Annotated in this window: 44 protein-coding genes and 2 tRNA genes (2 of these 46 only partly in view); 19 read left to right on the top strand and 27 right to left on the bottom strand. The window is 64.6% G+C overall.

Annotated elements, in window-relative coordinates; translation table 11 throughout:
* From NFG57_RS16395 to dapA, 6 genes are all read right to left on the bottom strand, one after another.
* Positions 1–1027: the 5' portion of a YadA-like family protein gene (locus NFG57_RS16395; RefSeq protein ID WP_348814786.1), read on the bottom strand. Its footprint begins 3335 nt before the window's first position; the window shows 1027 of its 4362 coding nt (coding positions 1–1027); it begins with the start codon at positions 1025–1027; its stop codon lies off the left edge, out of view.
* Positions 1028–2187: 1160 nt separating this feature from the next.
* Complete coding sequence (locus tag NFG57_RS16400; RefSeq protein WP_348814787.1) at positions 2188–2493, bottom strand: hypothetical protein; 306 nt, start codon at positions 2491–2493, stop codon at positions 2188–2190.
* A 414-nt stretch (positions 2494–2907) separates the two neighbouring features.
* Positions 2908–3621 (bottom strand): phosphoribosylaminoimidazolesuccinocarboxamide synthase, encoded by a 714-nt coding sequence (purC, locus tag NFG57_RS16405; RefSeq protein ID WP_348814788.1) that lies wholly within the window; start codon positions 3619–3621, stop codon positions 2908–2910.
* Between the two features lie 56 nt (positions 3622–3677).
* On the bottom strand, positions 3678–4475 hold the full coding sequence (locus NFG57_RS16410) for an MBL fold metallo-hydrolase (RefSeq protein WP_348814789.1): 798 nt from the start codon (positions 4473–4475) through the stop codon (positions 3678–3680).
* On the bottom strand, positions 4475–5440 hold the full coding sequence (locus NFG57_RS16415; RefSeq protein ID WP_045992001.1) for an outer membrane protein assembly factor BamC: 966 nt from the start codon (positions 5438–5440) through the stop codon (positions 4475–4477). The genes NFG57_RS16410 and NFG57_RS16415 overlap by 1 nt, the downstream gene beginning before the upstream one ends.
* 60 nt (positions 5441–5500) lie before the next feature.
* Entirely contained in the window at positions 5501–6385 is an 885-nt protein-coding gene (dapA, locus tag NFG57_RS16420; protein WP_045992000.1) for a 4-hydroxy-tetrahydrodipicolinate synthase, read from the bottom strand.
* Between the two features lie 213 nt (positions 6386–6598).
* On the opposite strand from dapA, the gene NFG57_RS16425 reads away from it, so the two are divergent.
* Positions 6599–7075, top strand: a complete 477-nt coding sequence (locus NFG57_RS16425) for a peroxiredoxin (RefSeq protein ID WP_108449973.1) — start codon at positions 6599–6601, stop codon at positions 7073–7075.
* A gap of 94 nt (positions 7076–7169) precedes the next feature.
* Here the strand turns inward: NFG57_RS16425 and NFG57_RS16430 are convergent, their stop codons facing one another.
* Both NFG57_RS16430 and NFG57_RS16435 read right to left on the bottom strand, forming a co-directional pair.
* Positions 7170–8291, bottom strand: coding sequence for an AI-2E family transporter (locus tag NFG57_RS16430; protein ID WP_045991998.1), 1122 nt, complete (start codon positions 8289–8291; stop codon positions 7170–7172).
* Entirely contained in the window at positions 8288–8530 is a 243-nt protein-coding gene (locus NFG57_RS16435; RefSeq protein ID WP_045991997.1) for a sulfurtransferase TusA family protein, read from the bottom strand. The genes NFG57_RS16430 and NFG57_RS16435 overlap by 4 nt, the downstream gene beginning before the upstream one ends.
* A gap of 147 nt (positions 8531–8677) precedes the next feature.
* Here NFG57_RS16435 and NFG57_RS16440 point away from each other — a divergent pair, with 147 nt between their 5' ends.
* Complete coding sequence (locus NFG57_RS16440; protein WP_348814790.1) at positions 8678–10240, top strand: M48 family metalloprotease; 1563 nt, start codon at positions 8678–8680, stop codon at positions 10238–10240.
* Positions 10241–10402: 162 nt separating this feature from the next.
* On the opposite strand, the gene nadA is transcribed toward NFG57_RS16440, so the two are convergent.
* The 7 genes from nadA to NFG57_RS16475 form a co-directional block, all read right to left on the bottom strand.
* Entirely contained in the window at positions 10403–11431 is a 1029-nt protein-coding gene (gene nadA / locus NFG57_RS16445) for a quinolinate synthase NadA (protein WP_045992009.1), read from the bottom strand.
* Positions 11432–11913: 482 nt separating this feature from the next.
* Positions 11914–11989 (bottom strand) — tRNA-Lys (locus NFG57_RS16450).
* Positions 11990–12030: 41 nt separating this feature from the next.
* Positions 12031–12106, bottom strand: a tRNA-Lys gene (locus NFG57_RS16455).
* Between the two features lie 69 nt (positions 12107–12175).
* Entirely contained in the window at positions 12176–13045 is an 870-nt protein-coding gene (gene rluB / locus NFG57_RS16460) for a 23S rRNA pseudouridine(2605) synthase RluB (protein ID WP_045991996.1), read from the bottom strand.
* Entirely contained in the window at positions 13042–14019 is a 978-nt protein-coding gene (gene scpB, locus NFG57_RS16465; protein ID WP_348814791.1) for an SMC-Scp complex subunit ScpB, read from the bottom strand. Before scpB ends, rluB begins: the two co-directional genes overlap by 4 nt.
* Positions 14016–15191, bottom strand: coding sequence for a ScpA family protein (locus NFG57_RS16470; protein ID WP_348814792.1), 1176 nt, complete (start codon positions 15189–15191; stop codon positions 14016–14018). Before NFG57_RS16470 ends, scpB begins: the two co-directional genes overlap by 4 nt.
* Positions 15192–15354: 163 nt before the next feature.
* Positions 15355–17196 (bottom strand): DEAD/DEAH box helicase, encoded by a 1842-nt coding sequence (locus NFG57_RS16475; RefSeq protein WP_348814793.1) that lies wholly within the window; start codon positions 17194–17196, stop codon positions 15355–15357.
* Positions 17197–17424: 228 nt separating this feature from the next.
* Between NFG57_RS16475 and NFG57_RS16480 the strand changes: the two genes are divergently transcribed.
* Complete coding sequence (locus NFG57_RS16480) at positions 17425–18546, top strand: efflux RND transporter periplasmic adaptor subunit (RefSeq protein ID WP_213229929.1); 1122 nt, start codon at positions 17425–17427, stop codon at positions 18544–18546.
* A 3-nt stretch (positions 18547–18549) separates the two neighbouring features.
* Entirely contained in the window at positions 18550–21621 is a 3072-nt protein-coding gene (locus NFG57_RS16485) for an efflux RND transporter permease subunit (protein ID WP_348814794.1), read from the top strand.
* A gap of 90 nt (positions 21622–21711) precedes the next feature.
* On the opposite strand, the gene NFG57_RS16490 is transcribed toward NFG57_RS16485, so the two are convergent.
* Positions 21712–22515 (bottom strand): crotonase/enoyl-CoA hydratase family protein, encoded by an 804-nt coding sequence (locus NFG57_RS16490; protein ID WP_045992008.1) that lies wholly within the window; start codon positions 22513–22515, stop codon positions 21712–21714.
* Between the two features lie 173 nt (positions 22516–22688).
* The gene (gene purL / locus NFG57_RS16495; RefSeq protein ID WP_348814795.1) at positions 22689–26606 is read right to left on the bottom strand and encodes a phosphoribosylformylglycinamidine synthase; all 3918 of its coding nucleotides are present in this window, start codon (positions 26604–26606) and stop codon (positions 22689–22691) included.
* 140 nt (positions 26607–26746) lie between these two features.
* Between purL and mltF the strand changes: the two genes are divergently transcribed.
* The 4 genes from mltF (at position 26747) to NFG57_RS16515 (ending at position 34644) form a co-directional block, all read left to right on the top strand.
* A complete protein-coding gene (gene mltF, locus NFG57_RS16500; protein ID WP_348814796.1) occupies positions 26747–28222 on the top strand; it encodes a membrane-bound lytic murein transglycosylase MltF in 1476 nt (491 codons plus the stop codon).
* 14 nt (positions 28223–28236) lie between these two features.
* Positions 28237–30207 (top strand): diguanylate cyclase, encoded by a 1971-nt coding sequence (locus NFG57_RS16505; RefSeq protein WP_348814797.1) that lies wholly within the window; start codon positions 28237–28239, stop codon positions 30205–30207.
* A gap of 237 nt (positions 30208–30444) precedes the next feature.
* Positions 30445–32469 (top strand): sensor domain-containing diguanylate cyclase, encoded by a 2025-nt coding sequence (locus NFG57_RS16510; RefSeq protein WP_348814798.1) that lies wholly within the window; start codon positions 30445–30447, stop codon positions 32467–32469.
* A gap of 120 nt (positions 32470–32589) precedes the next feature.
* The gene (locus tag NFG57_RS16515; RefSeq protein ID WP_348814799.1) at positions 32590–34644 is read left to right on the top strand and encodes a diguanylate cyclase; all 2055 of its coding nucleotides are present in this window, start codon (positions 32590–32592) and stop codon (positions 34642–34644) included.
* An 87-nt stretch (positions 34645–34731) separates the two neighbouring features.
* Here NFG57_RS16515 and tadA read toward each other — a convergent pair whose 3' ends face one another.
* Entirely contained in the window at positions 34732–35184 is a 453-nt protein-coding gene (tadA, locus tag NFG57_RS16520) for a tRNA adenosine(34) deaminase TadA (RefSeq protein ID WP_045991988.1), read from the bottom strand.
* 122 nt (positions 35185–35306) lie between these two features.
* On the opposite strand from tadA, the gene NFG57_RS16525 reads away from it, so the two are divergent.
* Positions 35307–36122 carry an acyl-CoA thioesterase II gene (locus NFG57_RS16525; RefSeq protein WP_108449964.1) on the top strand — a complete coding sequence of 272 codons (816 nt, stop codon included), beginning with the start codon at positions 35307–35309 and terminating at the stop codon, positions 36120–36122.
* 173 nt (positions 36123–36295) lie between these two features.
* Here the strand turns inward: NFG57_RS16525 and NFG57_RS16530 are convergent, their stop codons facing one another.
* The 3 genes from NFG57_RS16530 to thpD all read right to left on the bottom strand — a co-directional run bounded on the left by NFG57_RS16530 (position 36296) and on the right by thpD (position 38003).
* Positions 36296–36649: a DUF488 family protein gene (locus NFG57_RS16530; RefSeq protein ID WP_108449963.1), complete on the bottom strand. Its 354-nt coding sequence runs from the start codon at positions 36647–36649 to the stop codon at positions 36296–36298.
* A gap of 131 nt (positions 36650–36780) precedes the next feature.
* A complete protein-coding gene (locus NFG57_RS16535; protein ID WP_108132360.1) occupies positions 36781–36990 on the bottom strand; it encodes a hypothetical protein in 210 nt (69 codons plus the stop codon).
* An 89-nt stretch (positions 36991–37079) separates the two neighbouring features.
* Entirely contained in the window at positions 37080–38003 is a 924-nt protein-coding gene (gene thpD / locus NFG57_RS16540) for an ectoine hydroxylase (RefSeq protein WP_108449962.1), read from the bottom strand.
* A gap of 178 nt (positions 38004–38181) precedes the next feature.
* Here thpD and NFG57_RS16545 point away from each other — a divergent pair, with 178 nt between their 5' ends.
* From NFG57_RS16545 to NFG57_RS16580, 8 genes are all read left to right on the top strand, one after another.
* The gene (locus tag NFG57_RS16545; protein ID WP_287164278.1) at positions 38182–38928 is read left to right on the top strand and encodes a Crp/Fnr family transcriptional regulator; all 747 of its coding nucleotides are present in this window, start codon (positions 38182–38184) and stop codon (positions 38926–38928) included.
* 262 nt (positions 38929–39190) lie between these two features.
* The gene (locus NFG57_RS16550; protein ID WP_287164280.1) at positions 39191–39892 is read left to right on the top strand and encodes a GntR family transcriptional regulator; all 702 of its coding nucleotides are present in this window, start codon (positions 39191–39193) and stop codon (positions 39890–39892) included.
* Between the two features lie 74 nt (positions 39893–39966).
* On the top strand, positions 39967–41175 hold the full coding sequence (locus tag NFG57_RS16555) for a CoA transferase (RefSeq protein WP_108449960.1): 1209 nt from the start codon (positions 39967–39969) through the stop codon (positions 41173–41175).
* Positions 41176–41227: 52 nt separating this feature from the next.
* Positions 41228–42520 (top strand): TRAP transporter large permease, encoded by a 1293-nt coding sequence (locus NFG57_RS16560; RefSeq protein ID WP_045991076.1) that lies wholly within the window; start codon positions 41228–41230, stop codon positions 42518–42520.
* 67 nt (positions 42521–42587) lie between these two features.
* Entirely contained in the window at positions 42588–43634 is a 1047-nt protein-coding gene (gene dctP / locus NFG57_RS16565) for a TRAP transporter substrate-binding protein DctP (protein WP_045991077.1), read from the top strand.
* A 7-nt stretch (positions 43635–43641) separates the two neighbouring features.
* Positions 43642–44190, top strand: a complete 549-nt coding sequence (locus tag NFG57_RS16570; protein WP_108132356.1) for a TRAP transporter small permease — start codon at positions 43642–43644, stop codon at positions 44188–44190.
* Between the two features lie 19 nt (positions 44191–44209).
* Positions 44210–45157, top strand: a complete 948-nt coding sequence (locus NFG57_RS16575) for a hydroxymethylglutaryl-CoA lyase (protein ID WP_124803374.1) — start codon at positions 44210–44212, stop codon at positions 45155–45157.
* On the top strand, positions 45154–46395 hold the full coding sequence (locus tag NFG57_RS16580; RefSeq protein WP_348814800.1) for an MFS transporter: 1242 nt from the start codon (positions 45154–45156) through the stop codon (positions 46393–46395). The genes NFG57_RS16575 and NFG57_RS16580 overlap by 4 nt, the downstream gene beginning before the upstream one ends.
* A gap of 99 nt (positions 46396–46494) precedes the next feature.
* On the opposite strand, the gene NFG57_RS16585 is transcribed toward NFG57_RS16580, so the two are convergent.
* From NFG57_RS16585 to NFG57_RS16600, 4 genes are all read right to left on the bottom strand, one after another.
* A complete protein-coding gene (locus tag NFG57_RS16585; protein ID WP_213231566.1) occupies positions 46495–47433 on the bottom strand; it encodes a CorA family divalent cation transporter in 939 nt (312 codons plus the stop codon).
* 43 nt (positions 47434–47476) lie between these two features.
* The gene (locus NFG57_RS16590) at positions 47477–50506 is read right to left on the bottom strand and encodes an EAL domain-containing protein (RefSeq protein ID WP_348814801.1); all 3030 of its coding nucleotides are present in this window, start codon (positions 50504–50506) and stop codon (positions 47477–47479) included.
* Between the two features lie 181 nt (positions 50507–50687).
* A complete protein-coding gene (locus tag NFG57_RS16595) occupies positions 50688–52526 on the bottom strand; it encodes an ABC transporter ATP-binding protein (RefSeq protein ID WP_108132352.1) in 1839 nt (612 codons plus the stop codon).
* A gap of 69 nt (positions 52527–52595) precedes the next feature.
* Positions 52596–53783, bottom strand: coding sequence for a Xaa-Pro peptidase family protein (locus NFG57_RS16600; RefSeq protein WP_348814802.1), 1188 nt, complete (start codon positions 53781–53783; stop codon positions 52596–52598).
* 156 nt (positions 53784–53939) lie between these two features.
* Here NFG57_RS16600 and NFG57_RS16605 point away from each other — a divergent pair, with 156 nt between their 5' ends.
* Positions 53940–54659 carry a YebC/PmpR family DNA-binding transcriptional regulator gene (locus NFG57_RS16605; protein ID WP_108132350.1) on the top strand — a complete coding sequence of 240 codons (720 nt, stop codon included), beginning with the start codon at positions 53940–53942 and terminating at the stop codon, positions 54657–54659.
* A gap of 191 nt (positions 54660–54850) precedes the next feature.
* Positions 54851–55951, top strand: a complete 1101-nt coding sequence (locus tag NFG57_RS16610) for a GGDEF domain-containing protein (RefSeq protein WP_348814803.1) — start codon at positions 54851–54853, stop codon at positions 55949–55951.
* Positions 55952–56044: 93 nt separating this feature from the next.
* Here NFG57_RS16610 and NFG57_RS16615 read toward each other — a convergent pair whose 3' ends face one another.
* The gene (locus tag NFG57_RS16615; RefSeq protein WP_348814804.1) at positions 56045–56836 is read right to left on the bottom strand and encodes an META domain-containing protein; all 792 of its coding nucleotides are present in this window, start codon (positions 56834–56836) and stop codon (positions 56045–56047) included.
* A 148-nt stretch (positions 56837–56984) separates the two neighbouring features.
* Positions 56985–57671, bottom strand: partial view of a diguanylate cyclase gene (locus tag NFG57_RS16620; protein WP_348814805.1) — the final stretch only. It continues 1035 nt past the right edge of the window; only the last 687 of its 1722 coding nucleotides appear in the window; its start codon lies beyond the right edge, outside the window; its stop codon occupies positions 56985–56987.

Raw genomic sequence — 57671 nt, forward strand, 5'->3', positions numbered from 1 at the left:
CGGTACCGCGGTCGTAGACCACTGCGCCCTCGGCCAGATCCCCAAGGGCCTGGTTGGTGGCATGGAGCTGGCTGCCGTTGACCGCGTCGGTACTGGTGGCCGAGAGTCGACCTGCTGCCACGTGGGTGATGGTGCGCTCGCTGCCACTGGTGCCCACGCTGACCGTACCGGTCGGGCTGCTGCCGGCCAAGGCGTAGTCAGTACCGGCCACGGTGGCCGTGGTGGTGGCCACCGCCGCTTCCGTGGTGGCACCGTTACCCAAGGCTACGCTGTTGGCGACGCTGGCCTTCGCGCCATTGCCGATAGCCACCCCATTGGTTGCCGAGGACACCGCCGCCGGCCCCATCGCCAGGCTGTCGGTGCCGCTGGCACCGGCGCCGCTACCGCTGGATTTGGCCTGGTAGTACGCGCTATCGGCGGCGATATCCCCCAGGTTGGTGGTGAGATTGGCGATATCGCCTTCGTTCTGGGTCACGCGCACATTCGTCGCGTTCAACTGACGACCGGTGACCGCGTCGGTGCTGTCGGTGGACAGGGTGGCGTCGGTCAGATTGGTGATTCGGGTACCGGCATCGCCGGCCAGGGTGATACTGCCCTCATTGAGCGTGCCTCCGGTGCCGCGGTCGTAGACCACTGCGCCGTCTGACAGATCTCCCAACGCCTGCACGCCTTCCGACAGTTCTCCCAGCGCCTGATTGGTGGCATTCAGCTGACTGCCGTTGACGGCATCCGTGCTGGTGACAGCTAACCGTCCGGCCGCTACGTGAGTAATAGTACGCTCGACGCTGGCTACCGCATTGCCCCCGCTATCGGTCGTTGCCGCCGAGCCAAGGCTCAGAGTGCCTGTCGGAGCCGCACCGGCGAAACTGTAGCTCTTGCCCGCGATGGTAGCCTGGGTGGTTCCCACCACCGCCTCGGTGGTGGCGCCGTTTCCCAAGGCCACGCTGTTGGCCACGCTGGCCTTGGCATTGGTACCGATGGCAATGGCGTTGCTGGCGGACGCCTCTCCGGAATCACCGAGCACCATGGAGTAGTTGCCACTCGCTTTCGACCAATTTCCCACTACATTGGTAGCGGCGCCGGCGACGGTATTTTGAAGACCTACTACATTGGCACCAGTAGCAGTCGATGACAGCGTGTTACTTGAGCCGAAAACACCGGAAAAATCGCTGGTCACGTTATTGGTATTGCCAACGACCCGGACTGCATTGCCTTGAACGGTATTGTTGAGACCAATCGCAGACGCATATGTCGATGCGCCTTCGATCCTGTTGGAAGTACCAATGGCAATCGCGTTCTTGGCGCCTGTCGATGTGGAGTTGCTCTCACCCAATGCAAGGCTATTGTCGCCATTGGAAACGTTGAGATGGCCAACACTGACACTTTTCGCGCCGTTGGCAACACTGCCTGATCCCAGTGCCGTGGAGTGGCTACCCGTCGCTTTAGCCGTGGCCCCAAGTGACGTCGCATTGGTCGCCGTGGACGTCGCCTTTGCGCCAATAGCAAGACTCGAGGTGGCGCTGGCAACGGACCCTCCGGTCAGGTCTCCGCCAATGGCAATGGCGTTTACACCTATCGCTTGTGCGCCGTTTAATCGAGCGACCGTGCCGCTAGACAGTGCCCCGCCACCAATAGCGACGCCATTCTTGCTTTTCGCATAAGCCCCACGCCCGATCGAGACACCGGCCAAACCGCTGGTAACAGCCTGATCGCCCAGGGCAATACCAGAATCTGCCGCCGCACTCGTGGTCGCATAGTAGCCCATCGCGATAGAGGCATCACCATCGCCAACGGCACCGGTGCCTATATGGATGGCAGATGCCCCCGCAGCGGGCTGGATGCCCACCGGCGCCAGATAACGATTGACGACAAACTGTTCAGGCTTGTCGGCAGGCGTCGACGGCTCACCTGGCATGACACATCTATCTTTAGTCGGTGACGTCAGAGGTATCATTGCCTCCTCTGACGCTATGTTGCGGACCTCACCTGCCACCGTCGGACAGTCATCAACGAGGGGGCCAGCCTCCGCTTTACTCGACCCCAGCCCAGGCGTGACAGCCGATAGAGACATCAGGATACAGGTGATACAAACGTTTTTTTTCCCACTTCTTGCTGTTTTGAGCGAGTTAACGAACAAAAAAGTACGGCCATCCAATTCACTCACTCCGACCTCCTTTCCACCAATACTTAGGTGACATCTTCGTGCGCCACCAAAACACTCACTTTCATCCGAAATCCATCTTCAACCACCCAAAACTCTCTTATAAAAACCCTGAAAACAGAAATACGAATCAAAAAACCAATAGCGTGCAGAAACCCGACTTTCCGGACACAAAACTTGCAAAAAGAAACATGATTAAAAAAATCTACACGCGCAGCGCTGTCACTTCCATTTTTAAACGTGACACAGATCATTTCTTGCTTGTAATTGGCGCAAGGCGCGCCAAATAAAGCACAAAAACTGACGGTCCGTTTCAGAAGCTGTACGGGCACTGATGAGATTCATCTTTCCCCCCAGCCATAGCCAGGTGCCATCAAAAACTGACGAGCGATGGTCAAATAAACAGGAATTTTCCCGACAGCTCAGTGCAAAGGAAGGTGTTGTACTGCGGTTAGACGCAGCCACACCAGGCACAGGGGGTTTCAGGACTTGCGGGAATGCGAATAACGTTGCCGCACACCTATCCGAGTCGACACTTCCCAGTACCCAATATCAGCGTAGCGCCAGGAACTTCATTCACTCGTGGGAGCCCAGCCATTGGTACAGACGTGGGCAGCGGAAAGCAGATCGCCCGGGCCAGGCCCGGGCGATCCTCTACATGCTTTCGGCGTTATCACCACTTGCACCACCGTCGTTGCATCATGCCCTTGCGGCAGTCAGCGCAGACCAGTGCCGGCAAGCGGCTGTCAGCTAAAATCGATGCCGATACGACGGCCGACTTCCTCGTAGGACTCGATGACGCTGCCCAGCCCCTGGCGGAAGCGATCCTTGTCGAGCTTTTCACGGGTCTTGGCGTCCCACAGACGGCAGCCGTCCGGTGAGAATTCGTCACCCAGCACGATCTTGCCGTGGAATACGCCGAACTCGAGCTTGTAGTCCACCAGCAGCATGCCGCCGTCGGCGAACAGCTGCTTGAGCACCTCGTTGACCTTGAAGGTCAGCGCCTTCATCTCGGCCAACTGCTCGGCGCTGGCCCAACCGAAGCTTTCGGCCAGGGACTCGTTGACCATGGGATCGTGGAGCTCGTCGTTTTTCAGAAACAGCTCGAAGGTCGGCGGTGTCAGCGGCTCGCCTTCCTTGACGCCGAGACGCTTGACCAGACTGCCGGCGGCGATGTTGCGTACCACGCACTCCACCGGAATCATGTCGAGCTTCTTGACCACACACTCGGTGAGCGACAGCAGCTCTTCCACGTGGGTGGGGATGCCGGCCTCTTCCAGCTTGGCCATGATGAAGGCATTGAAGCGGTTGTTGACCATTCCCTTGCGCTCGAGCGACTCCATGCGGCGTCCGTCGAAGGCGCTGGTGTCGTCACGAAAGTGCAGGATCAGACGATCCGGGTCATCGGTGGCATAGACCGACTTGGCCTTGCCGGCATAGAGTTCTTCGCGCTTTTCCATGGGTGCCTCCACAGGCAAATCAAAAAAAGGGGTTCAAGCAGGACCGGGGTCCTGAATCAGTGAATCGCTTGCCAATCCAGGCCGTCATCCTGGGCAGCCACGGTCAGGCGGGTCTCGTCGCCATCCAGCAGAGGCGTCAATGCCTCCAGAGCGAGTTCGGGGCGGTTATTATGCTCCGACAGGTGGGAGCAGACGATACGCTGCAGCCTATCCAGCCCCAGTTCGGTCAACAGCGCCGCCGCCTGGCCATTGGCCAGGTGCCCCCAGCGTCCGCCGACACGACGCTTGAGACTGGGTGGATAGGGGCCTTCAGCCAGCATGCGCACGTCGTGATTGCACTCGAGCACGAGGGCATCGCAGCCACGAAAGGCCTGGCGCACGTGTTCGCTGGGGTGGCCCAGGTCGGTCAGCAGCCCCAGCTTCCTGTCACCTGCGGCGATACGAAACTGCACCGGCTCTCGGGCGTCGTGGGGCACCGTGATGGCGTCGACGTCGAGTCCCTTGATGGCAAAACGCGACTGAGGGGTGATCCAGTGGGTCCTGGGCAGTCGGCCGAGCTTGCCGGACAGCCAGGTGCCCGGGGTCAGATGTACCGGCAGGTCATAGCGACGGGCCAGGGGGCCGATGCCACGCACATGGTCGCCATGCTCGTGGGTGACCAGCAAGGCATCGAGCTGACGCGGATGGACACCCAGCCGCGCCAGCCGGCGTTCTGCCTCCTTGAGACCGAAACCGCAGTCCACCAGCAACATCGACTCGCCGTCGCTGACCAGGGTGGCGTTGCCCTTGCTTCCGCTGCCCAGGGAGGCGAAACGCAAGCCTCCCCGGGAACCATTGGCATGCCAGACGCTCATCAGCGCAGCAAGCCCTCCATGCGCTGCAGCAGCTCACGCTGGTCATCGCCGGAAAGCGGCTCGTCGTCGGCGCTACGTGCCTCCATCAGGGTTTCCTGGCCCTGGGGCGACAACCTGAGCTCGATGCGTTGCATCGACTCAAGCAGATCCATCGAGGTCAAGGAGTCGATGAAGCCACGGGTACGCTCGCTCTCGGTGATGTAATCGATCACGAAGCGCTTGCCGCTTTCATCCACGGAGACCAGTTCCCGGCGATCTTCCATCTCGAAGTTGTTCTCGAGCTGGAAGGCGAGCTCGGCGTAGGCCCGCTCGATGTCGAAGGGCATCACCATCACCCAGTCATCGCCGCGGGGCTCGAAGCGAACGCTGTCGGCTTCGGGCGTCTGCTGGGCCGACGCCGAGGCGATGCTGGCCGAGGCGCTACGCGCTTCAAAGTGACGCTGCAGAGAGTTCAGGCACAGCCGGTTGAGCTGGCCCGCGGTATCACAGCGCACCTCACTGGTGCCCGACCTGAGACCCTGGCGCAGTACCAGGCTGGCGTCGGAGGTCTCGATGACACCGCTGGCGCTGTCGCTGCGGGTGATTTCCAGTCCGCGCTGTTCGACGAAGCGCTCGAGCTCCGGCCATACCACCGCAGGCGCGGCCCCTACCACCAGCCAGCGATCGGCGTCGGTCTCGCGCACCGCCACGTCACCGGCGGCCACTGCGGTGCTGGCAGACAGCGTCTGGGGCAAGGGCGCGGCGAAGTCCCCCTCGCGGGCGTAGAAGTCCCCGCGAGCCTGAGGCACCGGCATGATATCGCGATAGCGGCTCTGGTCGCGGCTGCCGGGGAGGGTCAGCGGAGCCGCCTGACGGGCGCCCGCGTAATCCTCGTTGCGATCGTGATAGTGACCGTCCTTGGCACAGCCGGCCAGGGTCAGGGCCGCGATCATCGCCAGCGGCAGTCCTTTAAGCGCAGAATTCATGCATCCACCTTGATTGAAAATTGGGTCCACGACATCACGACCGGAGGCACGGTTCAGGCGTCAGTCCTCGATCAGTCCTGCCAGCTGCAGGGCTTCGCTGATGGTGGAGTGATACTTCTCGCTCAGCCAGGTCAACGGCAGGCGGATGCCGGGCTCGATGATACCCATGCGGTTGAGCGCCCACTTGACGGGGATAGGATTGGCCTCGATGCCCAGGTTGGTATGCAGGGGCAGAAGCCGGGTGTTGATCTGGTGAGCCTTGTCGCTTTCACCGGCCACGGCGGCGGCGCACAACTCGTGCATGGCCTTCGGCGCCACATTGGCGGTCACCGAGATATCGCCATGACCGCCCATCAGCATGAAGTCGCAGGCGGTGGCGTCATCGCCGGAGTAGAGCATGAAGTCGCTGCCCTTGAGGCGTTCGATCAGGTCCTCGGCGCGCTCCAGGTTGCCGGTGGCATCCTTGAGGCCGATGATGTTGTCGACCTCGGCCAGACGCAGCACGGTCTCGTTGTAGATGTCCGAACAGGTGCGTCCCGGCACGTTGTACAGGATCACCGGCAGATCACTGGTCTCGGCGATCACCTTGAAATGCTGATACAAACCTTCCTGGGTCGGCTTGTTGTAGTAAGGCGCCACGGTCAGGCAGTAGTCGGCCCCCACTTCCTTGGCGTAGCGGGTCAGCTCCACCGCCTCGGTGGTGTTGTTGGAACCGGTGCCGGCGATGACGGGAATGCGGCCATTGACCTCTTCGACCACGCTGCGAATCACGTCGAAGTGCTCGGCGAAGGTCATGGTGGTGGGCTCACCGGTGGTACCCGCCGCCACGATGGCGTCTGTGCCATTGTCGAGGTGGAAATTCACCAGTTTGCGCAACACTTCCCAGTCGATATCGCCGTTGGCCTTCATCGGTGTCGCCAAGGCGACAATACTGCCCGTGATCATCCTCGTTGTTCCTCTGTTGTCTGCCCTCCCGCGACCCTGACGATGGCGGTCGGGGTGAACGAATGTGGCCAAGGGGGTCGCGACCCGGGGAAGCGTGGTCGTGACCAGAGCACAAATGGTACTCAGGCGGCCATATCCTGTACAGCCGCGTCTTTACATGAAGAGCGTCATTGCGTGTAATCGGACGCCTATTTTTGCGATTCTGGAGCCACCATGACAGTGTCCATCGGCGAGCCGGTCCCCGACTTCAGCGCCAGCGCCACCGGCGACAACACCATCACCCTGTCGCAACTGCGCGGTCGCCAGGTGGTGATCTACTTCTACCCCAAGGCCAGCACCCCCGGCTGTACCACCGAGGGCGGTGACTTTCGTGACCACAAGGCAGACTTCGACGACGCCAACACCGTGGTCATCGGCGTCTCCCGTGACGGCATCCGCGCCCAGGAAAACTTCAAGGCCAAGCAGGGCTTCAATTTCGAGCTGATATCAGACAAGGACGAAGCCGTGTGTGGCCTGTTCGACGTCATCAAGCTCAAGAAGCTCTACGGCAAGGAGCACCTGGGTATCGAGCGCAGCACCTTCCTGATCGACAGCGAAGGTCGCCTGGCCAGGGAATGGCGCAAGGTCAAGGTCAAGGGCCACGTGGAAGAAGTGCTGGAAGCCGCCCGCGAACTGCACGCCCAGTCCTGACACGCCGGCCTACGGATGCAAGCCTCGTCCTCCCCGGCAAAGGACGAATGCCCGGCCATTGGCCGGGCATTGTGTTTCGCCTCGAGAGCAGCGCTCAACCGTCGGTACCGGTCCCCGTACCTGCATCAGAGTGGGGCGGCAACCTTGCCATGCTGCGCTCCTTGATCCCGCGAGGCCAGGCATAGACCAGCGCCTTCAACAGGGTCGCCAGCGGGATCGCGAAGAACACCCCCCAGAAACCCCAGACGCCGCCGAAGAACAGCACCGCCAGGATGATCGACACCGGGTGCAGATTGACCGCCTCGGAGAACAGCACCGGCACCAGCACGTTGCCGTCCAGCGCCTGGATCACGCCGTAGGCGACGATCACATAGAGAAACTGGTCCCCCAGTCCAAAGTGAAAGCCCGCTACCGCCGCCACCGGCAGTGTCGCCACCGCGGCGCCGATGTAGGGCACCAGCACCGAAAAACCCACCAGTACCGCCAACAGCGCCGAATAGGGAAGGCCAAAGAAGGCGAAGGTGAAGAAGGTCACGCTACCGACGATAACGATCTCGGTGGCCTTGCCGCGCACATAGTTGGCGATCTGGCAGTCCATCTCCTTCCACACCCGGGTCATCAGGTCGCGCTTGGCCGGCAGCAGGGACACGGTAAAGCCCACCAGACGGTCACGGTCCTTGAGCATGAACAGCACCAGGATCGGCACCAGCACCAGGTAGATGAGCAGTCCCAGCACATTGCCGAGCGACGCCAGCGACAGCGTCAGCGCACGCTGGCTCAATTGGGTCGCCTCGCGGCTGAGCACAGCGATCCAGTCCTGGACCAGGTCAGGAGTGATCAGCTGGGGGTAGCTCATCTGCAGGTCATCCAGCATCTGCTGGCCGGCAGCAAACATCCGCGGCGCTTCCTGGATCAGGCTGGCGAGCTGGTTCCAGATCAACGGCAGCAGGATCAGCGCCAACGCCAGCAGCACCCCGACAAAGGCCAGAAAGACCGTCATGACCGCCACCAGGTGTGGCACCTTGCGTCGCGTCAGGGCGTTGACCGCGCCCTGCAGCAGAAAGGCCACCACCAGCGCGGTGAGAAAGGGCGCCAGCATCTGGCCGAGCCAGATCACCACCGCCAGCCCCACCACCAGCAACACCAGCAGCAGCACCGCCTCTTCATCGGAGAAGTAGTGATCGACCCAGCCGCGAAATACGCTACGCAGACTCATGCATCACCCGCCTTGCGCAACCAGTAGACATAGACCTTGTCGCGTTCTTCGCGCCCTTCCAGCACGTGGGCGCTGTGCTCGGCAAAGCTTTCAAAGTCTCGCCAGGAACCGGCGTCGGTGGCCCTGACCTCCAGCACCTGCCCAGGCGACAGGCGCGACAGCGCCTGCTTGGCCTTGAGCAGCGGCAGCGGACACGGAAGTCCGCACGCATCTAGCACATCGTCAGGTTGCACTGCCATGATCTCTCCCGAGAGAATGCGATATCGGATCGCTGCACATCGCAGCGCCGTTGCCCCGAGGGGCGAGCCCTTGCGATTTAAAGGCACTTTTCCGGCTGAATCAATGTCCCAAGGCAACCCCCTCCAACGCTATCGACGAGGATTTCGATGCCCAAGCGCACGCTGTTTGCCGTCACCGCTCGCCCCGCGGGGGCACGCCGTCAGGCATCGCCTTGGCATCGTGGCCGCTGGCGCCCGATGCCGGGTCTGGCCCTGGCGTCGACGCTTGCGTTGAGCCTGAACGCCACCACGGTCCAGGCCCAGTATCTGGACCAGGGCACCCTGCTCGATCAGCCGAGGGAGCTGAACCTGCCATCGCTGATGTCCACCGGCAGCAACGCCATCAGCGGCGAGGAAACCCGCCTTGGACGTGCCTGGCTACGCCAGTTTCGCGCCCACGTGCCGGAATGGCGCGACCCCCTGGCCCAGCACTATGTGGAGACACTGGTCGGCCGCCTGGTGCCCTACAGCGACCTGGGAGGCATCAACACCACCATCACCCTGGTCGACAACAAGACCCTGAACGCCTTCGCCGTCCCCGGCGGCGTGGTCGGCGTCAACACCGGCCTGTTCGCCTTCGCCGACCAGGAGGCCGAGGTGGCCTCGGTACTGGCCCACGAGCTGGGCCACCTGTCACAGCGCCACTACGCCCGTAGCAAGGCACGCGCCGAGCAGACCCAGGTGCCGGCCATGGCCACCATGCTGGCAGGCCTGATCCTGGCCGCCAGCGGCGCCGGTGACGCCGGCATCGCGGCCCTGGCCGGCAGCCAGGCGGCGATGATCCAGGACCAGTTGCGCTACTCGCGTCGCTACGAGGAAGAGGCCGACCGCATCGGCCTGCAGGCCATGGCCAGCGCCGGCTACGAGCCCCAGGCCATGGTCGACATGTTTCGCTCCATGCAACGCCTGATGAGCCTCCAGGGCGGCACCCCGCCGGAGTTCCTGCTGACCCACCCGATCACCGAATCACGCATCAGCGACACTCAGGCCAGGGTCAACCAGACCCGGGTGACGGGCTCGGCACCGGATGAACTGCAGTACCAGTTCATCCGTGCCCGGGCACTGCTGGCGATCCACGAGCGTGCGCCCGGCCAGGCGATGACCGTGATGCGCCAGGACCAGGCGCCGGCGGACGCCCAGCGCTATCTGCAGGCGCTGATCGACGCCCGGGCCGGCCAGACCGGCTCGGCACTGAATACGCTCGACGGCCTGGCACGGGCCCACCCGGATACCGCCCTGCTGCCCGCCAGCGCCGTCCAGGTGGCGCTGGAGGGCGGGCGCGTCGACGAGGCCATCGAGCGTGCCCGACGCCAGTTGCGCCTGATGCCGGGCTACCCACCGACCAGCCAGCTGCTGGGCGAGGCGCTCTTGCAGCGCGACCCCGACGCGGCCTACCGGGAACTCCACGAACTGGCCCAGCGCCGTCCCGAGGACCCCACCGTGTTCGGGCTGCTGGCGGAAGCCGCCGGGCGCAGTGGCCGCGAAGCCTGGGGCCATCTGGCCAGAGCCGAGCAACTGCAGCTGACCGGTGAGATCGATCGCGCCATTCGCCAGCTGGAGGTCGCCGAGGCGATGGCCGAGCGCGAAGGCGACCTCAACGCCAGGTCAAGCATTCAGCGTCGTCGAGACGCCTTCCTCGACTACCGGCGCACCATGGAGAAATTCCGCTGAGCCGGAAGCTCCGCTGAACCCGACAGCGATGGGCGCGGTGACGACACAGTACTCAGGCCAGCCCACAGACGACTCGGCCCATGAACAAAAGCGCCCACGAGACTCTCTCGTGGGCGTGGGCTCGTGGGCGCGGGGTGTCACCAGGAAAAGTAACGGCTGGCCTCAGGCCTGAAACTCCAGCATACGCGTCAGCGGCTTCAGCGCCTGGGTGCGCAGGGCGTCGCTGACCTGGATTTCACCGCTGCCCTCTCGCAGCGCGGCGGCCAGATTGTCCAGGGCGTTCATCGCCATCCACGGGCAGTGGGCGCAGCTTCGACAGGTCGCGCCATTGCCCGCCGTCGGGGCCTCGAACAGGGTCTTGTCGGGCACCGCCTGCTGCATCTTGAAGAAGATGCCGCGATCGGTAGCGACGATCAGCTGCTCGTTGGGCAGCTCCTTGGCCGCCTTGATCAACTGGGAGGTGGAACCGGCGACGTCGGCCAGACTGACCACCGCTTCGGGCGACTCCGGGTGCACCAGCACGGCAGCGTCCGGATAGACCGACTTGAGGTCCTCGACCCCCTTGGCCTTGAACTCCTCGTGGACGATGCAGGCGCCGTCCCACAACAGCATGTCGGCGCCGGTCTGCTTCTGGATATAGCCGCCCAGGTGCTTGTCCGGGGCCCACAGGATCTTCTCGCCCCTGGCCTTGAGGTGCTCGATGACGTCCACCGCGATGGAGGACGTAACCACCCAATCGGCACGCGCCTTGACCGCCGCCGAGGTGTTGGCATAGACCACCACGGTGCGATCCGGATGGGCGTCGCAGAAGGCCGCGAACTCGTCCTCCGGGCAACCCACGTCCAGCGAGCAGGTGGCCTCCAGGGTCGGCATCAGCACGCGCTTTTCCGGTGACAGGATCTTGGCGGTCTCGCCCATGAAGCGCACGCCGGCCACCACCAGCGTATCGGCCTCGTGGCGTGCACCGAAGCGCGCCATCTCCAGCGAATCGGCGACACAGCCGCCGGTCTCTTCGGCCAGCTGCTGGATAGCGTCATCGGTGTAGTAGTGCGCCACCAGTACGGCATTGTGAGCCTTGAGCAGGCGCTTGATCTCTTCGACGCGCGCAGCGTCTTCCGAGGGAATACGGGTAGGGCAGTACGGGCGCGCGAGATGCTCTCTGATCTCGGCGCGAGAAGTCATGATCGTCATCGTGTCTACCACTGTGATCGACAGGGGATCCCCCTGCTGATGGGACAGTGCCGCGAACGCTCCGTTCGGCGACACGCCAGGAGAACCCTCGAGCGTGGAGCCCGGCGCCGATAGCGCCAGCTGCGACTCCTGATGCGGCGCTGGAAAGGCGTCACTGCCGCTCCAGACCCGCTGCCGGTGGTTCTCTCCCTCGCCCATGCGTCTATCGCAGCGGCGAGTCACTTGACAGTTTAACGCAGGCGGACGGTTATGCCGAGTCTCCACGCATGGCATCGGCGCAAGATTGCGCCTGAGGCATACCTGTTCTCGACTCCCTGCCGACACGATGGCATCGGCTCGACGCCGTCGGCGCGGCGTACTTGCGCCGCTTGAGGGATGGCCTGTTCAGGCTGACAGCGCCGTCGTGGCTGCGGCGGCGACTCTAACCGCGGACTGCGCAAACGAAAAACGGCCCCCGCTGCAAGCAGCGAGGGCCGTGAATCTGGTGGGTCGTGTAGGATTCGAACCTACGACCAATTGGTTAAAAGCCAACTGCTCTACCAACTGAGCTAACGACCCGATCATGACAGGACATCGTCCTGACCATGCACAGGTTCGGATGGTGGGTCGTGTAGGATTCGAACCTACGACCAATTGGTTAAAAGCCAACTGCTCTACCAACTGAGCTAACGACCCTTCCGAACGGGTGCAGATATTACGGATATGCCCCTTTCGACGCAAGTGTTTTTTTCGATTACCGTATCTTTAGCGCTTCTTGTCGCCGCGATCCGGCTTGCCGCCACGCTTCATCGTGTGCACCGGGCGACGCTTGTTCTTGTCGCGGCTCCAGCGATTCTTCTCGTCCGGCGTCAACTCAGGCACCTTGCGCGATTCTAGTCCCGCCAGTCCGGCCAGGTCGTCGACCTCGTCCTGAGAAAGCTCGGTCCACTCGCCGGCCTTGGCCCGCTTGTCGAGGAAGATGTTGCCGTAGCGGACCCGTTTGAGGCGACTGACGGTCAGCCCCTGGGACTCCCACAGACGCCTGACCTCGCGGTTGCGGCCTTCCATGATGACCACGTGGAACCAGGTGTTGATGCCCTCGCCACCGAACTCCTGGACGTCGCTGAAGCGTGCCGGACCATCCTCGAGCATCACGCCTTCGACCATGGCTACCACGTGCTCACGCTTGACCTCCCCCATGACTCGCACCGCGTATTCGCGCTCGATCTCGGTGGAAGGATGCATCAGCCGGTTGGCCAGCTCGCCGTCGGTGGTGAACAGCAACAGCCCGCTGGTGTTGATGTCCAGGCGGCCAATCGCGATCCAGCGCTCGCCCTTGAGGCGCGGCAGGCGGTCGAATACCGTACGCCGCCCCTCTGGATCCTTGCGCGTGCACAGCTCGCCCTCGGGCTTGTTGTACATGATCACCCGCCTTGGCACCTCGTCGGCGGCGCGCAGGGTGATCGGTCGGTCATCGAAACTGACCCGGTCACGGGCCTCCACTCGGTCGCCCAGGGTCGCCACGCTGCCGTTGACCTTGACCCGGCCATCGGCGATGGCGGCCTCCATCTCCCGGCGGGATCCTAGGCCGGCACGCGCCAGCACCTTCTGCAGTTTTTCGCTGGTGGTCGTCATTCGTCGTTCTCACTCTCTGTGGGTTCCACCCCCGAGGCAGCGTCATCATCGACGCGGCCCCGGGCGCGTTCGGACAGCCTGGCTTCCAGATCGGCAAAGCTCAGGCGAGCCCGTTCGGACGCCATCCCGGCGTGCTCGTCGTCGGCCGTCCCGGCCGTCGGTTGATTGACGTCGGGCGTTTGGCCCGCCGTCGTCTCGGCTTCCTCGCGGGAAGCCGTCACTTCATCCTTATCGGGCGATGATGCCTCGCCTTCCTCGGTCTCGCCTCTTTCGGTTGCAGCTTCAGCGCTGCCAACTTCAGCGCTTCCATCTTCAGCGGGTTCACCCTCGGCAGTTTCACCCTCGGCGGTCTCACCATCGTCGTCCAGCGGCTCGTCGGCCTGGGCCAGCAGCGCCGAGGGCGGAGGCGGTGGTTCGTCCTCGGTGTCGAACTGCTCGAACTGCTTGAGCTCGTGCATCGGTGGAAGTTCGTCGAGGGTCTTGAGACCGAAATCGTCCAGAAAGCCACGGGTGGTGGCGAACACCGCCGGCCGTCCCGGCACGTCTCGGTGCCCTACCACGCGAATCCAGCCACGATCGAGCAGGGTGCGCATGATCGAGCCACTCACCGTGACCCCGCGGACCTCCTCGATATCGCCCCGGGTCACCGGCTGACGATAGGCGATCAGCGCCAGCGTCTCCAGCAACGCCCGGGAATAGCGCTGGGGGCGTTCATCCCACAACCGGGCGACCCAGTTGGCCAGCCGCGGGCGAATGCGCAGCTGGTACCCGGAGGCGGTCTCGATCAGCTCCATGGCGCCTCTCAGGTGACGCTCGGACAATCGCTCCAGCGCTTCCTTGAGCGCCCGTCGCGGCGGGCGCTCGTGTTCATCGAACAGCTGTTCGAGGCGGTCCAGCGCCAGCGGTTGGCCGGCGGCCAGCAGCGCCGCCTCGACGATGTCGTCCAACGCATCGGGCGTCTCCATCACGCTCATGCGGGCTCATCTCCCTGTGTCTTGTCAACCGACTGACCGATACGCCCATGCGGTTCACCAGCATCATCGAAGGCGCTGTCGTCGCCCGCCTCGTCGTCAATAGCGCTGTCCTCGGCGGCGCTATCATCAAAGGCATCACCAAAGGTATCGCCGAAGGTTTCGTCGTCGAAGGTTTCGTCGTCGAAGGCGCTCTCGCCCTCGTCCTCAAGCCCTTCGTACGGATCTTCGTCGCCGTCCTCGGCCAACCTCGCCCTGACGTGGATCGGTGACATCGGCGCATTCTGGACGATTTCGATCATCGCCTCCTTGGCCAGTTCCAGGATCGCCATGAAGGTCACCACCACCCCGGCCCTGCCCTCATCAAGCGAGAATAGCGCCTCGAAGGGGGTGTAGTGCTCATGGGTCAGGCGCTCCATGATCGCCAGCATGCGCTCCCGGGTCGACAGCACTTCACTTTCGATCTGGTGGGCCTGGTTGAGTTCGGCCCGGCGCAGAATGCCGGCCAGTGCGCCAAGCAATTCATCGAGCTCGACGTCCGGGTGGATGACCCGGGCCTCCACCGGGGGCAGCGCCGCCCGGGCGGGAAACCAGTCACGTCCAACCCGGGGCAACTCCGCCAGGGCCTCGGCGGCGAGCTTGAGCCGCTCGTACTCCTGCAGACGGCGAATCAGCTCGGCGCGGGGGTCTTCGTCCTCGTCACCGTCCTCGCTCCTGGGCGGGCGCGGCAACAGGGTGCGCGACTTGATCTCGGCCAGCATCGCCGCCATCAGCAGGTACTCGCCGGCCAGTTCGATTTCCATGGCCTTCATCAGTTCCACGTACTCGATGTACTGGTGGGTGATGGCGGCCACGTTGATCGACAGGATATCCAGATTCTGCCGGCGAATCAGATAGAGCAGCAGGTCAAGCGGTCCCTCGAAGGTCTCGAGAAAGACCCTGAGCGCCTCCGGGGGAATGTACAGATCCTCGGGCAGCTCGGTGATCGGCTCATCGAACAGGCGTCCCAGCACCTGGGCGTGGGCTTCGACCTCGGCGCGAGGGGCCGCACCGGCCTGGGCCTGGGCCTGGACCTGAGCCTGGGCATCGAAATCGCCCTCGGCGTCAGGCCGAGTCGCTGCACCTTCCTCGTCAGTCCCACCCTGGGGTTGTTGTGTCGTCGGCGAGTCGCTCACGCGTGGGGGACCTGGGTTGCCATGGTAGTGGTTACGATGAACAAGGGAGGATGCGGCCGCTTGGACCGAGGCGCCACCAATCCCCCAGTCTATCAAGCTCCGCGCGATCTGGCTAAATCAGCGAGGCCCAGTCGGTGCTTCAGTCGGCACTTCAGGCGGCGCGTCAGTCGGCGCTGTCGGCGGTGCGATAGCGGCCGCGATAGTCGAACAGCTTTTCACGCACCTGCCAGTGACGCCCCACCTTGCGTCCGACCACGAAATCCGGGGCCCTGAGTCTTTGCTGCTCGCGACATACCTGATCGGGTGACGTCGGCGACCAGGGCACTCCGGGCGCCCGGGCGTGATCACGCAGAAACACCGCCTCGAAGGCCCGCCGCTGGGCGGGCGTCTCCAACGCGAACCACTCGGCCAGGGTGGCGCCATCCTCGTCATGGTAGGTGACCTTGAGCCGCGGCAGTCCGCGCCCATTGACGGTGGACTCGAGCAGCATGCCGCTGACCCGCAGCACCCTGGCGTCCTTGAGCTTCAAGGCCTCGCGCAGCTTGTCATCGGCGTCCACCAGCAGCGTCTGGCAACCATGGCAGCGTCGGGCGGCGATATCGTTCTCGGCGCCGCAGTCGCCGCAGGTCTTGAAGCGAAAACGAAAGTCGCACTGGCGCGCCCCTGGCTCGGCGGCGGCCAGCGCCCTGCCTTCGGCGTCGACCAGGCCCTGGCAGCGACGGCCGAAGTGTTCGATCACCAGCTCGCCGTCGCGCTTGCCCCAGAACAGGTTGGCGTGGCCACACAGCGGACAGGGCACCTGCACCGGCTCGCTGTCGCTGTCCGGCCGCGGACTGCCCACCTCCGGCGCATACAGGTCCCAGGGATTGCCGGCGTAGTCGAGGATCAGACAGTCGCGCTTGCCGGGCGAGAGCCTGAGCCCTCGCCCGACGATCTGCTGGTACAGGCCGACGGACTCGGTGGGCCTGAGGATCGCGATCAGGTCCACATGGGGCGCATCGAAGCCGGTGGTCAGCACCGAGACGTTGACCAGGTACTTGAGCCGTTTCGCCTTGAAGTCCTCGATCAGCCGGGTGCGCTCGTCACTGTCGGTATCGCCAGTGATCAGTGCCGATATCTGTGCCGGCAGATAACCGAGGATCTCCTCGGCGTGGGCCACGCTTGCCGCAAACAGCATGACCCCCTCGCGCTGCCGCGCCCGCTCGATCACCTCGGCGATGATGCCCGGCGTGGCCCGGTGCCCGGCCACCACACGATTGAGCTCTTCCTCGCGATATAGCCCGCCGGTCCCCCGCGCCAGTTGCGAGAAGTCGTAGCGGGCCACCGCCGCATCCACCTTGAGCGGGCTTGCCAGGTAGCCCTGGCGCACCATCAGCCGCAGCGGCTGCTCGAACACGCAGTCGCCAAAGAAGCTGTCCGCGTCACCGCGCACCATGCCGTGGTGGTGGCGGTGGTAGATGAAGCCCTGGCCCAGTCGATACGGCGTCGCGGTCAATCCCAGCACCTTGAGCGAGGGATTGCGAGAACGCAGATGGTCGATGACCCGCCGATAGGAGGAGTCCGCGTCCAGCGATACCCGGTGGCACTCATCGATCACCAGCAGGGTGAAGGGGCCATTGGCGTTCTGCTCGTCACTTACCGCGTCCAGGTGGCGAACCACCGACTGCACCGAGCCGAACACCACCTGGCGGGCGCTCTCCTTGCGCCCGAGTCCGGCGCTGAAGATGTCCGCCTCGAGGCCGTAGGCCAGGTACTTGGCGTGATTCTGCTCGACCAGCTCACGCACGTGGGCCAGCACCAGCACCCGCCCCCGGGCCAGGCGGGCCAGTTCGGCGATGACCAGGGACTTGCCGCTGCCGGTGGGCAACACCACCACCGCAGGCTCGTCGGACTGGCGAAAGTGCCCGACGACGCGTTTCACCGCCTCGTGCTGATAGGGCCGCAGCTCTGGCCCTGCGGGGGCGGGAGGCGACGATGGCGGGAGCCGGGGCTCGGTCTGGGGCATGACGACGCCTTTCCTCTGCAGGGTTCGGCAAATATTGATCCACGACACATCAGCGTGCACTCGGCGCCAGTAGCATAGGCGCCTGCGCGTCGAACCGACGCACTCTACGCCAAGCGCTCGATGCTCCACAACAGGGCCGGACCCTCCCCACCCTCCGGGCAGCCCTGGGGCACCGGCCTCGGCGAGTCACGCCGCACGTCAAGCGGCTCCGTCTTCAAGGACTCAGCCATGTCGCTTCGCCAACTCTGTCAGATGGCCTCCCTGCTCGTCTTTGCCGGTCTGCCCCTGCTGCAGGGCTGCTCCGAGGGAGATCCGCCCCTGGCCAAGCAGGTCACCCGCCCGGTCAAGCTGCTCACCCTGGACGAGATGGGCAATCGGTCCCTGACTCGCTACCCCGGCGTGGTCGAGGCCTCCGAACGCACCGACCTGGCCTTTCGCATCGGCGGGGAACTCAAGGAGTTGAACGTCCAGGCCGGCCAGGCGGTTACCAGTGGCGAACGTATCGCCCTGCTCGACGACCGCGACGCCCGCAACGCCTTGTCCAACGCCCAGTCGAGCTACGACCTGGCGCTGGCGACCTACCGCCGCATGCAGATATCGCTGGAAAAAGGCGCCATCAGCCGCGCCGCCTTCGATGAAGCCCGGGCGGCCTTCCTGTCGGCCCAGGCCCAGTTCGACCTGGCCAAGGATCAGCTCGGCTACACCGAGCTGAAGGCGCCCTTCGACGGCGTCATCGCCAGCGTGCCGGTGGACAATTTCCAGGTGGTGGCCCCCCAGCAGACCATCGCCGTGCTGCAGCAGCCCGGCAATATCGACGTGACCTTCGACCTGCCCGAACAGCAGATCCGCCAGCTCGATCTGGAACGCGTGCGTGCCGCCCTCGAGAAGGCCGACAGCGTCGCCTGGGTGCGCTTCGGCGATGACGAGCGTCGTTTCCCCGCGCGCTACAAGGAGCACGATACCCGCGCCTCCAGCGGCACCCTCAGCTACACCGTCACCCTGACCCTGCCGACGCCGGACGACGTCTACGTGCTGGCCGGCATGAGCGCCGTGGTATCGATGGACCTCAACGCCCTGACCGGCGAAAGCGACGGCCTGTGGCGGGTGCCGCTGGGCACCGTGGTCACCCTGGAGGACGACCCCGAGGCCACGGTGGTGTGGCGCTATATCGCCGACGACGAAGCCTCGGGCAAGGTGGAAGCGGTACCGGTACAGGTCCGCACCGCCAGCGACGACGGCATATTCATCGCCGGCGACCTGGCGGCCGGCGACCGACTGGTCGGCGCCGGCGCTCATCTGATGCGCCAAGGTCTTCGCGTCACCGCCTGGACCCAGGAAGAGGGGCTCTAGGTCATGGTCGGCTATTTTCTGCGCAACAAGACCATCAGCTGGATGGTCACGATCCTGCTGTCGGTGGGCGGTATCGTCTCCTTTCTGGGCCTGGGGCAGCTGGAGTTTCCCGACTTCACCATCCGCATGGCGCTGGTCAGCACCGCCTACCCCGGCGCCAACCCGCAGCAGGTCGAGGAAGAAGTGACGCTGCGCCTGGAAAAGGCGATCCAGGAGATCCCCAACCTCAAGCGGGTCAGCTCGGTGAACAGCGCCGGGCTCTCCCAGATCACCGTGGAGCTCGACACCGACGTCCAGGGCACTGCCCTGCCCCAGTACTGGGACCTGCTTCGGCGCAAGATCGGCGATGCCCAGGCGGGCCTGCCCCCCGGCACCTCGGAGTCGCTGGTGGTGGACGACTTCAGCGACGTCTACGGTCTGTTGTTCAATCTATCCGGCGATGACTACAGCCTTTACGACCTGAAGAATCAGGCCGACTTCCTGCAGCGCGAACTGCGCCTGATCGAGGGCGTCAAGAAGGTGGTGATCGCCGGTGATCGCCCGGAGCAGGTGACCATCTCGCTCAACCGCGAGCGCATGCAGGCTCTGAACATTCCCCCGGATGCGCTGATCGGCCTGCTCAACGCCCAGAACGCGGTAGCCGACGCCGGCAGCGTGCGTCGACACGGCAAGATCATCTCGCTGCAGCCCAGCGGCGAATTCAGAAGCGTCGAGGCGCTGGAGGACCTGATCGTCGGTCGCCCCGGCGCCAACCCGGTGCACCTGGGCGACATCGCCACGGTGACGCGCGCGCTCACCGACCGTCCCGGCCAGCTCTACCATGCCGACGGCAAGCCGGCGATCTCGCTTGGCCTGTCGTTCGTGTCCGGGGTCAACGTGGTCAAGGTTGGTGAAGCGGTGGACGCCCGCCTGGCCGAACTGGAATCCCGCCTGCCGCTGGGTATGCAACTGACCCCGGTCTACCACCAGCCCCAGGTGGTCAAGGAAGCGGTGTCCGGCTTCGTCATCAACCTGATGGAGTCGGTGGGCATCGTCATCGTGGTGCTGCTGGTGTTCATGGGCCTGCGCTCCGGCCTTCTGATGGGGCTGATCCTGTCGATCACCATCCTCGGCACGCTGATGCTGATGGCCGCCCACGGCCTGCAGTTGCAGAAGGTCTCGCTGGGGGCCCTGATCATTGCCCTGGGCATGCTGGTGGACAACGCCATCGTGGTCACCGAGGGCATGCTGATCGGCCTTGGCAAGGGCAAGAGCAAGCTCGAGGCAGCCAAGGAGGTGGCCGGCCAGAACTGGCTGCCACTGCTCGGCGCCACCGCCATCGCCATCACCGCCTTCGCCCCCATCGGCCTGTCGCCGGACGCCACCGGCGAACTGGTGGGCTCGCTGTTCTGGGTGCTGTTCTATTCGCTGCTGCTGAGCTGGATCACCGCCCTAACGCTGACCCCCTTCTTCTTCGACATCTTCTTCAAGGATCGTGAGATCGGCGACGGCGACAGTCACGAGGATCCCTACAAGGGAGTGATCTTCCAGCTGTTCGGCTGGCTGGTCGACAAGGGCATTCGCTTTCGCTGGCTGACCATCGCGGTCTGCGTGGGCCTTCTGGTCGGCGCCTTCGCGCTGTCCTCCAACATCAAGAACGCCTTCTTCCCGGATTCCACCACACCGCTGTTCTTCGTCGATGTGTGGATGCCGGAGGGCACCGACATTCTCGAGAGCGAGCGGGTGGCCTCGCGCCTGGAGGCCCAGGTGGCGAAGATGGACCAGGTCACCCACGTAACCAGTGTGATCGGCGGCGGCGCACAGCGCTTCACCCTGACCTACTCACCCGAGGACCGCTACGCGAGCTATAGCCAGCTGATCGTGGAGACCGAGGATCTCGACAGCCGAGCAAGCCGCATGGCCGAGATCATCACCCTGCTGCGCGATGACTATCCCGAGGTGCAGTACAAGGTCCAGGCGCTGCAGGTCGGTCCTGCGGCCAAGGCCAGCCTGGAGGCGCGCCTGTACGGCCCGGACCCGGACACCCTGCGCAAGCTCGCCACCGAGGTCAGCGAGGTGTTCCGCGCCGAGCCCTTCGTCGACAGCATCCGCCTGTCCTGGGGCAATCGGGTCGAGGAGCTGACGCCTGAGTTTCTCGAGCAGCAGGCGCGGCGCGTCGGCGTCACCCGCCAGGCGCTGCACCAGGCGTTGCTGATCCACAACGACGGCCAGATGGCCGGCGTCTACCGCGAGGGCTCCGACCTGATCCCCATCGTGCTGCGCGATGAACGGCAAGAGCGCTACGGCCTCAACGACATCGCCAGCCTCAACGTCTGGAGCGCCGAGCAGCAGACCTACATCAGCGCCGGCAGTGTGCTGGGGCCGCTCGAGACCCAGCTGCATGATCCGCTGATCAAGCGTCGCGACCGTCAGCGCATGCTGGCGGTCTACGCCGAGCCGCTACCGCTGTCCGGCGAGACGGCGGCCAATATCCTTGCGCGGCTCAAGCCCCAGATCGAGGCCATCGAGCTTCCCGAGGGCTACCACCTGGGCTGGGGCGGCGAGGACGAGACCTCGCGTGACGCCAAGAAGGCGCTGTTCAAGCTGTTGCCGCTGGGCATCCTCGGCATGTTCATCCTGACCATGCTGCTGTTCGGCAACCTGCGCCAGTCGCTGGCGATCTGGGCCATCGTGCCCTTGACCGTGATCGGTATCGTCGGCGGTCTTCTGACCTTCAACGCCCCCTTCACCTTCATGGCGCTGCTCGGCACCCTGAGCCTGGTCGGCATGGTGCTCAAGAACGCCATCGTGCTGGTCGAGGAGATCAAGATCCAGATGCCGCTGTACGAGGCGCCCTTCGATGCGGTGATGGCCGCCGCCATCAGCCGGGTACGGCCGGTGTCCATGGCGGCGATCACCACCATGCTGGGCATGATCCCGCTGTTCGGCGACGCCTTCTTCGCCTCCATGGCGGTGGTCATCGTGTTCGGTCTGGGTGCGGCCACCCTGCTGACCCTGGTCATCCTGCCGGTGATCTACGCCACCCTGTTCCGTATCCATCCTCCGTCGCCAGTCAAGGGGGCCACCGGAACCTGACCCCTATCGGAAGGTGACTGCAAGACAAGGCCCTCGCGGGCAATACCCGCGAGGGCCTTGTCATTGGCTTGCGGCATAGGCCGCCGGCGCTCAATCGAAGCGTGGTGGGCGCCCGTCCAGGCGTGCCCGGGTCGCTTCTCGCTGCTCGCGCCCGGCCAGCAGGTTGCGCTGCAGTTCGGCTTCCATGGCCAAGCGTCCGCGCTCATCCAGGCGCGGCGCCTCTCGCCACAGCCGACGCGCCGCGGCCACCGCCTTGGGCGAGCGCCGGGCCATGGACACGGCGAGCTCCAAGGCCGCCTCGCGCGGGTCCTCGTCCAGCCGCGAGGCCAGCCCCAGCACCATGGCCTCGTCGCCGGCCAGATGGCGGCCGGTCAGCATCAGATCCTGAATCACGTCCTGGCGCAGCGCGGCGGCGGTGACGCTGACCGCCATATCCGACATCAACCCCCACTCGATCTCCGGCAGCGCCAGCGTCGCCTCCGGGTGAACGATACGCAGATCGGCACCCAGCGCCATCTGCAGGCCGGCGCCAAAGACGTGACCATGCAGCGCCGCTACCACCGGCGCCCCCAGGTCACGCCAGCCAAGCGCCAGGCGCTGGGCCGGATTGACCCCACTGGCGTCCGGCGTCAGCAGCCAGGCCACGCGCTCGGGGCTTGCCACCACCGAGGCCACGTCCAGTCCCGAACAGAAGCTCTCGCCCTCGCCGGTAAGCACCACGGCGCGCAGGCCCACCCGCTCGCCGAGCCAGCGCTGAACCTCGAGCAGGGCGTCGATCATCGGCGGATCCATGGCGTTGTGGCGATCGGGCCGCTCGAGGTGAACCCGTGCCACATGGTCGATCAGGGAAACGCTCAAGCGGTCATGAAAACTGCGCTGGGTGGATGAGGACATGGAAGCTCCGTCGATAAGGTGGCCGGTCAGGTGATCGATAAAGGGGGCGAAACTGCGAAAGCGGGAACTTCAACTTGGCACCTGACGCCGCTCGATACAACACCTGACGTTGTCCCGGATACGACAACGCCGCCCGCAGGCGGCGTTGTCGTGGGTCTGGAGGGACTGGAGGATCAGCCCAGCCACACCCGGGCATTGCGGAACAGCCTGAGCCAGGCGCCGTCCTGGCTCCACTCGGCCGGCCGCCAGGAGTTGGTGACGGCACGCACCACCCGCTCCGGGTGGGGCATCATGATCGTCACCCGGCCATCCGGCGTGGTCAGGCCGGTGATACCGGAGGGCGAGCCGTTGGGGTTGGCCGGATAGCGGGTGGTGCACTGGCCGTAGTTGTCGATATAGCGCAGGGCCACCTGGCCCGAGCCCTGCATGCTGCGCAGGTGGGCGCTATCGCGAAACTCGGCGCGGCCCTCGCCATGGGCCACGGCGATGGGTAGGCGCGAGCCTTCCATGCCGGCCAGCAGGATCGACGGGGTCTTCTCCACCTGCACCATGGCCACTCGGGCCTCGAACTGCTCGGACTCGTTACGCACGAAGCGCGGCCAGTTCTCGGCGCCGGGGATAAGCTCCTTGAGCTGGGACAGCATCTGGCAGCCGTTGCACACGCCGAGTGCGAAGCTATCTTCGCGCGCGAAGAAGTCGGCGAACTGCTCGCGGGCACGGGGGTTGAACAGCACCGACTTGGCCCAGCCACCGCCGGCGCCGAGCACGTCACCGTAGGAGAAGCCACCGCAGGCGGCCAGCCCCTTGAACTCGTCGAGACCGACACGTCCCTCGAGCAGGTCGCTCATGTGCACGTCGACCGCCTCGAAGCCGGCCTTGTCGAAGGCCCAGGCCATCTCCAGGTGACCATTGACGCCCTGCTCGCGCAGGATGGCGGCACGCGGACGTGCGCTGTTGACGAAGGGTGCGCTGATGTCCTCGTCGACCTCGAAGGTCGGGCTGGCACTCAGGCCCGGGTCACGGGTGTCGAGCAGGTTGTCGAACTCGTTCTTGGCGCACTCGGGGTTGTCGCGCAGGGCCTGCAGGCGGTAGCTGGTCTCGCTCCAGGTGCGCTGGGTCAGCTGCCGGGTGGTCTCCAGCAACGGCTCCTCGAACAGGGTCACGCGGATCTGGTCGTCGTAGCGCGGACGGGCGATGACGCCACAGGTCTCGATACCGGCGGCGGCGAACTGGGCCAGCACCTCTTCGGTGTGCTCACGGCTGACCTGGATGACCGCCCCCAACTCCTCGCTGAACAGCGCGTCCACCGCCTCGGCGGCCTCGTCGATCAACCAGTCGAGCTTGATCTCGAGCCCGGCGCGGCCGGCGAAGGCCATCTCCAGCAGGCTGACGATCAGGCCACCGTCGCTGCGGTCGTGGTAGGCCAGCAGTCGACCGTCGGCGTTGAGCCCCTGGATGACACTGAAGAACGCCTTGAGGTCCTCGGCGTCGTCCAGGTCCGGGCAGTCGTTGCCGACCTGACCGTAGACCTGGGCCAGGGCGGAGCCGCCCAGACGATTCTTGCCGGCGCCCAGGTCGATCAGCAGCAGGTCGCTCTCGTCCTGGTCGAGGCGAATCTGCGGGGTCAGCGTCTTCATGGCGTCGGTGACCGGAGCGAAGCCGGTGATCGCCAGGGTCAGCGGCGAGGTCACCGCCTTCTGCTCACCGTCCTGCTCCCAGGCGGTGCGCATGGACATGGAGTCCTTGCCCACCGGCACCGCGATGCCCAGCGCCGGGCACAGCTCCATGCCGACGGCGTGCACGGCGTCATACAGCGCCTGGTTCTCGCCTTCATGGTCCGCCGCGCTCATCCAGTTGGCCGACATCTTGATGTCGCCAAGCTGGGCGATCGGGGCAGCGGCCAGGTTGGTGATCGACTCGGCCACCGCCAGGCGTGCGCTGGCGGCGGGGTCGATCAGCGCCACCGGCGAGCGCTCGCCCATGGCCATGGCCTCACCGGCGTGGGTATCGAAGCTTGCCGTGGTCACCGCCACGTCGGCCACCGGCACCTGCCAGGGACCGACCATCTGGTCACGCGCGACCTGGCCGGTGATCGAGCGGTCGCCGATGGTGATCAGGAAGCTCTTGGAGGCCACGGTGGGCAGACGCAGCACCCGATCCAGCGCCTCGCGCAGGTCCAGGTTGTCGAGCATCACACCGGGCAGCTCCAGCGGCGCACGCTCGAACTCACGCTGCATCTTGGGTGGCTTGCCGAACAGCACGCTCATCGGCAGGTCCACTGGACGGGTGTCGAAGTGGCCGTCCACCACCGCCAGGTGGTGCTCTGCGGTGGCCTCGCCGACCACCGCGTAGGGGCAGCGTTCGCGCCGGCACAGGGCGTCGAAGGTCTCGAGATCCGCAGGTGCCACCGCCAGCACGTAGCGCTCCTGGGCCTCGTTGCACCAGATCTCCAGCGGGCTCATGCCGGGCTCGGCGTTGGGCACCTCGCGCAGGCTGAACAGACCACCACGATCGCCGTCCTTGACCAGTTCCGGCAAGGCGTTGGACAGACCACCGGCGCCTACGTCATGGATAAAGCAGATGGGGTTGTCGTCACCCAGCGCCCAGCAGCGGTCGATGACCTCCTGGGCACGCCGCTCGATCTCGGGGTTGTCGCGCTGAACAGAAGCGAAGTCGAGATCGAAGCTCGACGAGCCGGAGGCCATCGACGACGCTGCACCGCCGCCGAGCCCGATCAACATCGCCGGGCCACCCATCACGATCAGCTTGCCGCCCACCGGGATCTCGCCCTTGGCCACGTGCTGCTCGCGGATGTTGCCGTAGCCGCCGGCTATCATGATCGGCTTGTGGTAGCCGCGACGCTCGATGCCGCTGGCACCGAGGGCGTCCTGCTCGTAGGTACGGAAGTAGCCGGTGAGGTTGGGACGGCCAAATTCGTTGTTGAAGGCGGCGCCGCCGATGGGGCCCTCGAGCATGATCTCCAGGGCGTTGACGATGCGCTCGGGCTTGCCGTAGTCGAACGCCTCCCAGGGCTGCACGAACTCGGGGATACGCAGGTTGGACACGGTAAAGCCGGTCAGCCCCGCCTTGGGCTTGCCGCCGACGCCGGTGGCGCCTTCGTCGCGGATCTCGCCGCCGGCACCGGTGGCCGCGCCGGGATGAGGCGCGATGGCGGTCGGGTGGTTGTGGGTCTCGACCTTGGTCAGGATGTGGATCGGCTCCACTTCCCCGCCGTAGCTGGCGCGCTCACCGTCACGCCCGGTCAGCGGGGTGGCGAAGAAGCGACGCGCCTCGCTGCCCTTGATCACCGCAGCGTTGTCGCTGTAGGCCGACAGGATGCCGTCCGGCGAGGCCTCGAAGGTGTTCTTGATCATCTTGAACAGCGAGTGGCTCTGGGCCTCGCCGTCGATGACCCAGTCGGCGTTGAAGATCTTGTGGCGGCAGTGCTCGGAGTTGGCCTGGGCGAACATCATCAGCTCGACGTCGCTGGGGTTGCGGCCCAGCTCGACAAACGCCTCGACCAGGTAGTCGATCTCGTCCTCGGCCAGGGCGAGTCCCAGCTCGCGATTGGCGACCTCAAGCGCTGTACGGCCGCCCTCGAGCACGTCCACCTGGCCCAGCGGCGCCGGCTCATGGTGGGCGAACAGGGTGGCGGCGTCGGAGCTGTCTCGCAGCACCGTCTCGGTCATGCGGTCGTGCAGGCCGGCGACAATGGCGTCGAAGTGGGCTTCCTTCAGCGTACCGCGCACCTTGATGCGATAGAGGATGCCGCGCTCCAGGCGGTTGATCTGGGTCAAACCGCAGTTGTGGGCAATGTCGGTAGCCTTGGATGACCAGGGAGACTGGGTGCCGATACGTGGCACCACCAGCAACGCAAGCCCCTCCACATCGCTATCCTGCTGTGCCGGCCCGTAGTCGAGCAGGCGCTCGAGTAGGCTCAGTTCGGTGGCCTCGAGCTCCCGCTCCAGATCGGCAAAGTGCACGTACTCGGCGTGCAGCGCCTCGATCTCGGGGACGGACACACGCAGTTGAGCCAGCAGCTTGGCGTGACGGAAGGTGGACAGGGCGGGCGCTCCGCGCAGTTCGAGCATATCCAGGAGCCTCTGAAGATCAGCGATAAAAGAAGGGGGCCGCGGCGGGCGAGACGGCATATGATACTGGAAACCGACGGGTGCGAGAAATCGATGCGGATGACAGCGCCCCGTGGGCTGGGTAAGGTGGGCGCTCCACCATGAGCGATTTTGCCCCGATGAAGGACGGTTTCCGTCATGCGCGGCGCCTGCGCATCCTTGCCACCAGTGGCCTGGGCCTGCTGTGGGCGCTCTGGCCGACGCCGCCCGGCCCCTCCTCAAGCGCTGCCCTGGAGCGAGTACTGGCACGTGATTTCATCACCGTGCACACCCGCAATACCCCCTTTACCTACTACGAGGGGCGCCAGGGACCTACCGGCTTCGAGTACGAACTGATGCGTCGCTTCGCCGACCGCCTCGGGGTCAGCTTGAACCTGAGCGATGACCACCATGTGCAGAGCGTGCTCGACGCGGTGCGCCACCAGGGCGACCTCGGCGCGGCCGCCCTGCCGCTGGATCCGCTGGCGGAAGGCCTGGTGTTTTCGCGCCCGATCCTGTCGATGCAGCCGATGGTGGTGTATCGCCGAGGACTGCAGCCGCCCAAGGCGCTCGATGACCTCAAGGACTGGAACATCGGCATCGCCAAGGGCACCGGCATCAGCCGCGTCATGCACGAATTGCAGCGCGAGCACCCTCGCCTCAGCTGGAAGGAAGCGGAAGACCTGGAGATCGCTTCGCTGCTCAGGCGCATCGAGGATGGCGAGCTGGACGCTGCGGTGGTGTACGCCCACCAGTTCCGCCTCAATCGTCTGTTCTTCCCCGAAGTGGAAGACGGCTTCGACATCGGCGAGCCGGTGACCATGGCCTGGGCCTTCTCCGGGAAAGACGGTCTGGCGCTGATCGAACGCGCCAATACGTTCTTCGACGAGCTTCGCGCAGAGGGTGAACTCGACCGCCTCACCGCCCGCTACTTCGGTCACGACGACTATCTCGAGTACGTCGGCGCCCGGGTCTTCATCAACCACGTCAACAAGCGCCTGCCGCGATTCGATGCCCTGTTTCGAGAGGCCGCCCGCGCGCAGCACTTCGACTGGAAGCTGTTGGCAGCGGTGGGTTATCAAGAGTCCCACTGGGACCCGGAGGCAACGTCGCCCACCGGGGTGCGTGGGCTGATGATGCTGACCAACGCCACCGCCGAAGAAGTCGGAGTATCGAACCGGCTGGACCCGGCCCAGAGCATCGAGGGCGGCGCACGCTATCTGCGCAGCGTCGAACAGCGATTGCCCGAGTCGATCACCGGTGAGGACCGTCTCTACATGGCGCTCGCGGCCTACAACGTGGGCCTCGGCCATCTGTATGACGCCCGTGACATCGCCCGCATGCGGGGTGGCAACCCGGATCTATGGCGTGATGTGCGTGAGGCGCTGCCCCTGTTGCAGGAAAGCCAGTGGCACAGCAAGACACGCCACGGCTACGCAAGGGGTGGCGAACCGGTCATCTATGTGCAGAATATTCGCCGCTATCTCGAGATCCTCGACTACGTTGATCGCAGCCAGCAGCAGTTCCACCAGCTGAATGCCCGCCTGCCCGATCAAGCCGACGCCGAGATCTTCGAACTCGTGCCCCCCATGCCCTAGGACACCTTGCCTTCATGTCTCGAATTGCCCTGTCCATGACGCTGCTGGTCATCCTGCTGGCCACGGCGGGACTGATCGTCGATCCCTCGATGATCCAGGATCAGAGCCACAGCGCCAGCTGGACCCTGCTGCTGCTGACCGGCATCGGCCAGGCAGTGTGGTACTGGCGTGGGGTGAGGTTGTCGGTCGTGTGTCTGCTGCCGGTGCTGGCGATCCTGCTGCTGGGCCTGGCCAGCTACCTGCTGCCCGAAGCACTGATCTCTTACGTCACGCTCGACCAATGGGCATCGTGGCTACCCGGGGTCCAGGGCCTCGACGATCTTCGACCGCCCTTGATGGAGCTGCTCATCCTGCTGGCGCTGACTGGCGGGCTGCTGGGACGCACCCGGGCGAGCCTGGCCGCCCCACTGCTGCAGGCGCTGGCGGCGCTGTTACTGGTCACCGAAGCGCTGCTGGTGATCACCGACGAGATCCGCTCGCCGCAGAACCTGGCAGGCACCCCCGCCAGCATGCTGTTGCTGGCACTCTTGCTGGTCGCCCAGTTCGTCGGCGTGGTCTCGGGGTGGCGCCACACCCGGATCAGCATCCTGCGCAGCCTGATTCCCTCGCTCGCCCTGGTGCTGGTCAGTCTGTTTGTCTGGAACCAGCAACGTGTGTACGTGGACCAGCAGCTTCAAGACGAGCTGCAGGGCGAATCGGATCGTCTGGCGACTCAGCTTGGCGCCGAGATAACGGCCCACCTGGAGGCAGTAAGACGCTTCGCCAGCTTCTGGAGCCTGCTGGAAGAGGCCCCCAGCGCCGAAGAGTGGGAGCGCCAGGCCGCCTTTTACCACCAGGACTTCAGCTACTTTCTCAACATCGCCTATATCGAAGCCGACGGTACCATCCGCCTTGTCCACCCACGCGATGACAGCAACCGGGCGATCATCGGCATCAATGCACTAGACGTGGACCGCCCCTACATCGACGCACTGGCGAAGGCACTGTCCGACAACCAGGAGGGCCACACCGGCGTCGTGCCACTGCTGCAGGGGATGCCCGGCATGATCTACTACCTGCCGATCACCTCCCCCGACCAGCAGCGCGTCACCGGCGCTGCGGCCATGGTGCTCAGCCTCCCGGTGCTGGCCGACAAGCTCTACGCCGAGACCCTGCTGGACCGTGAGCATATCCGCATGCGCTTCGCCGTGGACGGTGACACCATCCGCGACTGGCCGACCAGCGAGTCGCCAGGCCCATGGACCACGCTGAGCCTGCTTGCCCTCGACGAACAAGAGCTGACCGTCGCCTTGAACGCCTCCACCGGCTACCTGCTGGGCCTGCGTTCGCGCCAGCCGGTGGCCAGTCTCAGTATCGGGCTGCTGCTGGCTTACCTGCTGTACATGGTGGTATTCGGCCACCACCGCATGTCGGTACAACACTCGTCGATGTACCGCTCCAACGAGGAGCTGCGCCGAGAGGTCCGCCATCGTACCGAACTGCAGCGTGAGGTGGAGTGGCTTGCCGGCCACGACGAGCTGACGCTGCTGCCCAATCGCCGCCTGTTCATGTCGACGTTGCGAGAACAGCAGGAGTGCCGCCCGCTGAGCGTTCTTCTGTGTGACATCGATCACTTCAAGAGCATCAATGACCAGCTCGGCCATCAGGCGGGGGACGAGGCGCTTCGTCGCTTCGCCCGGGTGGGACGCCTGGCGATGCCCGAAGGGGTGGTGCTGGCCCGTTACGGCGGCGAGGAATTCGTCGCCCTGCTGACCGGGGTGGCCGCAGACGAGGCCGTCGAGATCGCCGAATCCCTGCGCCAGAGCGTGATGAACTGCGGCGTTGAGCATGCCGATGGGCGCCCCATGACGGTGAGTATCGGCATCGCCAGCCACGGCGCCGGCGACCTGATCGCCGAAGACCTGCTCCATCGCGCGGACCTGGCACTTTATCGGGCCAAGCGACAGGGGCGCAATCGCATCGAGGCGTGCACGTCACCCGCCTGAGCGCGGCCTCGCGCGGATCTGGCGCGCTGACTTGATACACCAGGAGCCAACCAGACACCCACCCGCCCTCTCGATGTCCTTGATCTACATCAGGAAAGGCATGGTTCCGCGCCCACTTGGCCGCATTTTCCAGCACAATCCCCCTAACGTCTATTCTTCTCGCTGATCGGTTCGGCGAGATATTTCGCTGACCACAACGTCCAACAACCGCCAGCTCCTCGCCTGGAAAGTGGGTACATGCTACGTCTCAGAATCCCGCTGACGCTGTTGTCCCTGGCACTGTACATTGCGGGGCTCTGCGCCAGCCTCGCCGGGACTACCGCCTCGACCACCTTGCCCACCCTGGTCCTGGGCGGCTTGATCGGTCTTGCTCAACTGGCCTGGTACCGCCAGCGGCTGGGCTTGAGTCTGACGCTGGTGGTGGCGGTGTTGGCCGCTCTGCTGATCGGCGTGGCCGGCGAAACCCTGCCCCAGGGCTGGCTGTCTCTGGCGACTTTCGATCCACCGGCGCCGCTCGATACTGGCCACCCACGCCTTTCCTGGCAGTGGCCAGGGTTGGCCGACAGCCTGCTGCTGGCGTGCCTGGCCTTGAGTCTTGCCCTGCGCACCCGTGCCAGCCTGGGCACCCCCTTGCTGCACGCCATCGCCGTCCTGCTGTGGGGGAGCCTGGCCTACCAGGTGGCGGCGCCCGAGACACTGCCGCCGCTGGCGCCACCTGCAGGCCCGTGGGCGCTGGCGGGCAACGGGCTGCTATTGCTGACCCAGTTCATGGCGGTGGTGACCGGCTGGCGCCACAACCTGGCGAGCCTGTTGCGCGCCCTGGGCCCCGGTCTTCTTATTGCCACGGCAACGGTTCTGCTGTGGTGCCAGCAGGATAGCGAGGCCAATCGGCAGCTATTCGAACGTGCTCAGCGGGAGACCGATCGCCTGTCGGCAACGATGACAGACCGCATCGACGATACCCTTCGAGCCATGCATCGCTTCCATCTGATCTGGGAGATCGATCAACGCCTGCCCTCGGCATCGATGTGGCACCACGAAGCCCAGAGCTTTCTGCACGACTTCCCGGAGCTGCCTCTGCTGGCCCTCATCGATCCCTCCGGGTGGGTCCAGCACCTCTATCCCGACGATAGCTTGCACCAGGCCTATCAAGGTATCCGGTTGCTGGACGGGACCCTCGACAGGCCATGGGTGCAAGAGCTGCAGCAGAGCTTTCACCAGCGCGACGCGGTGTCGTCGGATATCCTGCCACTGCCCGATGGAGGCTGGGGCATCATCCACTTTCTGCCGATCCACACGGTGGATGGTGATCGGCTGCTGGGTTCGGTCGCCATGGTCTTCAGCCTCGACGCCTTAGCTTCCAACCTCCTGTCCGCGCTCGCCGATATACCGGACGCCATGACGCTGACATTGAAAGACGGCGACAGCACCCTATGGCGGGTACCGGCGTCAGCGACGAATTCGCCCTGGAAGCTTGTCAGCGATGTTCGTCTGCTGTCCCACACCCTGAGCCTGGAGCTCCGCCCCAACCGCCCGCTGCTGGAGCACCTGAAGCTGCACTATCCGAGTTCAACGCTGTGCACTGGCCTGATCATGGCTCTACTGCTCTATCTGTTGTTGTTCAGCCGCCACCAGCAGCGCCAGCAGCACCGCCAGATTGCCGATACCAATCTCGAACTACGCCGAGAAATGCGGCGTCGTTCACGCCTGCAGAAAAACATCGAATGGCTGGCTGGACACGACGACCTCACGGGCCTGGCCAATCGACGCACCTTTCTCGCCAGCCTGCCGACGGATGCCGGCCAGAACCCACTCAGTCTGCTGTTATGTGACCTCGACCATTTCAAGCGCATCAACGACCAACAAGGCCATCAAGCCGGGGACCAGGCGCTCAAGCGCTTCGCCGCCTGCGCGCAGAAACTGCTTCCACAGGGGGGCGTGCTGGCCCGCTACGGCGGCGAGGAATTCGTGGTCTATCTGCCACAGGGCGATATCGCCTGGGTACATGACTGGGCAGAACACCTGAGGCGCGAGGTGCAGGCCTGCGGCGTGCAACACGAAGACGGCAGTCCCATGACGGTATGTATCGGTCTGATCACCCAGACCGAAGGCCCCGTTGTGCCAAGGGACTTGCTGCATCGAGCGGATTTGGCGCTGTATCGCGCCAAGCGGCTGGGCCGCAATCGGGTGGAAATCGCCGAAGCGAAGCCCGCTGCTGAGCCCAGCGAGGCCACAGAGCCCAACGGTCTGTTGCACTCCTGACTCAGGTCAACCCCACTGGCGCGAGGCGGCGCACTTCTTCCTGAGCCTCGATCAGCGCCTGGGTAAGCTGATCGTAGCGCGGCCAGTCAGGCCGCGAGCCGCCAGGGTTGGAACGCCTGAATGTGGTACACCTCGACACCCGTTGTTCGTCACTACCGGCTATTGAGCCAAGGGCTGACCCTGCTCGCCCTGGCACTGGCAGTCGCCTCCCTCACCGTGCTCGATACTCGGGTAGCCTCTCTGCCGGCGAATCAGACGACCCTGGCGCTGGCCCTTATCGTAGCCATCGGTCAATGGCGCTGGACACGCCTGGGGGTACTCACCAGTGCCCTGGTGCTTTGGCCATTGCTCCTATGCCTTCTAGGTTTGGTGTTCAGCGCCTGCGCACCGGAAGACTGGCTATCCGTGGAGCGCCTGTCCGAACCCTTCCGTTGGCTGACAGCGCCTTCGACTCTGCTGGACTGGCGCCCTCCGCTGGTCGAACTGGTCATGCTGACGCTGCTGACCCTGGGGATACTGGCGCGCACGCGCTCGAGCCTGGGCGTCCCCTTGCTCCACATGTCCTGTTTCCTGCTGTTGCTGGTGGACCAGACACCACTGCATCGCTGGCTGCCTTCAGCGGCACTGCTGCACGCCCACTCGCTCACCGTCACCGCCGTCCTCGGCCTGTTGCTGGCCGGCCAGTGGGTGGGCGTGGTAAGCGGCTGGCGTCCCACCCGCGACAGTCTCAGGCGTGGGCTTTGGCCTTCGACACTTCTGGTCGTGATAACCCTGGCACTTTGGCAGTACCTGGAGATTCAGGCCGATGGCGAACTGCAATATCTAGGACAGCGCGAAGGCCGTGCCATGGAGGAACGCCTGGCCAGCGAATTCAATGACTTTCGACACTCACTGCAACATTTGCAGGTTTTCCTCGAACAATCGCCGCTCCCGCCCTCTACCGAACGCTGGCAGCACCTGACGCGACCTCTTCGCGACCACTTTCCCTACCTTGCGACGCTGCGCTACGTCGCAGTGACCGGCGGCAATGTGCGAAGCCCCGCGACCACAGTCGTCCCCAGGTCCACTGATATGCCTCAACCTGCCGCGGTGCTTCCCCCGGAGGCCCCGATCACTACCCTCGCCATCGACGCTCCTGCACCGACGATGAAGATCACGCTCTCGCTACCGATTCGCCGTCCCGGTGGAAAGCTGCTCGGGCACTTGGCAGCGACCTTGTCACTGTCAGCCATGGCCGAGAATATGTATACGCATCCCCCCTCGGGAGCGGGGAGCCTGCAGGTCCGACTTACCTACCATAACCGTCTGATCAAGGAATGGCCCATGGAGGGGCATCCGGCCCCGTGGACAGTATCCGTTCCCCTCGACGCCATTCCCCTGCATCGACCCGACAATAAGGCGGTGACAGTCGACACAGCCTATCTACCGCTCGAGCTGACCTTGCGCCCCGATACCCGATTGCTGACGCGCCTGCGCAGCCGTCTTCCGGCTGTCACCCTGATGCTGGGTCTGCTGTTCAGCCAGTTCCTCTATCTGACATTGTTCAGCCAGCACCAGATGGCCTCCCAGCATCGTGCGCTTGCACGCTCCAACGGAGACCTTCGCCGCGAGGTCCGCACTCGCCATCGCCTGCAGCAGCAACTCAGCTGGCTCGCCGACCACGACGAACTCACCGGTCTGCCGAACCGACGTCACCTTCAGGCCACCGCCCAGACCTGGCGGGCGCGCTTGCCCCTGAGCGTCATTCTTGTCGACATCGACCACTTCAAGCGCATCAACGACTGCCTCGGCCATGCCGAAGGCGACAGAGTGCTCAAGGCGGTAGGTCGACTTGCACAGGAGACCCTGGGGGATGACGGCCTGCTGGGGCGCTACGGCGGGGAAGAGTTTCTGGTGATCATTCCCGAAGGACGGCTAGCCGAAGCCAGCGCTGTGGCCGAGCGTCTGCGGCGTGCCGTCCGACAGGCACCGCTGGCTCATCACGACGGCACGCCACTGACCATCAGCCTAGGGGTGGCATGCCAGGACCAGGCACCGCTAGATCTGGCACGCCTGATACAGCAGGCGGACCAGGCGCTCTATACAGCGAAGCACCAGGGACGCGACCGGGTCGAGCTCTTCGTGGATACCGTCGACGGCGCATCGGACCTGGACACACCGCCCTTCACCGCCTGAACGAGGCTCGACGCCTGTAACGGGAGTCTTGAGTACCCTGGTCTGCACCGCCGACGTTGCCTCAGTGCTTTGCGCTTCGGCAAAGGCTCATCGGCGCTCGGCAAAAAACGTCTTGAGCAGGCGAGAGGCTCGGCTCGCCAGCACCCCACCTTCGACCTCCACCTGGTGGAAGTGCCAGGGCTGGGCGAACAGGTTGGCTCGGGACTCGACCATGCCGGAACGAGGCTCCGCCGCACCGTAGACCAGACGCCGGATCCTGGCGTGGATGATGGCCCCGGAGCACATCATGCAGGGTTCCAGCGTCACGTACAGCGTGCAGCCCTCGAGCCGATAGTTCGACAGGCTCACCCCGGCGTCCCTGAGCGCCTGAACCTCGGCATGGGCGCTGGGATCATGGCTCGCCACGGGGCCATTGGCGCCGCGACCGATGATCTCTCCGGCCGCGTCCACCACCACCGCACCGACCGGCACCTCTCCTGCCTGGGCCGCCCGCTCGGCCAGTTCCAGCGCTCGATGCATGTAAAATTCGTCACTGCGCAAGGTGTTGCACTCCCGTACACTGAGCCCAGGCAAATGCTGAACCATTGTCGCGGGCACGGCAATCGCCACCGTGTCACCGCCATCAACTAGCCGGGCTATCCCGGCGCAAGGAGGATACGCGAATGTCGGACGCCTTGAAGGGTCTGGTAGACCTGCTGGGCCTGGAAATGCTGGAAGAGAACCTGTTTCGTGGACGCAGCCAGGACCTGGGGCTTCCCCAGCTGTTCGGCGGCCAGGTACTGGGCCAGGCGCTGTCGGCGGCCACCCAGACCGTCGCGGCGGAGCGTCAGGTGCACTCGCTGCACGGCTACTTCCTGCGTCCCGGCGACGCCGCCATGCCGGTGGTCTATCAGGTCGACCGCGTTCGTGACGGAGGCAGCTTCACCACCCGCCGCATCACCGCGATCCAGAAGGGCCGTCCGATCTTCTTCTGCAGCGCTTCCTTCCATGGCCAGGAACACAGCCTGAGCCACCAGGCCAGCATGCCCGCCCTCGAAGCAACAGAGCCCGGCGACAGCGACGAGATCCTGCGCTTCCCCGGCCACCCGATCGAATTTCGCCATGTGGAAGACACCGCCGAGGACGGCGCGCCCGCACGCAAGCGGTTGTGGTTCCGGCTCAATGGCGAGCTGCCCGATGACCCCGCTCTGCATCGCTACCTGCTCGCCTACAGCTCGGATTTCAACCTGCTGACCACCGCCCTGGTGCCCCATGGCATCCGTTTCGGCGACCCCAAGCTGCAGATCGCCAGCCTCGACCACTCGCTCTGGTTTCACCAGGACGTGGCCGTCAACGACTGGCTGCTGTACGACATGGACAGCCCCTGGGCCGGCGGCGCCAGAGGCCTGGCTCGTGGCAGTATCTACAATCGAAAAGGCGAACTGGTGGCCTCCAGCGCCCAGGAAGGCCTGACACGCCTGAGGGAGCCCCGGGGCTAGCGCACAGGGGGGCCATCAGGGACGCCTGGAAACCCCGCTAGCCGGGCTGGCGGTAGGCCCGGGGTGATCGAGAAGGTGGTGTCAAGCCGGTGTAGCTCAGCAGGTAGAGCAACGCATTCGTAATGCGTGGGTCGGAGGTTCGAGGCCGTGATGCCCGGTGGTCCGCCCGAATGTCACCCGGTCAGCATGGCCAGGTAGTCCTTGAGCACCACGGCGTTGTTGTGGGTCTCATCCTTCGAGGAAAACACCAAGGTGACCTTGTCCTGCTGGCTGCGCTCGGCCAGGGGTCTGAGCGTTTCCCGCTGCGCCTTCAGCTCAGCCAGATAGCGCTGACGAAACTCGCCCCAGCCCAGTGCTTCGCTGTGAAAGGCCTTGCGCAGGTCATCACTGGGGGCGGCCTCCTTGATCCATTCATCGATACGCGCCTCGTCCTTGGCGATCCCCCGCGGCCAGAGCCTGTCCACCAGCACCCGATAGCCGTCGTTGTTGGCGGGCGCATCGTAGGCCCGCTTGAGCTGAATCGTCATCGTGCCTCCACGTCCGAGAATGTGCTCCATCCTTAACAGACGCATGGCCCGGCCGTCACCCCATGTGGCTTTGGCACTCGCAGCCGATACAGAAGCCGATGCCGATCGTCAGACCAGGCGCCAGCACCCGACTATTCGAGGCGTTCGAGAATGGTGCAGGAGCAATCCCGCTCCCCGACCTCGTCGATCAGTACCCGATAGCGCGGCAGACGTATGTCGTCACCGTCACCTTCGACCAGGGCCGAGGTATCGATGATCTCGGCGGTGTTACCCGAGGACAACTGGTCCTCGGCTACCATGACCAGATCACGGGCAATCAGCAGGGTGTCGCCAATGTGCATGGGGGCTTCCTCTTGATGGCTCTTTTCTCTTGATGGGGAGCGGCCACGCCCAAGGGCGAAGCCATCTACCGACATTGGCTGGCACCGGATCATCCCAGTGCCGGCGTGCGCTCGCGCGCTGCCAGGTGCTCGGGCCGTGGGGACTTGGCGCCGAAGGGGGTGACCAGGCGGTTGTCGACGCTGTTATAGACGAAGAACAGGTTGGAGCGCGGCCACGGTGACAGGTTGCTGTTGGACGCATGCAGCGCGTTGCAGTCGAACAGCAGAATCGACCCGGCCGGCCCCTTGGGCGCCTCGATGCCCTGCTGTTCGATGATCGGTCCCAGCTGCTCTCGGGTGGGTACGCCGATGTGCTGCGCCTTGAGCGAGGTCTCCCAGTTCTGGTCCGGGGTGCGTCCCACGGTGGGGACAAACTGGCGATGGGAGCCCGGTACCAGCATCAGCGGTCCATTGAACTCGCCGTTGTCGGTGAGCATCAGCGAGACACTCAGCGCGCGCATGCCGGGCATGCCGTCTTCTGCGTGCCAGGTCTCGAAGTCCGAGTGCCAATCGAAGCCACTGCCCTGGAAGCCGGCCTTGTCGTTGATCCGCGACTGGTGCACGTAGACACCGCCCCCGAGCAGTTGCTCGACGATCTTCAGAAGCCGCGGCGAGCGAGTCAGGCGATCGAAGCGCTCGGACAATTCGTGCATGCCGAACACCGAACGAATGGCGCCTGAGACAGGATCGGTGATGACCTTGTCGCTGCCGGTCAGCTCGGGATCGCGCTCCATGGCGCTTAGTTCATCGAAGAAGGGCTCGATGTCGTCGGCCTCAAAGAAGCTGTCGAACCAGAGAAAGCCACGTTCTTCGAATGCGGCCAGCTCCTGCTCGTCGAGCGGCCCGGCCTGGCGCTGCTCGGGCGTCGCATGGACGACCGGGCAATGGCGGGCGATATTGCCCATTGGCGCGTCAAGCCGTGTGGGATAGCCATCATCCGAACGGATCGACAGTTGGTTGGGTGCGTAAGTCATGACTCCGCCTCCGTAACGATTCCAGAATGGATCGCCGTGACCGGAGACGCTGTGCCTTGACCGACCTCGGCGATGGACCCCCATCCTGGGCGTGTATCTACCGCGCCGACATAACCTGAGTTAACGTAAACCCCTAATACGCATTCTCCATCGGGCCTGTCGTGCAAGGAGCCTTGCCGTGTCGAACCGGGACAGCTGCATCGTCAAGCATTTTCGCCACTATCACCCGCTCAGCGATGGCGATCGCCAGCTACTGGGCGCGCTCGAGAAGTCACCGCTGGAGGTCAAGGCCGGCGATAGTCTTTGGGAAGAACGCGATCCTGCCCAGGACTTCTTCACCCTGAGCCAGGGCTGGGCCTTCTCCTACCGGCAGCTGGAAGACGGCGCGCGCCAGATCCTGGAGGTCTACCTCCCCGGCGACGTGATCGGGCTACGCGAATACGCCTTTCATCAGCGTCTTACCGGCGTCCAGATGATCGAGGACGGCATCATCTGCCGCTTCCCCCACGCCCGTCTGACCGACATCTTTCAACAGTCGACCACCCTGACCTCGATCCTCTTCGCCATGGCCAGCCGCCAGCAGGTGCTGCTGACCGAGCGCCTGGTCAACCTGTCGCGACGCAGCGCCAGACAGAAGCTGGCCCACTTCATCATGGAAATGTACGAGCGCCTGGCCAAGACCGCTGGCCGGCAGGAAGACCACAGCCTGCGTCTGCCACTGTCCCAGGAAATGCTGGCCGACGTGCTGGGGCTGAGCCCGGTGCACGTCAGTCGCACCTTCAGTGCACTCGACGAGGAGGGCCTGCTGCACCGAAACCGTCATCGTCTGCTGCTGCCTGATCCGGCCGCCCTGGCCGATGCCGGCCAGTTCGACGAACGCTACCTGGCCGACAGCGTATTCGCGGCCAACGACGCGGTGGGCTAGGGCTTGTCTGAAAAGTGCCTGCGCTCGGTAATACGGCGTTAAAAATCGGATCAAAATGCTCATTTACACCCCGTAAACTGCGCTTTCTCACCGATTTTTGCCTTGTCTAACCTTCGCTCGTCGACTTTTCGGACAGCGCCTAGGACTGGTCCACCACCGGGGAATCACCGGCCGCTGCATGCAATTTCGACCAAAAGTCTAACTTCGCCCAGCCATAAAGCCCTCTACTCTTATGATTGTATGCAATGTAAGAGATTTCCTCGTGACTCCGACCACCCCGCTCGAAGCCAGCGGTGCCCGCACGGCCACCGCCCAGGTCCATGAAGCCATCAAGCAACGCATCCTCGACGGCGCCTATCGACCGCTCGAATTCGTGCGTGAGGCGGCGGTTGCCCGGGAACTCGAGGTCAGCCGTACCCCGGTCCGCGAGGCGCTGCGGGAGCTGGTATCAGAGGGCTGGCTCGAGGCCATCCCCCATCAGGGCGCCAGGGTGACCGAGTGGACCGAAAAGGACGCTCGTGAAGTGTTCGAACTGCGCCTGGTACTCGAACCCATGGCGGTCGGACTCGCCTGCCGACACATCGACGCTGACACCCTCGCCCATCTGGACGACCTGGCCTCGCGCATGGAGGCCCTGACCGAGAGCCCCCTCGATGGTGCGGGCCACAGCGAGCTGGCCTCGCTCAACCACGAGTTTCACCGCCTGTTGATCCAGGCCAGCGACAACCAGCGTCTGGCCCAGATCCTCGAGAGCGTGGTGCGTACCTCGATCATCCGACGCAATTTCGCCAGCTACGACCGCTCGGCGCTCAAACGCAGCATGCAGCACCACCGCGAGATGCTGATCGCCATCGGCGCCGGCAACGCCGCCTGGGCGGAGAACGTGATGCGCGCCCATCTGCTGGCCGCGCGGGTATTGCACGTGACCGTCGACACCTCGACCGCGACCTCATCGCCCCCGTGATCCTCCCGACGCGGCCCTTTTTTGCGTTTCACCCTTCATCTTCCACCTTCGACCTCTGACCACGGACCTCCAACATGAACGAGCTTATCGCCTCACTCCCGCTGGACGACCTCAAGGTGCTCGAACTCGGCCAGCTTATCGCCGGGCCCACCTGCGGCCAGGTACTGGCCGACTTCGGCGCCCAGGTGGTCAAGATCGAGCCACCGGGCAAGGGCGACGCCATGCGCCAATGGGGCCAGACCGACGAGAGCGGCGAACCGCTGTGGTGGAACGTGATCGCCCGCAACAAGCAGTCGCTGACCCTCGATCTGCGCAAGCCAGAGGGCCAGGACCTGCTGCGGCGCCTGGCGGCCAAGGCCGATGTGCTGATCGAAAACTTCCGCCCCGGCACCATGGAGCGCTGGGGCCTGGACTACCAGAGCCTGTCGGCCGACAACCCGGGGCTGATCATGGTGCGGGTCACCGGCTTCGGCCAGGACGGTCCCTACGCGTCGCGTGCCGGTTTCGCGGCGGTGTGCGAAGCCATGGGCGGACTGCGCTACATCAGCGGCTACCCGGACCGTCCCCCGGTCAGGGTGGGAATTTCGCTGGGCGACACACTGGCCGGGGTCCAGGGCGCCATGGGCGCGTTGCTGGCGCTGCACCAGCGCGAGAAGACCGGGCGTGGCCAGGTGGTGGACAGCGCCATCTTCGAGGCGGTGATGGCGATGATGGAGAGCCTGATCCCCGACTACGCCCGGGCCGGTAAGATCCGTGAGCGCGCAGGCAGCTTCCTGCCCAAGATCGCGCCGTCCAACGCCTATCCCGCCAGGGACGGCCGGGACGTCATCATCGGCGCCAATCAGGATACCGTCTTCCGCCGGCTGTGCGAGGCCATGGGCCAGCCCACCCTGGCCGATCATCCGGACTATGCCGACCATCGCGCGCGAGGCGAGAACCAGCAGGCCATCGACGAGCTGATCGCCGCCTGGACCGCCCACCACGACGCCCAGCATATCGTCGACCTGCTGGCCGACGCCGGTGTCCCGGCGGGCCTGGTGTACACCGCCAAGGACATGCTCGAAGACGAGCACATCAAGGAGCGCGGCTCCATCGTCGAGGTGCCGGACCGCCACGGCAAGCCGCTGCCGATGCAGAACGTCTTTCCGCGGCTGTCGCAGACGCCTGGCAAGGTACGCCAGGTCGGTCCGGCCCTGGGCGAACACACCGAGGCGGTGCTCGGCGACTGGCTGGAACTCGACCACAACAGCATCGATGCCCTGCGCAAGGACAGCGTGATCTAGCACCGCCAACCAGCGACCACTCTGCCGACAACAACAACCTAGAGGCTCTTGCATGGAACCCCTACTCGTCCTGGCGCTGCTGATCGTATTGATCGCCGTCGGCCTGCCGATATTTCTGTCCCTGGGGCTGGCCGGGCTCGCCGGCCTGTACATGGCCCGGGGCTCCATGGCGTTCTTCTTCGCGCCGTCGTCGCTGTTTGGCCAGCTCAATGCCTTCGAATTGATCGCCCTGCCGCTGTTCATATTGATGGGCAACCTGCTCGGCGCGACGCCGGTGGGCAGCAACCTGTTCCAGGCGGCGGTGAGGTGGCTGCACTGGCTCAGGGGTAGCCTGGCGATCTCCTCGGTGGGTGCCTCGGCGGTGTTCGGCGCGGTGTCCGGGGTGAGCCTGGCCGGCGTCGCCGCGGTCGGTTCGATCGCCGTACCGCAGATGCTCGAGCGCGGCTACAGCCGCTCGCTGGCCGCCGGTGCGGTGGTCAGCGCCGGCGCCCTGGCGATGCTGATCCCGCCCAGTGTGCCCTTCATCATCTATGGCGCCGTGGCCAGCGTATCGGTGGCCGACCTGTTCATCGGCGGTATCGTCCCCGGGGTGGTACTGGCCCTGGCGCTGTCGCTCTACATCTTTATCCGGGTGAGTCTGAAGCCCGAGGAAGCGCCCAGTGTCGAGCAACGCTTCAGCTGGCGCGAGCGCTTCGCCAGCCTTGCCCACATCTGGCACGCCGCCCTGCTGGTGCTGGTGGTGCTTGGCTCTATCTATTCTGGACTGGCCACCCCCAGCGAGGCCGCCGGCATCGGCGCCTTCGGCGCCTTCGTGATCGCCGCGCTGATCTTCCGCTGCCTGACGCTTGCCTCCTTCGGCCGCATCCTGGCCAGCACCGCACGAGTCAGCGGCGCCATCCTGCTGATCATCGGCTGCGCCAAGATCTTCGGTGACTACCTCAACATGGTGCGGGTGCCGCAGCTGCTGACCGAATCGCTGACCGCCTCGGGCCTGCCGGACTGGGCGATCCTGCTGGCGGTCATGCTGCTGCTGATCCTGCTCGGCATGATCGTCGATGCGGTCTCGCTGATCGTGGTCACCACGCCGGTGCTGCTGCCGCTGATCCAGGCCATGGGCTATGACCCCCTGTGGTTCGGCATCGTCATGGTGCTGAACCTGGAGATCGCGGTGATCACCCCGCCGGTAGGGCTCAACCTCTACGCGCTCAGGGGGGTCTGCCCGGAGCTGTCGGTGGAGGAGATCATCAAGAGCGCGCTGCCCTTCGTGGCGGTGCAGTTCCTGGTGCTGATGCTGTTCGTGTTCTTCCCCAGCATCAGCCTGTGGCTACCGAGCCTGATGCACTGAAGGGGCCCGATTCACTCGCCCCGCTGGCCAGGGGCAACAACGACAATGACAAGACGGAGACATTCCCATGAACTTGACCCGCCGCCAACTGCTCAAGACCACCGCCTTCGCCACCGCAGGGGCCTCGCTGCTGGGCCCCCAGGCGCTGATGCCACGCCATGCCCGCGCCGCCACCACCTTCACCGGCGTGACCTACCTGCCACCGTCCTACAAGGCGCTGACCTACGGCTCCGCCGGCTTCGTCAACTACCTGCGCGACAACGGCGGCGACGTGCTCGAGGTCGATTTCTACGACTCGGGCCAACTGCTCAAGGCCGACGAACAGCTTCCCGCGCTGCGCTCGCGCAATATCGACTTCATGTTCCACACCACCTCCTACATCACCCGCTCGCTGCCGATCCTCGGCATCACCGGGCTGCCCGGTGTCGTCGGCGAGCTGTACCGCCACCCCGAGCGGCTGCGTCAGGGCAGCCCGCTGTTCGACCTGATCAATGAGGAGCTGGCCAAGGAAAACCTCTACATGCTGACCTCCGGCGGCGGCATCCTCGAGCCCGAGTACATCTGGAGCACCCAGGACAACGCGGTGCGCAGCCTCGAGGACATTCGCGGCAAGAAGGTCAGGGTGGTCAGCTTCGAGGCCACCTCGGCGCTGGAGGCCTACGACATCGGTGCGGTGCGCATTCCTTCGTCCGAGACCTACATGGCGCTGCAGCGCGGTACCGTGGACGCCGGCGTGTTCAATATCTCCACCATCATCGGGCGAAGCCTGCAGGAGCAGGTGGACGTGTGCTACCAGCTGCCGATCACCGGCTTCTCGGTGGCGCCCTTCATGCTGCGTGACCGCTGGGACAGCCTCGACGACGACAGCCGTGCGATCCTCGAAGATGCCGCCCGCTGGTACGACGAGAACTTCATCAGCCACTGCAACGACGATATCTATCCCAACGAGTACTGGCCCCAGGTGCGCGAGGAGAACGTCGAGATCATCGCCCCCAGCGACGAGGATCTGGCCGCCTTCAACGAGGCCACCCACAAGGTATGGGACCACTGGAAAGGCGAGGTCGGTGAGGAACTCGGCGAACGCGCCATCAAGCTCGCGCTGGGACAGGCCTGAGGTCGCCATGAAAGCGCACGCACAGAGGATCCCCCTCAAGGGCTGGGATGGCGTACTCGCCATCCTGCGCCTGGCCTCGATGGCGGTGCTGGTGTTCATGACGGTGTCGATCTGCTACGACACCGTCATGCGCTACGCCTTCTCCGCCCCCACCCACTGGAGCCTGGAGATCAACTCCTTTCTGCTGGTGTATCTGGCGGTGATGGGAGCCGCCGAGGCCCAACGCTTCGACGCCCATATCCGTATCACCTTCTTCAAGGACAAGCTTCCCGCCAAGGCGCGTCGGCTGCTGGAAGTGTTCACTGGTCTTGCCGGGATGACGTTCTGCGCGATCCTCGCCTGGCGCGGTTATCTGATGGCGGCCCAGGCCTTCGAGTACGGCGAACGGGTGTCCAGCGCCCTCGGCACCCCCATGGGCATCCCCTACGCGCTGCTGCCGATCGGCTTTACCGCACTCGGCCTTCAGTTTCTGATCGACACCCTGGCGAGCCTTTCCCGCGGAGCCCCACTGCCGCCGCCGGACGGCTCCGATCACATCGATGCCACCCACCCTTGAACCCGACGGAGACTCCCGCATGACCACCACGTCACCCGCCCCGATCGAACTGGTCGAGGTCGCCCCGCGCGACGGCTTCCAGTCGATCGCCGATCCGCTGCCGACAGAGCGCAAGATCGAGGTCATCCAGGCGCTGCTCGACGCCGGCATCCGACGCATGGAGATCGGCTCCTTCGTCAGCCCCCGAGCGATTCCCCAGATGGCGGACACCGGCGAGCTGATTCGCGCCTTCGCCCATCGCCGCGATGTGAGATTCTCCGCGCTTGTTCCCAACCTCAAGGGAGCCGAGCTTGCGCTTGAGCACGATGTCAGCGAGCTGGTCTACGTGGTCTCGGTGTCCGAGGCGCACAACCGCAACAATGTGCGCCAGTCGGTGGATGAATCGTTGGCGGCCTTCGCCCGTGTGGTCGAGGCGGTGCGCGCCAAGGGCAACACCGCCCTGCGCCTGGACCTTGGCACCAGCTTCGACTGCCCCTTCGACGGCAGGGTCGACTGGCGCCGGGTCGATGAGGTGCTCACTAAGGCGCTCGCCATCACCGGCGAGTTGCCGGTGGAAGTCGCCCTGTGCGACACCACCGGTCGCGCCACACCCTTCCAGGTGGCGGACCACTTCACCGAGCTGACCGAGCGCCACCGATCCCCCGCCCTGTCCTGGGCGTTCCACGGCCACGACACCTTCGGCATGGGCGTGGCCAACGCCCTGTTCGCGGCCCGCCACGGTGCCACCGCACTCGACGCCGCCTGCGCCGGCCTCGGCGGTTGTCCCTTCGCTCCGGGGGCCACCGGCAACACCGCCAGTGAAGACCTGGTCTACGCCCTGCAGGGGGGCGGGATGGCAGGTGACATCGATCTTGGCGCGCTGCTGCACGCGGCCGACTTGATCGCGGCACTGCCCGGCGGCAAGACCGAAAGCCACCTGCGGCGGGTTCCACGTGAGGGCCTGGCCGGGGCAGACGCGGGGGCATGAACCAGCAGACGGCGCCCTCTCCAGCTCCCTCTTCACCACCCTCTCCGCCTCCCCAGGTCGGTATCGCCCTGCTGGCAACGACCCTGGTGCTGGCCTTCTCGTCGCTGGTGGCGCTGTTTCCCTCGGCGATCGCGCCGACCCTGGCAGGCTCGCTGGGGGTTTCCACCGCCACCGTGGGTATCCAGGTCAGCCTGATCTTCGGTGGCGCCATGCTGACCTCGCTGGTCGGCGGGCCGCTGACCCGACGCTATGGCCCCTGTCGGGTCAGCCAGCTGGCGCTGGGGCTGCTTGGCGGCGGCGCGGCACTGCTGACCCTGCCGTCACTGGCCACCTTCGCCCTGGCCTCGCTGATCGCCGGGCTCGGCTACGGCCTGACCAACCCCTCCGCGTCGCTTTTGCTGTTTCGGGTGACTCCGCGTCACCGCCAGGGCCTTGTGTTCTCGCTCAAGCAGACCGGGGTGCCCTTCGGTGGCGTGCTGGCGGGCCTTGTCGCCCCCGCCCTGGCGCTGGCTATCGGCTGGCAGGCGGCTCTGGGCTGCCTGTTCCTGGTCGCCGTCATCGGTATTCTGCTATTGCAGGTTCAGCGCCATCACTGGGACCGCGAGCGCGACCCTCGCACACCTTGGCTGACCACGCCCCTGGCCGGGCTCCAGGTGGTCTGGCAGCGCCCGGCGCTGCGCTACCTGGCCCTCTTGAGTCTCTGCTTTTCAGCCATCCAGCTATCGGTCTCGGCCTTCACCGTGGCGCTGCTGGTCGAGGATCTGGGCGTCGGCCTGGTCGTCGCCGGCGCCACCATGTCCGCGGTCCAGGTCTTCGGCATCATCGGCCGAGTGCTGTGGGGCCTTGTCGGCGATATCCTCGACGATCGCCTGATCACCCTGATGGGGCTGGCCTGCCTGAGCGCCGGTAGCGGCCTGGCCATCGCCACCATGGACGCCGACTGGCCGCGCTGGGCAATGGTCGCGGTGCTGTGCCTCATGAGCCTGTCGGCGCTTGGCTGGAACGGCGTGTTCATGGCCGAGATCACCCGTCTGGCCCCCGCCGAACGGGTGGCCGACGCCGCCGGCGGTTGCCTGGTGCTGACCTACAGCGGTGTGCTTGTCGGGCTACCCCTGCTGGGTGCGCTACATGGGCTGTTCGGCAGCTATACCGCCCTGTTCGGGCTGTTGGCGGGACTTGCCCTGGTGGGCCTTGGCTTTCTGCTGAAGGCGCGACGGGCCATCGCCGCTCCCGGCTAACCGTCGACGCGGTGTGACCAGCGTTCGGCGGCCAAAGGTCGCTGAAGCGTCTGGTTCAAGCGGCTGGCTCAAGCGGCTGGCTCAAGTGGCTGACGGGGCCTAGATAAAACGCCAGCGCTTGAGCACCACCAGCTCCACCGCCACCAGCACCACCATGAAGGTGCAGAACAGGGCGAAGGACATGGGATTGTCGACGCCAGGCATGCCGCCGATATTCACGCCCAGCAGGCCGGTCAGAAAGCTGATCGGCAGGAAGATGCCGGAGATGATCGACAGCAGGTAGGTGTTGCGGTTGACCTTTTCGGTGTGCTGGTGGGTCTGGTACTGCTGAACCATGCCTACGTGCTCAAGATAGAAGTCCACCGACTCGTTGATTCGCTGGATGGTGTCGCGGGCATTGGCCAGATCGAATCGATCATCGGCAAGCAGCGGTGGCAGGCTGTCGATCATCGCTTCAATGGCGTAGCGCTGGGGCTTGAGGAAGCGACGCAGCTTGATCAACCGCTTGTTCAGCGACATCAGGACGGCGTTGTCGGCCTCAGGCTCTTCTTCCTGGGCGGCGATGGTGGCGTCGAAGGGCTCGACGAAATCCTCGATGCGCTCGTGGAGCTTTTCGATGATATCCACCACCACTGCTCCCAGATCGTCAGGCCCCTTGCCCTGCTCGAGCTCACGGCGTATGTCGGCGATGGCCCGGGAAGGCAGCTTGCGGGTGGAAATCAGCACCCCATCGTAATAGAGGATGCGGATACTGAGCATGTCGTCGGGCTGCTCACCCTGGTTGAGGTTGACCCCACGCAGAATCAGCAGGAAGTTGCCGTCGCCGAGGGTCTCGAAGCGCGGCCGGGTGTCCTCGGCCAGCACGCCGTCGATGGCGGATTCGGGGATTCCTGCCAGCTCGAGGCGCTCGCAGGTGGCTTCGGCATCCCGCTGAAAGTGGTACCAGGCGCCTGCCTGAAGCGGGCCAGGCGCTGGCTCGGGCAACTGGTGGACTTCCTGGCCAAACGACCAGGCGTCGATAAAAAAAGGCGCGGTCATGCAGGCTCCATCAGGTGTTCGTCAGGCGGGCCGCGCCCGCCGCTTACAAGGTCGAGAAATCAAGCTCGGACAGCGGCGCCGGCTGTCCGTACAAAAAGCCCTGGTAGCGGTGGCAACCGTGTCGATGAAGCCAGTCCCGCTGCTCCGCTGACTCCACTCCCTCCGCGATCACATCAAGCCCCAGGCTGCGCGCCAGGGCAATGGTGCTTGCCACGATGGCGGAGCTGGTGGCGTTGTCGAGCACGTCGCGAACGAAGGACTGGTCGATCTTCAGCTCGTCCAGCGGCAGCCGCTTCAAATAGGCCAGCGACGAGTAGCCGGTGCCGAAGTCGTCCAGCGCGAAGGTCACACCCAGTGCCTTGAGCCGCGTCATGGTGCGCTCGACCCCGTCGCGATCCGCCACGAACAGCGACTCGGTCACCTCAAGCTTGAGACGCCGGGCCGGCGCCCCGGTGCGCGCGAGGATATCACTGACCCGGGCAACGAAGCCGGGATCCTGAAACTGCCTGGGACTGACGTTGACCGACACGGTCCTGGTGCTGTCATCACCCTGCTGCACCCAATCCACCAGCGTCAGGCAGGCCTGCTCGATGACCCAGAGACCGAGTTCATGGATCAGTGGGCGCTCCTCGGCCAGCGGAATGAACTCGGACGGCGGAACGAGGCCCCTGTCGGGGTGTCGCCAGCGGATCAGCGCCTCGACCCCGGTGACACAATCAAGCTGATCGACCTGTTTCTGGTAGACCAGATACAGCTCAGAGCGCGCCAGCGCGCCAAGCAGGTCTTCGTATAGCTGAGCACGCTGCTGCATCCGTCGCTGCATCCCCGGGTCGAAGAAGCAGACGTCGCTGGCGGTCTGACTCTTGGCCTGGAACAAGGCCATGTCGGCCTGCTGCAACAACCGTTCGCGAGAGACCTCGTCGCGAAACGGACTGATACCGACGCGCGCATTCGGCGACACCGGACGTCCTTCGATCCAGACCGGCATATCCAGCGTGTTCAGCAGCTTGCGAGCAACGGTATCGGCCACGCGCACCGCGGTCTCGAGTTCCACGCCCACGCCTTCGAGGACCACCACGAACTCATCGGCGCTGAGACGTGCCAGAGTATCCTCCTCGCGCAATACCGACTCGAAGCGACGGGCGGCTTCTCTGAGCAGCTCGTCACCGCCGTGGTGGCCGAGGGTATCGTTGACCTGCTTGAAGTTATCGAAATCAATGAGCAGCAGTGCGCCGTAACAGCCATCCCGCTGACAACGTTCCAGTTTTTCGCCGAGTCGATCGAGCAGCAGGCGTCGATTGGCCAGGCCCGTCAGCGGGTCGAAGAAGGCAAGCTGATGAATTTCTTCCTCCGCCGCCTTGCGCTCGGTGATGTCGCTGAGCGTCGCCACGTAGTTGCGCAGCTGGCCCCGCTCGTCACGCACCGCGCTGATGGTCAGCCATTGAGGATAGATGTCTCCGCTCTTGCGACGATTCCAGATCTCGCCCTGCCAGGCACCGGTATCGCCGATCCGCTGCCATAGCTGTCGATAGAAGTGTTCGTCATGTCGCCCCGAGCGCAGGATGTCTGGGCGACTCCCCTGGACCTCGTCTTCGCGATAGCCGGTGATGTCGGTAAAGGTCCGATTGACCTTGAGAATGCGGCCATCGACATCGGTGATCATCATGCCCAGGTGGGTCTCGAAGGCTACCGCGGCAATGCTCATGTTGGCCTGATGCAACCGCTCCAGGGTGACATCACGCACTACCAGCAGGACACCGTCATGCTCCCCATCACCGCTGAGCAGCGGACTGATCAATGCACTGAAGTCACGGGGGCCGCCACCTACGGTCAGAGAATAATCAAACCGACGTACTTCACCGCTGGCCGCCACCTCGGCCAGCGCCTCGTCCAGACGTCTGGCGATGTCCGGCGGCAGAAAGGCGCGGTAGTGGCTGCCGACCAGGACCTCCGGCGGTGCCAGCAGCAAGGCTTCGTCTCCGGCATGGACAAAGGAGAAGTGGCCACCGCGATCCAGCACCAGTACCAGGTCCTGCATGGAACCGATCAACGCCTTCAAGCGAGCTTCACGGCGGTGGGCGGCCTGTTCGGCGCGCTGCCGTTCGACCACCTCCCCCTGCAACGCCAGCTGGGCACGCCCCTGCGCCAGCACGTGACGCAGCAACCATAATCCGAGCAGGGCCAGCAACGCCCCCAGCACTACCAGTGGCCACAGGCGCTGGCTCCAGCCCGACAGCAACGCCTCGTGACTGTAGCCCAGCACCAGCCACAGAGGCAGTTCGGCCACTCGCCTCGCCACGAACAACCGCTCCTGACCATCCAGCGGGGATTGCTGACGAAAGTGAAGCGTATCCGGCGCGTCCGCGGTCAGCGATCGACTTCCCGCCTGCGACACCAATTCTCCCGGCGCCAGCCCAGCCGCAGGCACGCGGACCACCAGCCGTGCCTCGCTGTCGACCAGGGCGATGCTTTCTCCCTGCATCAGGCCGAACCCCTTGATCGCTTCAGCCAAGGGCCCGGGGTCGATCGATGCCATGGCAACATGCATCTGAGTGGTCTCTGCCGTGCTCCGTTGCACCAGGGTCATGCGGTATTCGCCGGCAGACGGCGAATAGTGCAGAGACGAGACCAGGGTCTCTCCCCTCCTCAATCCGGCCAACTGTCGAAGAAACGCATCCTGGGGTAACCAACCCTCGAAAAAGCGAGCTTCTGCGCTTGTCGGGTCCGAGAGGATCGCCAGGTCTTCTACCAGGGGAAGGGACCTGGTTCGCTCCCTGAGCAAGGGTGCCATCGGCGGTCCATTGCCGGCAGGATTGATCATTTCATCGAGAGCCAGTAGCCCGGCAAGCGCGTGAGTCGCGACGTCAAAAGGCTCGGCCACCAGCGCCTCGACCACCTCCGCTCGCGCGTCGAGACGTTGCTCCACACGCTCCACCTCGGCCAGATACTGGCCCCTGAGAGTCCACACGATGCCGGCGACCAGCAGCATCAAGGCGGTCACATAGAGCGCAATGGCACGACGACGCCCCGAGTCGGACGCATTCGTCACAAAGGGGGATGGATCAACTGACACGGACACGTCGTCGTTTCGCCTCTAGAGCATTCATGTGGAAGGTGCGCATCCAGATTCCGTCGACTGTCTTGGGCATGGACGAGTGATCATAGCCAACCCTGCGCTACTTGCGCAGTACTTGCGCACCACTCGCGCATTAAACCGCCTAGTTTCTTGATCACACCAAGCTGACCATGGTCCATCATTCCCCCAGAAAACCTCCGACCTGGCGGCGCCACAGGGAAGCATAGAGGCCATCCCGGGCCAGCAAAGATTCGTGCTCACCCATCTCGACGATGCGCCCCTTGTCGATGATTACCAGTCGATCGAGCATGGCGATGGTCGACAGACGATGGGCAATGGCGATGACGGTCTTGCCCTCCATCAGGGTATAGAGATGCTGCTGAATTGCCGCTTCCACCTCGGAGTCCAGCGCCGAGGTGGCCTCGTCGAGCACCAGGATCGGCGCATCCTTGAGCAACACCCGAGCGATGGCGATCCGCTGGCGCTGCCCCCCAGACAGGGTCACACCGCGCTCTCCCACCTGGGCATCCAGGCCCCGACGCCCATGAGGATCGACCAGATCCTCGATAAACTCGTGAACATGCGCCTGACGCACCGCCTGCCACAACCTTTCTTCGCTGCAGTCTCGACAACCGTAGGTCAGATTCTCGCGCAGCGATCGATGCAGCAGGGAAGTATCCTGGGTCACCATACCGATCTGTCGACGCAGCGATGCCTGGGTGACCTCGGCGATATTCTGACCATCGATCGTTATCTGCCCGGCCTGCAGATCATGAAAGCGCATCAGCAGCGACGCCAGGGTCGACTTGCCGGCGCCGGAGCGGCCGATGATGCCCACCTTTTCGCCCGGGGAAATGTTCAGATCGAAACCGTCGAACACCCTGGGGCCCACCTGGCTTCCCCGGGCGTAGCCAAAGACCACGTCCTCGAAACGAATCTCGCCGTGCTGGACCCGCAGCGCAGGGGCCGCTGGTCGATCCTGCACTTCGGGGATACGCGACAGGGTGTTGATACCGTCCTGAACGGTGCCGACATTCTCGAACAGGCCAGCGACTTCCCACAGGATCCAGTCGGACATGGAGCGCACCCGCATGACCAGACCGATCGCCACCGCCGTTTCACCAAGGGACACCCAGCGGTGATACCAGGCCAGTACGACCAGTCCCGCCATACCCACCAGCAGCAGGGTATTGAGGGTCGCCAACGACACCGATAGCCAGGTGGCCAGGCGCATCTGCCGATGTACCGTTCCCATGAAGCCATCCATGGCTTCCCGGGCGTAGGCCCGCTCCGCCCCGGCATCGGCAAACAGCTTGATCGTCTGGATATTGCTGTAGCTGTCCACGACCCGCCCGGTCATCACCGCCCGCGCGTCCGCCTGGGCCATGGACACTCGGCGCAGCCGGGGGATAAAAACCCTCATCAATGCCAGGTAGCCCGCAAGCCATAGCACCAGAGGAGCCATCAACCAGGGCTCGGCGGCCCCCAGCACCACCAGCGCGCCGGTGAAATACACCAGCACATAGACCAGCATGTCGAGCACCTTGGTGACGGTCTCGCGCATGGCCAGCGCGGTCTGCATCACCTTCTGCGAGACGCGCCCGGCAAACTCGTCATGAAAGAACGACAGGCTCTGCTCGAGCATCAGCCGATGGGAGAGCCAGCGCCCGAGCATGGGGTAGTTGCCGAAGATTCCCTGGTGGGTGATCAACGACAGCAAAAACACCAGAAGTGGCAGTCCTGCCAGCACCGCCGCTCCCAGGCCGATCAAGCTGGTCAGGTGGGTGTCGACAAAGCCCTCACGGTCGGCTTCGGCCAGCCAGTCCACCAGTTCGCCCATGGCGGTGAAGAACACCACCTCGGCGATGGAGACCAGCGCCGTGACCACCGCCATGGCCGCCAACAGCCCGGTGAAGGGACGCGAGTAGTGCAGCACGAAGGGCCACAACCGGTCCGCGGGTACCGATTCGGGCTGGTCGGGATAGGGATCCACCAGCCTCTCGAAAAAACGCAGCATGTTCCGCTCTCGTATCGCATGACGCCAGCCGCTCATCATACCCTTGTGCCGTTCATGCGGCGTGTCCTGTCATGGTCGGTGCACCAGTGCCATGTCATGGTTGGTCAGGCGCATCGCGCCTCGATCGGTGACCCTCACCGTATTGCTTAGACCGATGCCGAAACCTCCCGGCAAACGCAGACACAGCGGCAGGTGGAAGACCATGTTGCGGGCAAGCGGCGTGGTCTGCCCGGCGGCGAGAAAACCAGTGCCTTCCACCCAGCTCGGCGGAAACTGGGCACCGACCGCGTAGCCGTAAACCCCCGAATGGAAGAAGCGTTCGCGGTGTGGCGCCAGGATAGCATCGGCGAGCCGGGCGACGTCTTCGAAAGGTGTGCCCGGCGTCATGGCCTCGCACATGCGGGCCTCCATCTCGACACACAGGTCGGCGGCGAGGCGCATCTCGTCGCTGATCGGCCCGACCACCACCGTGCGCATGGTCGGCGCGGTGTAGCGCTGCCAGACGGCGCCAAACTCGAGGAACACCGCATCGCCCGAAGCGATGCCCCGGCGCTTGTGGTTGACGTGGATGATGCCACTGCGCGACCCGCTGGTGACGATCGGGGCCAGGCTGAAAAATTCGCTGCCGGCCTCGAGCATCACCTGGGCACCGACGGCGGCCACCTGGTTGTCGGTGACACCGGGCTCGACCACCTCGATGGCACGCGCAAGCCCAAGCGATGTCATCTTGGCGCTGCGCGTCAGGCAATCGAGTTCGGCGTCGCTCTTGACCAATCTCAGGCTCGCCATCAGGCCACCGGCACGATCATGGAAGCGATCGCCACCGAGTCGCCCCTGCAGATGACGCATCAGGCCAAACCGTAGACCGCTACTGCTGCCATCGATGCCGATGTCGTGACTGTCCGCCAAGGCGTCAGCCAACGGATCGATCACCTCATCGAGGGCTTCCCAGCGATAGCCGACCACTTCATCGACCCTCGCCGTCACCACGGCGGGCCCGGTCTCGATGGACGCCACCTGCAGCAGCGTGCGCGAAGGGGTGACCACCAGGGCCGCGTGCACGGAGACTTCGAAGGTGTGATAGCCACACAGATAGAAGATGTCCGCCGCCTGGCACAGAAGCAGGGCGTCCAGCCCCTGTCGCTGCATGGCATCGCGAGCGCGCGCCAGCCGGCGATCGAACTCCTCGGCGGCAAACGGCAGTTCGCTTCCGGCGTGCTCTACCGCCAGGGCCTGGCGGTACTGATGGTGATCCATTGGCCGTCTCCTTGATCGATTCACCACAGTGTAGACAGTCAAGCCGGTTCGTCTTCCAGGCGATCCCGGGCAAGCCGAGGGGAAATAAGACTTCTCGCCGAGGGGCGGACTCTCGTAGAATTCCAGACTCGTGTAGACACGCCACAGGAATACGCAATGGGCAGGGCCTTCCAGAACCGCAAGGAATCCATGGCCAAGACGGCCGCCGCCAAGACCAAGGTCTACAGCAAGTACGGACGCGAGATCTACGTCTGCGCCAAGTCCGGAGGCGTCGATCCGAACGCCAATCTGTCGCTGCGCAGCCTTCTCGACCGCGCCAAGAAGGACCAGGTACCGGGTCATGTCATCGATCGGGCGCTGGAGAAGGCGTCGGGCGTCGGCGGCGAGGACTACTCGCTGGCACGCTATGAGGGCTTCGGTCCCGGCAACGCCATGGTGATCGTCGAATGTCTGACCGACAATCCCAACCGGACCTTCGGCGACGTTCGTGCCTGCTTCACCAAGACCAAGAGCAAGATCGGCACACCGGGCAGCGTTAGCCACATGTTCGACCATCTGGCGATCCTCGCCTACACCGGCGAGGATGAAGAAGCCGCGCTGGAAGCCTTGATGGAAGCCGACGTGGATGTCACCGACATCGAGAACGAGAACGGCCTGATCACCGTGTTTGCTCCGCCGACCGACTACGCCAAGGCGCGTCAGGCGCTGCGCGAATCCCTCGGCGCCGAGGAGTTCGAGATCGACGAGATCCAGTTCCTGCCCCAGGCCACCACGCCGGTGGAGGGGGATGACCTGGCCATGTTCGAAAAGCTGCTCGACATGCTCAACGACCTCGATGACGTCCAGAACGTTTACCACAGCGCTGAATTACCCTAGCGCATCGACGCCTTTCGACTGACGAAACTGCTACAGTTAAGTAGCATCGCAGTGCCCGGCAGGGGCTCGTACCCAGGCATGAGCCCTGCCCTGACACTGCTTCCGGGCATGGGATTCGATAGAACTGCGAGGACTCTACCGTTCGTTGGAACGCTTCGACGACTACTTCCACCGAGAGCGAGTTTCCGTGCATGGCCCCATTTTCAACCCTGACCCAGGCTGCCGCACAACGCCCGGACAACATTCGACACCGCAATCTTCGCAAGCACCTGCTCACCCGCTGGGCCAGTCTGATGGGTGCGGCGGTGCACTTCCTCTTCATTCCACTGTTCTGGGTGCTCGATCACTCGCTGCTGGCACTGATCAACGTGATCAGCGTGGCCATGTGGCTTGGCGCCTATCTCGCCAATCAACATGGCGAGCAGGACCGCGCGGTCTACCTGATCACCACCGAGGCATACTGCCACGCCATCATCGCCACCGTGATCCTGGGTACCTCCGCCGGCTTTCACTTCTACCTGCTGACACTGTCCTGCTGGGCGGCCGTCACCCACTCGGTCAAGTGGGTCGCGCTGGTGCTCGGCCTGATGGGGATGCTGATCTTCCTGTTCCTGGAGTTCCCGCTGTCCCAGATGTTTCCGCTGGAAAGCGGCCCCGGCTTCCCGCTGATGCTGGCGACCCTGAACCTCTCCTGTGCGCTGTTCACCATGGTCGGCTTCGCCATGCTGGCCCGCCACGTCTACGAGACCCAGGAAGAAACGCTGACCAGCATGGCGACCCGTGATGCCCTCACCGGCCTGCACAACCGTCGTTTTGCCGGCGAATACCTGCGCCAGTTATCAGGCGACAGACAGGATGGCACCAACACGCCCTACAGCCTCGCGCTGATCGATATCGATCATTTCAAGCTGATCAACGACAAGCATGGGCACAAGGTCGGCGACCAGTGCCTGATCCAGATTTCCGATTTGCTGGTGCGCCACTTTCGCCGCTCGGATGTACTCTGCCGCTGGGGCGGCGAGGAATTCCTGCTGATCTTCCCCGGCGCCGACTTGAACGAGATCCTGCCGGTGCTCGAAGGTTTCCAGGAGCGCCTTCGCAGCCTGCCCATCATGCACAACGGCGACGTCATTTCCTTGACCGTCAGCGTCGGCGTGACCAGCCATACGCCCGGCATGCACTATGATCTGCTGATCAATCGCGCCGATCACCTGCTTTACCGAGCCAAGGCCGAAGGTCGGGACCGGATCATCAGCGATGAGTCAGAGGAGCAGGTCCCTCCGCCGCTCTAGCCGGCAAGCGCCAAGCGACCACCCGGACAGCGCCAGGTCATCGCTCCCACGCCAATCTAATGCCGCCCGTCAAAGCCTGCCTTGAGGCAGGACTCAGGTCAGGTGCACCACCTCGAATCGCGCCAGCACCTTGTCATTTTCATCGAGCAGTTCAAGTTCATCGGCCAGTAGACGAAACGCTCTGGTGGCCCCCAGTGCCTCGACCAGCGCGCGCTCCTGGGCCATGACAGGCCCCTGGCAGGCCTTCCTGGTAGTGGCCAGCGGGGCCAGCGACAGCGCATCCCCCTCCCGCTGGTAACTTCCCATCAGGCGGTTGCACCCTCCGGATCCGGCCAGGCGGCCCTCCTGGGTGTGCAGCACGATATGCGCAGAACCGTCGACAGCGACTTCTCCGTCGACTTGCACCAGCTTCCAGTAGCGCTCTTCCAGTGGTTCGTGCAGCGGTTCGGGCAGACGCGCCAGGCGGGCAGCCTCGCCATCTGGCGTACGCGACGCCTGCGACACAAGATCGCCACCCTGCGCGACTTGCCACCGCTGCGCCGCCTCCGGGGCAGGCTCGCCCAGCGCCAGTTCGCCATCCGTCAACTGCCACTGACCACGGTGGCGGCGTCGAGGTTGCTCGCCGGGTCCCAGGTGGGTCTCCTTGAGCAGATATCGCCCCCCGTCATCGAGCGCCAGATCGAGACGTACCGCCTTGCAGTCATCACAGGGCACTTCACCACGAAAGCTCGCAGGAAGTGGCGCCAGGATGGACGCCTCTGCCTGGAACGACTCGCTCGACCCGGTGCCACTCGAGGACGCCCCGGTACAACCGGCCATCAGCAGCAACAGCCAGGCCGTCCCCCACAGACGCGACTGGCGTAGAGTTCCTGGAGTCAGTTTCATGGTGCCCCCTTGGTGTTGAAGAAACGATGCTGGCACACGGCTGTGGCAACATATAACGCATCTTGGACCGCCATCCTGCCAAGGGTTCCCCGCCTGCGCATGTCGAAGATCAGGGAACCGGCCAGACGCCAGACTTCAGAAGGTACCTTCATGAGGTTGTCGAGGCGACGCCACCGGAGGCATTCAGCACCACCCGATCGCGGCCGGCGTACTTGCCTCGATACAGCGCCTGGTCGGCCCGCCGCAACAGTGCTGAGGCGCTCTCGCCCTCCAGTCGTTTAGCCACCCCCAGAGTACAGGTCAACAACACCTGCTCTCCGGTGAGCAGCGTCAAGGGCGTTGTCGCCAGACCCTTGCGAATGCGTTCGGCGATATCCAGCGCCTGATGCTCGTCGCGCTCCTTGAGCAGAATCACGAACTCTTCTCCCCCGTAACGACACACCGGATCGATGTCGCGCACGACCTCCTCAATCACCTTGCCCAGATGCTGCAGCGCGCGATCACCTTCGGCATGCCCCCAGCCATCGTTGAATCGCTTGAAGTTATCGATATCCAGCATGATCAACGACAGTGGTCGCCCGCTTACCTCGGCCTGGGCCACTGCAGCGGGCAAGGCTTCATCGAGATAGCGGCGATTATGCACACCAGTAAGACCATCGAGATAGCTCATGCCGTGCAACCGCGCCTTCTCCTCCAGCAGCGTCTCTCGCTCGCGCTGCAACAGACTGATGCGATCGGCCAGGGCCAGCGACAAGAGGATGGCCTCCAGCGCGGAACCGATCTGGAAACCGTGCAGCGTCCAGAAGTTGTGGGGGGACAACCCATAGGTCACCAG

It is taken from the genome of Halomonas sp. H10-59, from assembly GCF_040070555.1.
Lineage (GTDB): Bacteria > Pseudomonadota > Gammaproteobacteria > Pseudomonadales > Halomonadaceae > Halomonas > Halomonas litopenaei.

Coding starts and splice junctions, on each gene's coding strand:
- purC (WP_348814788.1), bottom strand. CDS start 3,621: ATGGAAAAGCGCGAAGAACTCTATGCCGGCAAGGCCAAGTCGGTCTAT.
- NFG57_RS16410 (WP_348814789.1), bottom strand. CDS start 4,475: ATGAGCGTCTGGCATGCCAATGGTTCCCGGGGAGGCTTGCGTTTCGCC.
- NFG57_RS16415 (WP_045992001.1), bottom strand. CDS start 5,440: ATGAATTCTGCGCTTAAAGGACTGCCGCTGGCGATGATCGCGGCCCTG.
- dapA (WP_045992000.1), bottom strand. CDS start 6,385: ATGATCACGGGCAGTATTGTCGCCTTGGCGACACCGATGAAGGCCAAC.
- NFG57_RS16425 (WP_108449973.1), top strand. CDS start 6,599: ATGACAGTGTCCATCGGCGAGCCGGTCCCCGACTTCAGCGCCAGCGCC.
- NFG57_RS16430 (WP_045991998.1), bottom strand. CDS start 8,291: ATGAGTCTGCGTAGCGTATTTCGCGGCTGGGTCGATCACTACTTCTCC.
- NFG57_RS16435 (WP_045991997.1), bottom strand. CDS start 8,530: ATGGCAGTGCAACCTGACGATGTGCTAGATGCGTGCGGACTTCCGTGT.
- NFG57_RS16440 (WP_348814790.1), top strand. CDS start 8,678: ATGCCCAAGCGCACGCTGTTTGCCGTCACCGCTCGCCCCGCGGGGGCA.
- nadA (WP_045992009.1), bottom strand. CDS start 11,431: ATGACGATCATGACTTCTCGCGCCGAGATCAGAGAGCATCTCGCGCGC.
- rluB (WP_045991996.1), bottom strand. CDS start 13,045: ATGACGACCACCAGCGAAAAACTGCAGAAGGTGCTGGCGCGTGCCGGC.
- scpB (WP_348814791.1), bottom strand. CDS start 14,019: ATGAGCGTGATGGAGACGCCCGATGCGTTGGACGACATCGTCGAGGCG.
- NFG57_RS16475 (WP_348814793.1), bottom strand. CDS start 17,196: ATGCCCCAGACCGAGCCCCGGCTCCCGCCATCGTCGCCTCCCGCCCCC.
- NFG57_RS16480 (WP_213229929.1), top strand. CDS start 17,425: ATGTCGCTTCGCCAACTCTGTCAGATGGCCTCCCTGCTCGTCTTTGCC.
- NFG57_RS16485 (WP_348814794.1), top strand. CDS start 18,550: ATGGTCGGCTATTTTCTGCGCAACAAGACCATCAGCTGGATGGTCACG.
- NFG57_RS16490 (WP_045992008.1), bottom strand. CDS start 22,515: ATGTCCTCATCCACCCAGCGCAGTTTTCATGACCGCTTGAGCGTTTCC.
- purL (WP_348814795.1), bottom strand. CDS start 26,606: ATGCTCGAACTGCGCGGAGCGCCCGCCCTGTCCACCTTCCGTCACGCC.
- mltF (WP_348814796.1), top strand. CDS start 26,747: ATGAGCGATTTTGCCCCGATGAAGGACGGTTTCCGTCATGCGCGGCGC.
- NFG57_RS16505 (WP_348814797.1), top strand. CDS start 28,237: ATGTCTCGAATTGCCCTGTCCATGACGCTGCTGGTCATCCTGCTGGCC.
- NFG57_RS16510 (WP_348814798.1), top strand. CDS start 30,445: ATGCTACGTCTCAGAATCCCGCTGACGCTGTTGTCCCTGGCACTGTAC.
- NFG57_RS16515 (WP_348814799.1), top strand. CDS start 32,590: ATGTGGTACACCTCGACACCCGTTGTTCGTCACTACCGGCTATTGAGC.
- NFG57_RS16525 (WP_108449964.1), top strand. CDS start 35,307: ATGTCGGACGCCTTGAAGGGTCTGGTAGACCTGCTGGGCCTGGAAATG.
- NFG57_RS16530 (WP_108449963.1), bottom strand. CDS start 36,649: ATGACGATTCAGCTCAAGCGGGCCTACGATGCGCCCGCCAACAACGAC.
- NFG57_RS16535 (WP_108132360.1), bottom strand. CDS start 36,990: ATGCACATTGGCGACACCCTGCTGATTGCCCGTGATCTGGTCATGGTA.
- thpD (WP_108449962.1), bottom strand. CDS start 38,003: ATGACTTACGCACCCAACCAACTGTCGATCCGTTCGGATGATGGCTAT.
- NFG57_RS16555 (WP_108449960.1), top strand. CDS start 39,967: ATGAACGAGCTTATCGCCTCACTCCCGCTGGACGACCTCAAGGTGCTC.
- NFG57_RS16560 (WP_045991076.1), top strand. CDS start 41,228: ATGGAACCCCTACTCGTCCTGGCGCTGCTGATCGTATTGATCGCCGTC.
- dctP (WP_045991077.1), top strand. CDS start 42,588: ATGAACTTGACCCGCCGCCAACTGCTCAAGACCACCGCCTTCGCCACC.
- NFG57_RS16570 (WP_108132356.1), top strand. CDS start 43,642: ATGAAAGCGCACGCACAGAGGATCCCCCTCAAGGGCTGGGATGGCGTA.
- NFG57_RS16575 (WP_124803374.1), top strand. CDS start 44,210: ATGACCACCACGTCACCCGCCCCGATCGAACTGGTCGAGGTCGCCCCG.
- NFG57_RS16580 (WP_348814800.1), top strand. CDS start 45,154: ATGAACCAGCAGACGGCGCCCTCTCCAGCTCCCTCTTCACCACCCTCT.
- NFG57_RS16585 (WP_213231566.1), bottom strand. CDS start 47,433: ATGACCGCGCCTTTTTTTATCGACGCCTGGTCGTTTGGCCAGGAAGTC.
- NFG57_RS16595 (WP_108132352.1), bottom strand. CDS start 52,526: ATGCTGCGTTTTTTCGAGAGGCTGGTGGATCCCTATCCCGACCAGCCC.
- NFG57_RS16600 (WP_348814802.1), bottom strand. CDS start 53,783: ATGGATCACCATCAGTACCGCCAGGCCCTGGCGGTAGAGCACGCCGGA.
- NFG57_RS16605 (WP_108132350.1), top strand. CDS start 53,940: ATGGGCAGGGCCTTCCAGAACCGCAAGGAATCCATGGCCAAGACGGCC.
- NFG57_RS16610 (WP_348814803.1), top strand. CDS start 54,851: ATGGCCCCATTTTCAACCCTGACCCAGGCTGCCGCACAACGCCCGGAC.
- NFG57_RS16615 (WP_348814804.1), bottom strand. CDS start 56,836: ATGAAACTGACTCCAGGAACTCTACGCCAGTCGCGTCTGTGGGGGACG.